The sequence below is a fragment of the Streptomyces flavalbus genome, assembly GCF_042674625.1.
GTDB lineage: Bacteria > Actinomycetota > Actinomycetes > Streptomycetales > Streptomycetaceae > Streptomyces > Streptomyces flavalbus.
Genome location: NZ_JBHTEB010000001.1, coordinates 4081660 through 4137439, shown reverse-complemented (window position 1 = coordinate 4137439; position 55780 = coordinate 4081660). Strand labels below are relative to the sequence as shown.

Here is a 55780-nt window from a genome sequence, read left to right as displayed (position 1 = left end):
ATGTACGGCACCGACTGGCCGCCGACGGTGTCCTCGCCGGAGTCGTACACGGCGACGATGGAGTGGTGGTTCAGCCCGGCGACCGACTGCGCCTCGCGCGTGAAGCGGGCCTTGGAGACCGGGTCCTCGGCGAGGTCGGCGCGCAGCAGCTTCACCGCCACGGTGCGGCCGAGGCGTACGTCCTCGGCCGCGAACACCTCGGCCATGCCGCCCCGGCCGAGCCTGCGGGTCAACCGGTACCGGCCGTCCCCGACAAGCCCTCCGTTGCCCCAGGTCTCCGGCGCGTCCGAGATGCCGCCGCCAGTCGCCTCGGGGTCGGACGGGCCCTGAGCGCGCTGCTGCTGTGCCATCAGTCCTCGCCGTCGTTTCTGCCCGCGGTGCGCGCGGTGTTGTTACGGTCTCCGTCGGCCACGCTACAGCCTCCGCGCCAGCCGCCGGTCCGCGTTGGGCGCCGGGACCGGCACCAGACGGACCGGCCATCAAAGCGCGCTGGCGCGGCGCCGTGCAAATCCTGTGTACCGGGCGTACGCCCGCTGTAACGCTTCCGCGACGCTTCTTTCGCGTACGGTCACGGAACGGGCACCGAGCTTGACGTGTCAGTGGCCTGGGGCAGACTTGGCCGGGAATAGGCACTTTGGATCAAGACAGGTCCAGGCAGATCGAGACGGTGGCCAGGCGGTGGCCTGTAGGACAGTCGGCGGCGCCACGGGCTGTATGGGGGACACGGAGAGATGAGCCAGGACGGCGCGCACAACCAGTACGCGGGGCGGGCGATCGCGGGTGGCCGCTATCAGCTACGCGACCTGCTCGGCCAGGGCGGCATGGCCTCCGTGCACCTCGCCTACGACTCCGTCCTCGACCGCCAGGTCGCGATCAAGACGCTCCACACCGAGCTGGGCCGCGAGCAGGCGTTCCGCGAGCGGTTCCGCCGCGAGGCCCAGGCCGTGGCCAAGCTCACCCACACCAACATCGTCTCGGTCTTCGACACCGGCGAGGACGACGTCGACGGGGTCATGACGCCGTACATCGTCATGGAGTACGTCGAGGGCCGCCCCCTCGGCTCCGTCCTCGACCAGGACGTCCAGCAGTACGGCGCGATGCCCGCCGACAAGGCGCTGAAGATCACCGCGGACGTGCTCGCCGCGCTGGAGATCAGCCACGAGGCGGGCCTGGTCCACCGCGACATCAAGCCGGGCAACGTGATGATGACCAAGCGCGGTGTGGTCAAGGTCATGGACTTCGGCATCGCCCGCGCGATGCAGTCCGGGGTGACGTCGATGACGCAGACCGGCATGGTCGTCGGCACCCCGCAGTACCTCTCCCCCGAGCAGGCGCTCGGCCGGGGCGTGGACGCCCGCTCCGACCTGTACTCGGTCGGCATCATGCTGTTCCAGCTCGTCACCGGGCGGCTCCCCTTCGACGCGGACTCGCCGCTGGCGATCGCGTACGCGCACGTGCAGGAGGAGCCGGTCGCGCCGTCCTCCGTGAACCGCTCGCTGCCCCCGGCGGTGGACGCGCTGGTCGCCCGCGCGCTGAAGAAGAACCCGAACGAACGGTTTCCGACCGCCGACGCGATGCGCGAGGAGTGCCTGCGCGTGGCGTCGTCCTTCCACGCCGCCGCGCCGAACATCGTCCCCGGCGCCCCGACGTCCAGCGGCTCGGGCGTCGGCTCCGCGGTGTTCCCGCCGGTCGACCAGTCCACCCCGGCGCCGCAGAGCGGCGTCCAGACGCCGTACCAGCCGACGCCGCCGCCGAATCCGTACAACACCCCGCACCCGTCGGCGCCCTCCCCGGCGTACGGCTATCCGCAGCAGGGCGGCTACCAGACCCCGGCGCCCTCGGCGTACACCCCGCAGGGCCCGGCGACGCCGCCGCCGTACAACCTCACCCCGCAGCAGTCGTCGGCCCCGGCGGGCCGCGGCGGCCGGAACAAGCCGGTGATCGTCGGCTCCATCGTGGTGTCCCTGCTGGCGGTCGGCGCTCTGATCGCCGCGCTGCTGATGAACGGCGGGGGCGACGACGAGGGCGGCACCGCCCAGGGCTCCGACCCCAGCGCCTCGGCGTCGGCCTCGGAGACACAGGCGGCGGGGTACCGCGGCCCGGACACCTCCAAGAAGATCGACAAGACGGAGTGCACGGAACCGCAGGAGTCGTACAACGACCCGGACCAGATCCAGCTCCCGGACTTCCGGTACAAGTACATCGGGTCGGTCAAGGAGTGCGCGCAGGCGGCGGGCTGGCAGCTCGACCTCAAGGACGTCGACGAGAACACCTACGGGGAAGGGACGGTCATGAACCAGTTCCCGTCCGCCGGTACGGACGTCGACCCCGAGGACATGCCCGAGATCGAGCTGCGCGTCTCCACGGGCAACCCGGCCTCCTGACCGGGGGCTGAGCACGAAGAAGGGCCCGGCATCGGTGATGCCGGGCCTGGTTTCCGTCCGCGAGCGGTACGGGTTACAGGTACGGGCCGCCCGTACGGCCGCCCGGACCCTGGTGGTCCTCCATCTCCGGGGCGGCGCCCGGCGGCAGGGCCCTGCGCATCTGCTCCAACTGGGCCCTGGCCGCCATCTGCTGGGCGAACAGCGTGGTCTGGATGCCGTGGAACAGGCCCTCCAGCCAGCCGACCAACTGGGCCTGGGCGATCCGCAGTTCCGCGTCGCTCGGGGTCGCCTCGTCGGTGAACGGCAGGGAGAGCCGCTCCAGCTCCTCCACCAGCTCCGGCGCCAAGCCGTCCTCCAGCTCCTTCACCGAGCTGGCGTGGATCTCCTTGAGCCGGACCCGGCTGGCCTCGTCGAGGGGAGCCGCGCGCACCTCCTCAAGGAGCTGCTTGATCATGCTGCCGATCCGCATGACCTTCGCGGGCTGCTCCACCTGGTCCGTCACCGGGGTCTCGTGGGAATCGTCGTCCCCGCCGCCGCCGAGTGCCATGCCGTCCTGGCCCACGACCAGGATCCGCTGGGCGTTCTCCGGCGACCTCTCGTTCCTCGGCATCTCCATGCCGCCATTCTCTCGCACACCCCCACCTCATCACCGGGGTGCCCCCCGTGACGGCTGATCCACCGTTTACGTAGGGGGACTTTGCGTCATGGTCAGCGACCACTTCGCGTCACACCGCGGCTCACGTCAGCCGCGGCAGCCGCGTCTCGCAGTGGTCCAGCCAGCGCAGTTCCGCCTCGGCGTGGCAGACGCGCTGCTCCAGCACCAGCAGCCGGGCCACCGCCTCCGGGTTCCCGGGCGCCGCCGCCGCGAGCGCCCGCGCCCGCTCCCGTACGTACGCCTGGAGCGCCTCGGCCACGTGCCGCCGCTGCGTCCGCAGGATCTGGCGTACGTCGACGTCGGCCGTGCCGACCGCCATCACCAGCTTGATCGCCAGCTCGTCGCGCGGCGGGCTGGCCCGCTCCACGGGGCGCGTGTACCAGGCCCGCAGTTCCGCGCGGCCCGCGTCGGTCAGCGCGTACCGCACCCGCCGGGCCTCGTCCACGCCCTCCTGGACGACCATGCCGTCCCGTTCCAGGCGGCCGAGGGTCGTGTAGACCTGGCCGATGTTCAGCGGCCAGCTCTCCGCCGTACGCGCCTCGAACTCCGTGCGTAGTTGGGAGCCGTAGCGCGGGCCGGGCTCCAGGAGGGCCAGCAGGCCGTGTCGTATCGACATAAGCGGATTGTGCAGCGGGGTCGGCCCATCGGCGGAGTCCGGAATGCCGTGGTTGCTGGCGGATGTGAAGGTTGTGGGGTCCGACTACTGAAGAAATACGGTTCCGGGAGGGGGTCACGGGTGTGACTCCATGGCTGCGTCTGCTGCGGTGGGGGTGGGTGCTGGCCGCTGTGACGGTGGTGGGGTGCGGGGCTGTGGTGCGGTACGGCGCCGGGTCGTCGTACGCCGTCCCCGCCCCGGTCTCCAGCGCCGTCCCCGGTGTTGTCCCCTCCGCCGACCCCTCGCCGTCCGTGTCCGGCGGGGAGCGTCGGCGGGCCGGGAGTCCGGCCGGGGAGGGGCGGGCGCGGCCGGGGCGGCCGGTGGAGCCGGGGGCGGAGGTGCCGTCCACGGCCCCCGCGCCAGCCCCGGCCACCTCGCCCGTGGAGACGGCCGGGTCCGCGCCCTCCGTACCGGCCGGGGAGCCCGTACGGCAGGCGGGCGGGGCCGCCGAGCCCGTGCTGCGCATCCTGCCGCTGGGCAGCGGGCTGGTCCTCATCGGGCTCGGCCTCGCGCTCGCCTTCGTGGGGCTGCGGGTGCGGCGCGGCGCGGGATGAGTGGTGGTGCGGGTGCGGCGCGGCGCCGGATGACCCGTGGTGCGGGTGCGGGTGCGGCGCGGCGCGGGATGACCCGTGGTGCTACGGGTGCGGCGTGTCGGGCGGGGCGTCGGTCAGGGCGTGGTGGACGTGACCAGCAGGATCTTGCCCACGTGGCCGCTCTCCTCCAGCAGGCGGTGGGCCTCGGCCGCCTCCCGCATCGGCAGCTCCCGGTCGACGACCGGGCGCACGTGGCCGCCCGACAGCAGCGGCCACACGTGCTCGCGCACGGCCGCGACGATCGCCGCCTTCTCGCTGAGCGGGCGGGCCCGCAGCGAGGTCGCGCTGATCGCGGCCCGCTTGGCCAGCAGCGCGCCGATGTTCAGCTCGCCCTTGACGCCGCCCTGCATCCCGATGATCGCCAGCCGCCCGTTCACGGCGAGCGCCTTGATGTTGCGGTCGAGGTACTTGGCGCCCATGTTGTCGAGGATCACGTCCGCGCCCGCGCCACCGGTGGCCTCCCTGACCTCCGCGACGAAGTCCTGCTCCCGGTAGTTGACCAGGATGTCGGCGCCCAGCTCGGCGCAGCGCTCCAGCTTCTCCTTGCTGCCCGCGGTGACGGCGACCTTCGCGCCGACGGCCTTGGCGAGCTGGATCGCCATGGTGCCGATGCCGCTGGAGCCGCCGTGCACCAGCAGGGTCTCGCCGGGACGCAGGTGGGCGACCATGAAGACGTTCGACCAGACCGTGCAGGTCACCTCGGGCAGCGCCGCCGCCTCGGTGAGGCCGACGCCCTCGGGCAGCGGCAGCAACTGGCCCGCCGGTACGGCGACCTTCTCGGCGTAGCCGCCGCCGGACAGCAGCGCGCACACCTCGTCGCCGACCGACCAGCCGCCGACGCCCGGCCCGACCGCGGCGATCCGCCCGGAGCACTCCAGGCCGGGGTAGCGGGAGGCGCCCGGCGGGGGATCGTAGAAGCCCTGCCGCTGCAGGAGGTCGGCGCGGTTGACGGCGCTCGCCGCCACCTCGACCAGGACCTCGCCCTCGCCGGGCACCGGGTCGGGGACCTCGTCCCACACCAGCGCCTCGGGCCCACCAGGTTCGGGAATCGTGATCGCATACATGGAAGGGACGCTACCCCGCGCCCCCGCGACCGGTCCGCTTCCAGCTCGGGTGGTCGTCGGCCGCCGGGGGGAGCCGCCCGGTCGGCGGCGGGCGGGCCGGGGCGGCGGCGGGCCGGGGCGGCGGCGGGCGGTCCGGGGCGGCGGCGGGCGGGCCGGTGGAAAACCGGGTGCGGCACCGATGAGTTCGCGGGACCGTGGAGGTCTCCCCATGCGTAGCCCGAGTACGCGGAAGGACACCCCACCATGAGCGAGCCAAGCCCTGGCCTGGCCATCGAGACCGCCGGCCTGGTCAAGACCTTCGGTGAGACCCGGGCCGTGGACGGCGTCGACCTGGCCGTGCCGACCGGCACGGTCTACGGCGTCCTCGGCCCCAACGGCGCCGGGAAGACCACCACCGTCAAGATGCTCGCCACCCTGCTGCGGCCCGACGGCGGCGAGGCCCGCGTCTTCGGCCGCGACGTCGTGCGCGACGCCGACGAGGTCCGCGGCCGGGTCAGTCTCACCGGTCAGTACGCGTCCGTCGACGAGGACCTGACCGGCACCGAGAACCTCGTCCTGCTGGGCCGTCTCCTCGGGCACGGCAAGAAGGCCGCGCGGGAGCGGAGCGCGCAACTGCTGGCGGCGTTCGGGCTGACCGCGGCGGCCGGGAAGCAGGTCAAGCACTACTCGGGCGGTATGCGGCGCCGCATCGACATCGCCGCGTCCATCCTGAACACGCCCGACCTGCTGTTCCTGGACGAGCCGACCACCGGCCTCGACCCGCGCAGCCGCAACCAGGTGTGGGACATCGTGCGCGCGGTCGTCGCCCAGGGCACCACCGTGCTGCTGACCACGCAGTACCTGGACGAGGCGGACCAGCTCGCCTCGCGGATCGCGGTCATCGACCGCGGCAAGGTGATCGCCGAGGGCACGAAGGGCGAGCTGAAGGCGTCCGTGGGCGCCGGTTCCGTCCATCTGCGGCTGCGGGACGCGGCCCAGCGCCCGCAGGCCGAGCAGGTGCTGCGGCTGACGCTGGACGCCGACGTGCAGCTGGAGCCCGATCCGGTGGCGCTGACCGCCCGGGTGGGCGCCGGGGCGGCGGACGGCCGGGGCGCGGCCGAGCAGGCGGCACGGGCGCTGGCCGAGCTGGCCCGCGGCGGCATCACCGTCGACAACTTCTCGCTGGGACAGCCCAGCCTGGACGAGGTCTTCCTCGCCCTCACCGGTCATGACACCAACGCCGACGCCACCGGCGGCACGGAAGGGGAGGCGGCGGCATGAGCACCGCGACCACCACCGAGACCAAGGACCTCGCGCCGGTCAGCGCCGAGTCGCTCGCGGAGCTGCTCGTCGGCCGGGAGCGGCCGTCGCGGCCCAGCGCCTGGTCGGCGTCGCTGACCTTCGGCTGGCGGGCCATCCTGAAGATCAAGCACGTGCCCGAGCAGCTCTTCGACGTCACCGCCTTCCCGATCATGATGGTGCTGATGTACACGTACCTGTTCGGCGGGGCGCTGGCCGGTTCGCCGAAGGAGTACATCCAGTTCCTGCTGCCGGGCATCCTCGTGATGTCGGTGGTGATGATCACGATGTACACCGGCGTCTCGGTCAACACGGACATCGAGAAGGGCGTCTTCGACCGGTTCCGCACCCTGCCGATCTGGCGGCCCTCGGTGATGGTCGGCTATCTGCTCGGTGACGCCCTGCGCTACTCCATCGCCTCCGTGGTGATGCTGACGGTCGGCATGATCCTCGGCTACCGCCCGGACGGCGGGGTCGGCGGCGTGGTCACCGGGATAGCCCTGCTGGTCGTCTTCTCCTTCGCGTTCTCCTGGATCTGGACGATGTTCGGGCTGCTGCTGCGCACCGAGAAGTCGGTGATGGGCGTCAGCATGATGGTGATCTTCCCGCTCACCTTCCTGTCCAACGTCTTCGTCGACCCGCGCACCATGCCCGGCTGGCTCCAGGCGTTCGTCAACAACAGCCCCGTCACCCATCTGGCCAGCGCGGTCCGCGGCCTGATGGCGGGCGACTGGCCCGCCGACGAGGTCGCCTGGTCGCTGGGCTGGTCGGCCCTGTTCGTGCTGGTCTTCGGCCCGGTCACGATGCGGCTCTACAACCGCAAGTAGCGCACCTGAGTGCGCGCTGTCCTCAGTCGTCGCACGGGCCGTCCGCTCTCAGTCGTCGTACGGGCCGCGCCCGGCCGCCTCCGGTGGGGTCCGTACGACGATGACCAGCCGGTCCGTCAGCTCCAGCCGCCCGATGGCCGGATCGTCGTAGCCGAGCACCCGGTGCCCGCGGACCACGCTCACCACCATGTCGCCGGTCTCCCTCGGACTCAGCCCCGCCTCGGCCCGGGTGACCGGCCGTTCGACCATGTCGAGGCCGCTGCCGCGCCGGATCAGGTCCTCCATCACCAGCCCGGCGGCGGGGCTGAGCGCGGACAGCCCGAGCAGCCGCCCGGCCGCTCCCGAGCTGGTGACGACCTCGTCGGCGCCGGACTGCTTCAGCAGCGGCGCGTTCTCCACCTCCCGCACCGCGGCCACGATCTTCGCGCCGCTGTTGATCTGCCGGGCCGTCAGCGCCACCAGAACGGCGGTGTCGTCCCGCCCCGTGGCGATCACGATCCGCCCGGCCCGCTGCACCTCGGCCCGCCGCAGCACATCGCTGCGCGTGCCGTCCCCGACCACGCCCGAGAAGCCCTCGGCCAGCGCGGCGTCGACCACCTTGGCGGCGGTGTCGACCACGGCGACCTGGTCCTTCCGCAGACCGGCCGCGCAGACGGCCCGGATCGTGGCCCGTCCCTTGGTGCCGAAGCCAACGACAACGGTGTGGTCACGCATGGAAGTTCTCCAGCCTGGTCGGAAGACGGGTCCTGGGCAACGCGGTGGGAAGGACGGCGATCAGTCAGGGACCATGGTGCCCACAGACCGGACCAGCACCGCATCGCAGGGGGCCAGCGTGCACGGCGACGAGCAATCACCTTCCCGTCCGGGGAGGCTGTCCATCCTCCGTTCCCTCTGGTTCCGTTCGCGCCGGGAGGCCCGCGACGACGCCGAGGCGGGCCGCTCCATCAACATGCCCACCCAGACCGTCCTGCCGCCCCTCCAGCAGGTGCTGCGGCGACTGGCCATGGCCCTGCTGGTGCTGATCTTCACCACCCTCATCGTCTACGTCGACCGCGACGGCTACAACGACAACGTGGACGGCGCCGTCGACTTCCTGGACGCCGCCTACTACGCCACCGTCACCCTCTCCACCACCGGCTACGGCGACATCACCCCGGCCGGAGACGCCGCCCGGCTCACCAACATCCTCGTCATCACACCGCTGCGCGTGCTGTTCCTGATCATCCTGGTCGGCACCACCCTGGAGGTGCTCACCGAGCGCACCCGCCAGCAGGTCCGCATCCACCGCTGGCGACACCGCACCCGTGACCACGTGGTGGTCATCGGCTACGGCACCAAGGGACGGCACGCCGTGCAGACCCTGCGGGCCCAGGGCGTCGCCCGGGACCGGATCGTCATCGTCGACGCCCAGGCCGAGAACGCCGAGGCGGCCGGGGACGACGGTCTGGTCGCGGTGCTGGGGGACGCCACCCGGTCCGAGACTCTGCTGAAGGCGGAGGTCCAGCGCGCCGCTCAGGTGATCGTCGCCCCGCAGCGCGACGAGGCGGCCACCCTCATCACCCTCACCGCCCGCCAGCTCAACCGGCGCGCGACGATCGTCGCCGCGGTCCGGGAGGACGAGAACGTGCCGCTGCTGCGGCAGAGCGGCGCCGACACCGTGGTCACCAGCTCCAGCTCCGCCGGACGACTCCTCGGGATGTCGCTGGTCAGCCCGCCCGTGGCGCGGACCCTGGATGACCTGATGACCATCGGCAGCGGGCTCGACCTCATCGAGCGCCCGGTGCTGGCACAGGAGGTGGGCCGCCCGCCCCGGGAGTCCGAGGAACTGGTCCTGGCCGTCGTCCGCGACAAGGACGTACTGGACTTCACCGATCCCCGGCTGGAGGAACTACGGGCGGGGGACCGGGTGGTCACCGTCGCCCGCGCCACACCGGGGGCCGGGGACGACGAGTGAACTGACGGTGGAGGGGCGGTGTTTCACGTGAAACACACGCTGATGCCCGAGGTCGCCCACGGCAGGTCGAGGATCTCCGCCGACTGACCCGCCCGGGTCCCACCGGGCGGTACGACGGCCAGCGCGTCGGCCGCCGCGACACCGCGCAGCATCGCCGGGCCGTTGTAGTGCAGCGGAGCCGCACGGTCCCCGCGCAGCACGACCGGGACCAGCCGGGTGTCGTGCGGGTGCCCGTGCACCGCCTCCGTCAGCGGCAGCGCGTACGGCTCGACGGCCGGGCGGGCGGCGAGGGTGCGCAGCAGCGGCTCAGCGAGCGTCAGCAGCCCGGAGACGGCGGCGAGCGGGTTGCCGGGCAGGCCGACAAGGTGCTGGTTCTCCTTGGTGCGGGCCAGCAGCATGGGGTGGCCGGGGCGCACCTTGACGCCGTTGACCAGGAGTTCCGCGCCGACGCGGCGCAGGGTGGGGTGGACATGGTCCACGGGGCCCGCCGCGGTGCCGCCGGTGGTGACGATCAGATCGGCGGTGCTGCCCGCGACCGCCTGGTACAGCACCTCCGCGTCATCACCGAGACGGCGTACGGAGGTCACCTCGGCGCCGAGGGCGCGCAGCCAGGGCGGCAGCAGCGGGCCGAGTGCGTCCCTGATCAGGCCGTCGTGCGGCAGGCCCTCGGTGAGCAGTTCATCACCGAGGACGAGAAGTTCGGCGCGGGGGCGGGGGACCGCGGTGAGGGTGTCGTACCCGGCGGCTGCGGCGAGGCCGAGCACGGCCGGGGTCACCAGGGCGCCGACCGGCAGCAACTGGTCGCCGCTGCGGCACTCCTGGCCGCGCGGGCGGATGTCCTGGCCGTGGCCGACCTCGCCGTGGGTGGGGTACAGCCGCCCCTTGTCGTCGGTACGGCCGTGCTCGCTGCGCAGGACGGCGGTGGTGTCGGCGGGGACCCGGGCGCCGGTGGCGATCCGGACCGCCTCACCGTCCGCGAGCGGCTCGGGCTCCGCGTGTCCGGCGAGCAGGCCCTCGTCGCGGACGTCCCAGGGGCCCGGCCCCGCGACCGCCCAGCCGTCCATCGCGGAGGAGTCGAAGGACGGCAGGTCGGTGAGGGCGGTGAGGGGGGCGGCCAGGGTGAGGCCGAGCGCGGCGTCGAGGGTCACCGAGACCAGTTCCCGGCGTGCACCGGCCCGCCGCCCGGCCCGCTCCGCGAGGGCCCGCGCCTCGGGCCAAGGGGTGGCCTGGTGGCGGTGGGCGTCGTGCGCCGACCGCGACGGTTCCTGGGGCGTGGGGGACATACGGGACTGGTGAGGCTGAGGGGACTGCTGGGGTGCCGGTCGGGGGTCCGGCTCGGGGCGTCGGTCCGGGCGCTTCACCAGGGCGAGCGCCTCCTCGACGTCCAGGTCGTCGGCGTCCTGCTCGGCCCGCACGCCGTGCGCGGTCATCCGGCGTCCGGTCGGGTGTCCGGGGTGGCGTCGGGCGCCACGTCGGGCTCCCCGGGGGACTCGGCTCCGGTGGCCTCGTCGGACCAGCGCAGGGCGAGGGCGGAGGCCTTGCGGGCGATCTCGGCGACCGCGTCGGGGCCGCCGGTGGCCGACGCGGCGGCGTAGCCGACCAGGAAGGTGGTCAGCGGTGCCGCGGGCCGGGCCACGTTGTGGGCGGCGTCCCGGGCCAGGTCGAGCAGGACGCCGGTGTCGACGTCGAGTTCGATGCCCAGCTCGTCCTTGACTGCGGAAATCCATTCATCCAACACGTGCCCATGCTCCCTGATGCGTGCCCTCGCGGTGGCGATGTCGTCCCAGGTGTCGCAGTCGAAGGCCGCGACGGGGTCCGGGACCCGGGTGAGGTCGAGACCGGCGGTCAGCAGCCGCAGCGGCAGCCCCGCCAGGCCGCCCCGCTCCTCGATGAGCGCGGCCAGCCCCCGGCGCAGCGCCACGGTCTGGTACACGGCCACCAGCGGCTGGTCCCGGCCGTCGGCGTCGGTGAGCTGCGCGCCCTCGGCGCCGCCGCTCCGCAGGGCGTCCAGCAGCCGCCGTACGGTCTCGGGGCCGAGGAACGGCAGGTCGGCCGAGACCACCAGGACCTGCTCCGCGGTGCTGTGCCGCAGCCCGGCTTCGAGGGCGGCGAGCGGTCCGCCGCCGGGCGGGTCCTCCCGCGTCCACAGCACCGGCCGCGCGGTCCGGCGGGGCTCGGCGACGACGACCGTGCTCCGGGCGTCGGCGCAGGCCGCCAGCACCCGGTCGAGCAGGGGCCGCCCGCCGACCCGCACGCCGGGCTTGTCGGCGCCGCCGAGCCGCCGTGCGCCACCACCGGCGAGCACGACGGCGTCGTAGGCGACGGCGCCCTCGTCGGCTGCCGGGCGCGCGGAGGGCTCGGTTCTGGTCATCCCCCGAGTATGCGGTCCCGGGGGATCACAGGGAACGTGGGCGGAGGGCCTCATCAGCAGGGCCATAGGGCCCAAGGGGTCGGCCGCGTCCCAGAGGCCGCTCGGGTCACACGGGCCGCCTGCGTTGCGGAGGTCCCCTGAGTCACACGGTGCGCGAGGTCCCCTGAGTCACACGGTGCGCAGCAGCACCGCCGGTTGTTCGACGCAGTCGGCGACGTAGCGCAGGAAGCCGCCCGCCGTGCCGCCGTCGCACACCCGGTGGTCGAAGGTGAGCGAGAGCTGCACCACCTGCCGTACCGCCAGCTCGCCCTCGTGCACCCAGGGCTTGGGCACGATCCGGCCGACGCCGAGCATGGCCGCCTCGGGGTGGTTGATGATCGGCGTGGAGCCGTCGACGCCGAACACGCCGTAGTTGTTCAGCGTGAAGGTGCCGCCGGTCAGCTCGGCGGGGGTCAGCGCCCCGGCGTGGGCCGCCTCGGTCAGCCGGGCGAACTCGGCGGTGAGCGACTCGGCGTCCCGCGTGTGCGCGTCCCGGACGACCGGCACGACCAGCCCGCGTCCGGTCTGCGCCGCGAAGCCCAGGTGGACCCGGTCCAGCCGCACGACCTCCCTGGCCGCCGTGTCCACCGTGGAGTTCAGCTCGGGGAACCGGGCGAGGGCGGCGGTGCAGATCCGGGCCAGCAGCGCGAGGAGGGAGATCTTCGGACCGCCGGAGGCGTTCATCGCGGCGCGGGCCCGCATCAGCTCCGTGGCGTCGGCGTCCACCCAGCAGGTCGCGTCCGGTATCTCACGGCGGCTGCGGGACAGCTTGTCGGCGACGGCGCCACGGACGCCCTTGAGCGGGATACGCGTCTCGCCGGGGGCGGCGGACGCCGGGAGCGGGGCGGGCGCCGAGGGTGCCGGGACCGCTTCCGGACGCGGCTGGGTAGCGGTGGCCGGTCGGCCCTGTGCCGCCGCCGCGCGCAGCGCGTACTCGACGTCGGCGCGCAGGATCAGCCCGTCGGGCCCGGAGCCGGTCAGCTCCCGCAGGTCCAGGCCGTTCTCCCGGGCGAGCCGCCGCACCAGGGGCGAGATCACCGGAACGGGACCGTCCCCGCGGTGGCCGTTGGCCGCTCCCGGGGCGGGCGGGGGAGCCGTGGCCGCGGCGTCGGAGCCGACGGAGGTGTGGGCGGAGGCCCCCGCGGGCGCAGTCGGACGCACCCTCCTCCGGCGCGCCGGAGCGGCCCCGGTGCCGTACCCCACGAGGACGTTGCCCGAGCCCTCGGCCTGGGCCGGACCGGTGTCCGCGCGGGGCGACTCCCCCGCGTCGGTGGCGGTGACCGCCGCGGCCTCCTGGGCGCCGCCCGCCGCCGTGCCGCCGGGGGAGGGCGCCGCGCCCACTGCGACCGTCAGCAGCGGGGCGCCGACGGGCAGCTCGGTGCCCTCCTCGCCGAAGCGGGCGGTGACCACGCCGCCGTAGGGGCAGGGCACCTCGACCATCGCCTTGGCCGTCTCGACCTCGACGACCGGCTGGTCGACCGCGACGACGTCGCCGACCTCGACCAGCCAGCGCACGATCTCCGCCTCGGTGAGCCCCTCGCCCAGGTCGGGGAGCTTGAACTCAAGCACCTGTGCCATCAGCTCTCGGCCTCCCATTGCAGACGCGCCACCGCGTCCAGGATGCGGTCGACGCCGGGCAGGTGGTGCCGCTCCAGCATCGGCGGCGGGTACGGGATGTCGAACCCGGCCACCCGCAGCACCGGCGCCTCCAGGTGGTGGAAGCAGCGCTCCGTGACCCGGGCCGCGATCTCCCCTCCCGGTCCGCCGAACCCGCCCGACTCGTGTACGACGACCGCTCGCCCGGTCCGCCGTACCGAGGCGCAGACCGTCTCGTCGTCGAACGGCACCAGCGAGCGCAGGTCGACGACTTCCAGGTCCCAGCCCTCGGCCCGTGCCGCCTCGGCGGCTTCGAGGCAGACGGGTACGGACGGCCCGTACGTGATGAGCGTGGCGCTCCGGCCGGAGCGCCGCACCACCGCGCGGCCTATCGGTTCAACGGTCGCCGGGTCCTCCGGGTTCCAGGCGTCCTTCGACCAGTACAGCCGCTTGGGCTCCAGGAAGACCACCGGGTCGTCGGAGGCGATCGCGGCGCGCAGCAGGCCGTAGGCGTCCGCGACGGTCGCGGGCGTGACGACATGGAGCCCCGGAGTCGCCATGTAGTACGCCTCGGACGAGTCGCTGTGGTGTTCCACGCCGCCGATGCCGCCGCCGTAGGGGACGCGGACGGTGATCGGCAGCGGCATCGCGCCGCGGGTGCGGTTGCGCATCCGGGAGACGTGGCTGACGAGCTGCTCGAACGCGGGGTAGGCGAAGGCGTCGAACTGCATCTCCACGACCGGCCGCAGCCCGTACATGGCCATGCCGACCGCGGTGCCGAGGATGCCCGCCTCCGCGAGCGGGGTGTCGGTGCAGCGGTCCTCGCCGAACTCCTTGGCGAGCCCGTCGGTGACGCGGAAGACGCCGCCGAGGGTGCCGACGTCCTCCCCGAGGACGTGCACGGCCGGGTCGGCGGCCATGGCGTCGCGCATCGCGCGCGTGAGGGCCTGCGCCATGGTGGCGGGCTTCACGGCGACCGTGGTCATCAGTGCGCCCCTTCCTGTCCCGCGTCCAGTTCGGCGCGCAACTGTGCCTGTTGTTCGCGCAGTTGGGGAGTGAGGTCGGCGTAGACGTGGGCGAACAGGTCCATGGGGTCGAGGGCCGGGTCCTGGTTCATCCGGGCGCGCAGGTCGGCGGCGAGGGTCTCGGCGTCCTCGCGGGCGGCGCGGACGCCGTCCTCGTCGAGGAGGCCGCGCTCGGTCAGCTCGCGCTCCAGCAGCAGGATCGGGTCGTGGTCGCGCCAGGCGGCCACCTCGTCGTCGGCGCGGTAGCGCTTGTCGTCGTCGGCGTTGGTGTGCGCCTCCATGCGGTACGTGACCGCCTCGACGAGGGTGGGGCCGCCCCCCGCGCGCGCGTGTCGTACGGCGTCGCTGAGGACCTCGTGGACGGCGGCGGCGTCGTTGCCGTCGACCAGGCGGCCCGGTATGCCGTACCCGACGGCCTTGTGGGCCAGGGAGGGGGCGGCGGTCTGCTTGGCGAGCGGCACGGAGATCGCGAAGCCGTTGTTCTGCACCAGGAAGACGACCGGGGCCTGCCAGACGGCGGCGAAGTTCAGCGCCTCGTGGAAGTCGCCCTCGCTGGTGCCGCCGTCGCCGACCATGGCCAGCGCGACCACGTCGTCGCCCTTGAGCCGGGCGGCGTGCGCGAGCCCGACGGCGTGCGGGAGCTGGGTGGCGAGCGGCGTGGACAGGGGGGCCACGCGGTGCTCGTACGGGTCGTAGCCGGTGTGCCAGTCGCCGCGCAGCAGGGTGAGCGCCTCGACGGGGTCGACGCCGCGGGCGACGACGGCGAGGGTGTCGCGGTAGCTGGGGAAGAGCCAGTCGCGGTCCTCCAGGGCGAGCGCGGCGGCGACCTCGCAGGCCTCCTGCCCGGTGCTGGAGGGGTAGACGGCGAGGCGGCCCTGCTTGGTGAGCGCGGTGGCCTGCGCGTTGTAGCGGCGCCCGCGCACCAGCGCGGCGTACAGGCGGCGCAGCAGGCCGGGGTCGACCGCGGCGGCGGCGTCGGTGCCGAGGACGCGGTGGGGGGCCGCGTCGGGCAGCAGCGGCGCGGGGTCGGTGCGGGGCTGCCAGGCGGGCGGCGGCGACGGCCGATACGCGCCACGCTGCTCCATGACCGTCATGACGGCACCTCCTTGTGGGAGCGGCTGGAAAGTTGGAAGCGACACGTCGTGTGTGATGCGCCTCACCAACCGATTGTTCGGTCGTCGGCACATTTTGGCTACAGGCGGCCGGGCGCTGTGGACAAACGGTTATCCACAGCCTGTGATGGACGCAGTACGTCCATGGTAGGGAGGCGGGGGGACATGGCATCTGAACAAATGGCCGAGAGGGCGGAGGCCGCCGCTCCGGCGCCGCCGCGGCCCCTGGACGCCGTCGACCAGGACATCCTGCGGATACTCCAGGCGGACGGCCGGGCCTCGATACGGTCGGTCGCGGAGCGGGTGCACGTCTCGCGCGCCAACGCCTACGCGCGGATCAACCGGCTGGTGGAGGACGGCGTGATTCGCGGCTTCGGGGCGCGCGTCGACCACGAACGCGCCGGGCAGGGGACGTCGGCGTACATCACCCTGAAGATCGTCCAGAACTCCTGGCGCACGGTCCGCGAACAGCTCCGCCAGCTCCCGGGCGCGGCGCACATCGCCCTGGTGGGCGGCGACTTCGACGTCCTGCTGCTGGTCCACACCCCGGACAACCGCGCCCTGCGCGAGCTGGTCCTCACCCGCCTCCAGGCGATCCCCGAGGTGCTCAGCACCCGCACGCTGCTCGTCTTCGAGGAGGAGGACCTGGAACCCCAGGCGTGAGCCCGGCGCTCAGCTCCGCCGCAGGCCCCCGAACGCCACCCGCACCACCGCGTCCGCCACCTCGCGCTGGCCCATGCCCCGGCCGTCGGGCCGGTACCACTCGACGATGGAGTTGATCATTCCGAAGACCAGCCGGGTGGCGAGCCGCACCTCCACGTCGTCGCGTATCTCCCCGTCGGCCGCCGCCGCCTTCAGCAGCGCGGCCACCCGGTGGTCGAACTCGCGGCGCCGCTCCAGCGCCCACCGCTCGGTGCCGGTGTTGCCGCGCACCCGCAGCAGCAGCGTCACATAGGGCAGCTCGGCTATCAGCACCTCGACCATGCGCCGTACGACGTGCTCCAGGCGGTCGGCGGCGCTCCCCACGCGCGCGTGCTCCTCGTCGAGGATGGCGAAGAGCCCGTCGAGGGCCCGGCTCACGGCCCGGCGCAGCAGCTCCTCCTTGCCCGCGACGTGGTGGTAGATCGAGGACTTGGAGATCCCGGCCGCCTTGGACAGGTGCTCCATGGAGGTGCCGTCGTAGCCGCGCTCGTTGAAGACCCGTACGGCGACCGTCAGCAGCGTCTCCGGGGTGTACGTGTCCCGCTTGGCCGTGGTCATGAGGTACTGCCCTCCCGCTTGTCGGAGGCGTAGGCGTGCCGGTAGAGCGCCAGCGACGGCGCGTAGCGGCCCGAGGGGTCGCGCAGGTGCAAATCGTCCAGGAGGGCGTACGCCCAGTTGCGGCCGAGGCGGCGGCTCCACTCGAAGGGGCCGAGCGGGTAGTTGACGCCGAGGCGCATCGCGGTGTCGACGTCCTCCTCGGTGGCGACGCCCTTGGCCACGGCGTCGTGCGCGAGGTCGACGATCCGCGCGACCGTGCGGGCCACGATCATGCCGGGCACGTCGCCGATGACGCTGACCTTCTTGCCGAGCGCCTGGAACAGGCCGGTGGCCTCGGTGAGGGTCGTCGAGGAGGTGTCCTGGGAGGCGGACAGGGCGATGCGGGTGGCGCGCCGGTAGTCCAGGGCGAGGTCGAAGTAGACGACGTCGCGGAACTCCACGGACGTCTGCCCGTCCGCGAGCGCGAGCTGGCCGCCGCCGGGCAGCACCAGCCGGGTGCCGTGGTCCTCGTCCTCCTCGCGGACCGGGATGCCCGCCTCGCGGATCAGCGCGAGCAGGTCGGCGGCGGGCCCCAGGTCGCCCTCCACGACGACGTAGGCGGGCGGCCGGGCCGGTTCGGCGGTGTGCGGTTCGGGGCGGTCGGCGCCCTCCGCGTAGTCGTACCAGCCGTGGCCGCTCTTGCGGCCCAGGCGGCCCGACTCGACCAGCCGTTGCTGGGCCAGCGAGGGCGTGAAGCGCACGTCCTGGAAGAAGGACCGCCACACGGAGTGCGTGACGGACTCGTTGACGTCCTGGCCGATCAGGTCGGTCAGTTCGAAGGCGCCCATCTTGAAGCCGCCGCACTCGCGCAGCACCGCGTCGATGGTGGCCGGGTCGGCGCCCTGCGCCTCCAGCACGGCGAACGCCTCCGCGTAGAACGGCCGGGCGATGCGGTTGACGATGAAGCCGGGGGTGTCGGCGCAGGCGACCGGCGTCTTGCCCCAGGCGCGGGCGGTCTCGTACGCGCGCGTGGCCGACGTGACGTCGGTGGCGAACCCGGAGACCACCTCGACCAGCGGCAGCAGCGGCGCCGGGTTGAAGAAGTGCAGGCCCACGAAGCGGCCGGGGTGGCGCAGGGCGCCGCCGATCGCGGTCACCGACAGGGAGGAGGTGTTGGTGGCGAGCAGGCAGTCGTCGTCGACGATGTCCTCCAGCTCCCGGAACAGCTCCTGCTTGACGTCGAGGCGCTCCAGGGCCGCCTCCACGACGAGTGCGGAGTCGGCCAGTTCGGTGAGGCTCTCGGCGGGCAGCAGCCGGGCGCGCGCCGCGTCCCGTTGGGCGCCGGTCAGCCGGTCCTTGGCCACCAGCCGGTCGAGGCGGGCGCCGATGGCGTCGGCCGCCTCGCGGGCCCGGCCGGGCAGGGCGTCGTACAGCCGTACGGGGTGGCCCGCGACCAGCGCGACCTGGGCGATGCCCTGGCCCATGGTGCCGGTTCCGACGACGGCCACGGTGCTGCTGGGGTCGAGTGCTGTCATGGCGCGATCCTCCCGCACGGAGTTATCCACAGATGCGCCGGACCCCCTTGTACCGACCGATCGTTCGGTTACTCTAACTCTGACCGCCCTGTCCCGCCCCCGCTTCGAGCTGCCGCTCTTGCCCTGACCGCCAGGTGAAGGACTCGACGAGGAGTCCCCCAGACGAGGAGTTGGACCCGCATGGCCGCCGAACTCACCGCTGACCAGCTGACCGCCCAGCACCGGCCGACCCTCGACCAGGCGCTGGAAGCGATCCGCACGCGCGCGTACTGGTCCCCGCACCCCGAGCACCCCAAGGCGTACGGCGAGCACGGCAGCCTGGACGCGGGCGCGGGGAAGGCCGCCTTCGACGCCCTGCTGGGCACCCGCCTCGACCTCGGCCAGCCCGGCACCGACGACTGGGTGGGCGGCGAGGTCTCGCCGTACGGCGTCGAGCTGGGCGTGAGCTACCCGCACGCGGACGTCGACGTGCTGCTGCCCGCGATGCGCGCCGGGCAGCCCGCCTGGCGGGACGCGGGCCCTGAGCTGCGCGCACTGGTCTGCGTGGAGATCCTCAAGCGGATCAGCGACCGGACGCACGAGTTCGCGCACGCGGTCATGCACACCTCTGGCCAGGCGTTCATGATGGCGTTCCAGGCGGGCGGCCCGCACGCGCAGGACCGCGGCCTGGAGGCCGTCGCGTACGCCTACGCCGAGCAGGTCCGCACCCCGGGGACCGCCGAGTGGACGAAGCCGCAGGGCAAGCGCGACCCGCTCGCCCTCACGAAGGAGTTCACGCCGGTCCCGCGCGGGATCGCGCTGGTCATCGGCTGCAACACCTTCCCGACGTGGAACGGCTACCCGGGCCTGTTCGCCTCCCTCGCCACCGGCAACGCCGTCCTGGTCAAGCCGCACCCGCGCGCGGTGCTGCCGCTCGCGCTGACCGTCCAGGTGGCGCGGCAGGTCCTCACCGAGGCGGGCTTCGACCCGAACCTGGTCGCGCTGGCCGCCGAGCGGCCCGGCGAGGGCATCGCCAAGACGCTCGCCGTCCGCCCCGAGATCCGGATCATCGACTACACCGGCTCCACGGCGTTCGGTGACTGGCTGGAGACCCACGCCCGCCAGGCGCAGGTCTACACGGAGAAGGCGGGCGTCAACACGGTCGTCGTGGAGTCCACCGGCGACTACAAGGGGATGCTGTCCAACCTGGCGTTCTCCCTGTCGCTCTACAGCGGCCAGATGTGCACCACCCCGCAGAACCTGCTCATCCCGCGCGGCGGCGTCGCCACCGACCAGGGCCACAAGTCGTACGACGACGTGGTGGCCGACCTCGCGCGCGCGGTGGACGGCCTGCTCGGCGACGACGCCCGCGCGAACGCGCTGCTGGGCGCGATCGTCAACCCGGACGTCAAGGCCCGGCTGGAGGCCGCGGCGGGCCTCGGGGAGGTCGCCCTCGCCTCCCGCGAGATCACCAATCCGGAGTTCCCGGAGGCGGTGGTCCGCACCCCGGTGATCGTGAAGCTGGACGGCGCCAAGCCCGACGCCGAGGCCGCCTACATGAGCGAGTGCTTCGGGCCGGTCTCCTTCGCCGTCGCCGTGGACTCGGCCGCCGACGCGCTGGAGCTGCTGCGGCGCACGGTCCGCGAGAAGGGCGCGATGACGGTCGGCGCGTACACCACCGACCCGGACGTCGAGCGCTCCGTGCGGGAGGTCTGCCTGGACGAGGCGGCCCAGTTGTCGCTCAACCTCACCGGCGGGGTGTACGTCAACCAGACCGCCGCCTTCTCCGACTTCCACGGCTCCGGCGGCAACCCGGCGGCCAACTCCGCGCTGTGCGACGGCGCGTTCGTGGCCAACCGCTTCCGGGTGGTGGAGGTGCGCCGGGAGGCGTGACGCTCACGCGCCCCCAGGGACTCCGGTGGCCGTGAGGCTCCAGTGGTAGAGCGTCATGGCCACGCTGGTCGCGAGGTTGTAGCTGGAGACCTGGGGGCGCATCGGCAGCGCCACAAGCTGGTCGGCACGCGCGCGTAGCTCGCCGGAGAGCCCGCTGCGCTCAGAGCCGAAGGCGAGCAGCGCGTCGTCGGGCAGCTTCAGACCGCGGATGTCCGCACCCTCGGGATCGAGGGCGTAGAGCGGCCCCGGCGGCAGCTCGGTGACGTCCAGCCGCTCCACCGCGGTCGCGAAGTGCAGCCCGGCCCCGCCGCGCACCACCGTGGGGTGCCAGGGGTCGAGGGTGCCGGTGGTGACCACTCCGGTCACCCCGAACCCGGCGGCCAGCCGGATCACCGCGCCCGCGTTGCCCAGGTTGCGCGGGTTGTCGAGGACCACGACGGGCGCCTCCCGCGCGGCCCGCCCGAGGACCCGCAGCCGCTCCTCGCGGGCGGGCCGTACGGCGAGGGCGGCCACGGCGGTGGGGTGCGGACGCGGCACCAGGGCGGCGTACGCCGACGGCGTCACCTCGGTCAGCAGCGCCTCCAGCGCCGACCGCACGTCCGGGGCCAGCTCGTCGGCGAGGGCCAGCGCCGCGTGCCGGTCGGCGGTGACCGCCACCGGGACCGCGGCGCCGAAGCGCAGGGCGTGCTTGAGGGCGTGGAAGCCGTCGAGGAGCACGGAGGCGCTGGCGAGCCGCTGCCAGAGCGCCGTCGTCTCCGCAGGGCTCCGGGGGTCGTTCATGCCGGGAAGCCTACGTGGCTGCGCTCGGTGTCCTCGGGGGCGGGCGGCGCGGGCGCTGGCGTATCCCGGCCGCCGCGCGAGAGCAGCCCCTCACGCGCGCGTGCCGCCAGGCCGCCGACCCGGCGCAGGAACGACGTCGGCAGGAAGACCGCGTCCGCCGCGATCATCGCCAGCGAGAAGAACGGCAGCCCGAGCACCACGGCGATCACCGAGTGCTCAAGGATCATGAAGGCGAGCAGCACGTTCTTGGCCCGCCGGTGCAGCAGCGTGAACGGGAAGGCGACCTGCACGATGACGGTCCCGTAGGTCACCAGCATGACCATCGTGCCGTTGCTGGAGAGCAGGTCGGCCAGCGCGGGCCAGGGCGAGAAGTAGTCCAGGTGCAGCGGGTAGTGCACGGCGGTGCCGTCCTGCCAGCGCGAGCCCTGGATCTTGTACCAGCCCGCGGTCGCGTAGATCAGACACGCCTCCGCCATGATCACGAGGAGCGCGGCGTTGTGCAGCACGTTCGCGAGCACGTCCAGCGCGATGCGCGGCTCCGCGGTCCGCGCGCGCCGCGCCACGGCCCACCACAGCGCCTGCGCCGCCCAGACGCCCCACAGCAGCGCCGGGATCAGCCCGTCGGAGTCGAACATTCGTCCGGACCCGGTCGCCACGGCCAGCGCCAGCCCGGAAACGCCCCACAGCACCGGCCCCGTACGGTCCACGACCCGCTCGCCACGCGCGCGTGCCGCCCGCCCGAGCCGCTCCCGCCGGGCGTCGAGGGACCACACCCGGCCGCACCGTGTGAACACCAGGTAGATCGACATCAGGTGCACGACGTTGTCGCCGCCGTCCCCCATGAAGACGCTGCGGTTCTGCAGGGAGAGCACCCCGACCATGAAGAGCACGGACGCGGTGCGGGTGCGCCAGCCGAGCAGCAGCGACAGGCTCGACAGCGCCGCGAGCGCGTAGCCGGTCTCGAACCAGAGCCGGGCGTCCGACCACATCAGCACCGTGAAGGACCCGTTCAGCCCGGTCAACTGCTGTCCGAGGTCCCAGCCCCACGGACCGTCCGGCCCGTACAGCTCATGCCGGTGCGGGTACTCGCACAGCAGGAACAGCAGCCAGGTCGCGGCGAAGCCGATGCGTATCACGGCGGTCTGGTACGGTCCGAGCGCCGACTCGGTGACCCGGGCGATGCCCCCGGAGACCGCCAGGGCGACGCGGTTCACCCGATGCCTCCCTCGGCCTCGGCGCGCGGCACCGGCCACCACGGCAGTTCCCGGTGGACGGGCCGCAGGGAGACCTGTTCGTCGCTCCAGTCGGGCGGCGCGACGTTGGTGGTGCTGGTGCGCACCTGCACCCGCTCCAGGACGCCGCCCGGCCCGATCGCGCCCGCGCGGTCGAGGCGCATCACGACGATGCGCCGCAGGTACGCCTCGCTCATCGCGCCGCGCTGGCCCGAGGGACGGTTCTCGGCGTCGTGCGCGCCCGCGTAGAAGTCCCACGCGCGGCGCAGCTCGTTCTGGACGGTGTGGCTGGGCAGCAGGTTGCCGTCGATGGCCCGACCGTCCTGCGCGGCCAGGTCGTACCAGCCGGTGATCCGCGAACCGCCGTCCGGCGTCCGCACCTGCGCCCGCGCGAGCACGGAGACGTTCTGCTGCAACGGGTTCGGCGCGAACAGCTTCCAGTTCTGCTCGAACTCCGGGTAGACCCAGTTCTCGACCGCCTCGCCGTGCTGCTTGGTGACCGTGTTCGACGGGGCGACGTGCAGGAACACCATCCCCAGGTGCACACAGACGACCACCGCGACGACGGCGAGCACCAGCGCGACCCCCACCTGGTAGGGCAGCCGCAGCGCGGCCACCCCGGTGCGGGGCGGGTCCGGGGCGTACGGGGCGGGCGGATCTCCCACGACGTCCAGCGTGCTCACGGCGGACGGATCGTCTACGAGGTCCAGGGCGCCCACGGCGGCGGACGACTCGTCGGCGAGTGGGCTGTCGGGGGCGGGTGGGCCGTCGGCGGCGGAGGTGGTGTCGGCGGGTGGGCCGTTCACGCCGTCGCCGTGCGCGTCCGCTGCGCCGTACGCGTCCATTCCGCCCCGTTTCCCGATCCAGGTCCGTCCTCAGGTCACCTCGCCCGCGCCCGCCCGTGTTCGGCGCTCGCACGGGAACGGTACTCAGGCCGACCGGCCCGGCACAGCCCCATCGGCTGAGCCGCGCACCACATACGCGGAGGCAAGCGGTTGCCCACGGGCGGGCCCCGCCGGACCACCGCACGCCGGGTCACGGCGGTGGACACCTTACGGCGGCGCGCTGGGCCTTCGCCGACGTCGCCCCCGACGCGGTGCCCGGCCCCGCGGTCACCGCGGGCCCCGTCGCCGAGGGGTACGACCACGCGCTGTGGGCCCGGCTGGCCGACGCCGACCTGCTGGGGCTGCCGCGGGACCCCGAGTACGGCGGGGCCGGTCTTGACGCCGTGGCGCTCTGTCTGGTGCTGCGCGAGTCGGCGCGGGTGCTGGCCCGGGTGCCGCTGCTGGAGCCCGCGCGCCTCCCCGAGGACCGGGTGCGCCCGTTGGCCACCTTCCAGGCCGTCGCCGTCCAGGCCGCCGACCGCCACGTGGACCTGCAGGCGAGGGAGGCCACCCTGTGGCAGGCCGCCTGGCGCATCGCTCCAACGTGGCGGCCCAGGGCGCGCTGCCCGCCGCCGCGGACGTCGCCGTGGCGAAGATCTGGGCCGCGGACGGCGTACGACGGGTCGTACAGACCGCGCGGCACCCGCACGGCGGCTTCGGCGCCGACGTCGAGCACCCGCCGCACCGCTACCACGCCTGGGCCAAGCACCTGGAACTCTCCCTCGGCCCGGCCCCCGCCCATGAGGAGACCCTGGGCGACCTGCTGGCGACCCACCCACTGAGCTGGGCCTCCCGGTTCGGCCCACGCGGACCAGCGGACCGCTAGAGGACGAACCCGGGCTCGCCCTTGTCATCCACGACCGGGCGGCCCGCGGCCTCCCACACCTGCATCCCGCCGTCCACGTTCACCGCGTCGATGCCCTGCTGCGCCAGATACATCGTGACCTGCGCCGAACGCCCGCCCGAGCGGCAGATCACATGGATCCGGCCGTCCTGCGGCGCGGCCTCGGTCAGCTCCCCGAACCGGCCCACGAACTCACTGATCGGGATGTGCAGCGCCCCCGCGGCATGACCCGCCCGCCACTCGTCGTCCTCCCGGACGTCCAGCAGGAAGTCGCCGTCCTTGAGGTCCGTGACCTGGACCGTGGGCACACCAGCTCCGAAGTTCATGCCGCCGACGCTACCCGACACCGCGCCGAGCCCACCGCCGCGGCGACTCAGCCCTGCCCGAGCAGCTCCGCCAGCTCGGCCTCCCGGCCCTGGACCTCCACCAGCAACTGCTCGGCGATCTCCTCCAGGAGCCGGTCGGGATCGTCGGGGGCGAGCCGCAGCATCGAGCCGATCGCGCCCTCCTCCAGCGTCCGCGCCACCTCCGTGAGCAGCTCCTTGCGCTCGGCCAGCCACTCCAGCCGGGCGTACAGCTCCTCGCTGGCGCTGGGCCCCTGCTCCTGGGGCGCCGGACCGGCCGCCCACTCCTCGGCCAGCTCCCGCAGCAGCGCCTCCTCGCCGCGGGCGTAGGCGGCGTTCACGCGCGTGATGAACTCCTCACGCCGCTTGCGCTCACCCTCCTCCTGCGCCAGGTCGGGATGGGCCTTGCGGGCCAGCTCGCGGTAGAGCCTGCGCGCCTCGTCGCTGGGGCGGACCCGCTGCGGGGGCCGCACCGGCTGGTCGGTGAGCATCGCCGCGGCCTCCGGGAACAGGCCGCCGCCGTCCATCCAGCCGTGGAACAGCTCCTCCACGTCCGGCATCGGCATCACCCGCGCCCGCAGCTCCTCCGCCTTGCGGCGGTCCTCCGGGTCGCCGCTGCGCTCGGCACGGGCCTCGGCGATCTGCGCGTCCAGCTCCTCCAGGCGCGCGTACATCGGGCCGAGCCGCTGGTGGTGCAGCCGGGAGAAGTTGTCGACCTCGATCCGGAAGGTCTCCACGGCGATCTCGTACTCGATCAGTGCCTGTTCGGCCGCCCGCACGGCCCGCTCAAGCCGCTCCTCGGGCCGCGACTGCTCAGCTTCCGGGGTCATCACCCGACCAGCCTAGGCCCTGTCCGCCGCACCGGCCCCGCAGCACCCCTCCTCACACCCCCAGCTCCGCGGGCACCCGCCCCACGCGCACCCCCGCCAGCAGGGCGGCGTGGTCGGCCTCCGTGCGGTCGGCGTAGGCCAGCGCGAAGGCGGATATCGCCTCGTCCAGCTCCTCGTTCTTGCCGCAGTACCCCGAGACCAGCCGGGGGTCGACGCTGTGCGAGTGGGCACGGGCCAGCAGGGCGCCGGTCATCCGCGCGTAGTCGTCCATCTGGTCGGCGGAGAGCGCGGTGGGGTCGACACTGCCCTTGCGGTTGCGGAACTGACGGACCTGGAAGGGCCGCCCCTCGACCGTCGTCCAGCCCAGCAATATGTCGCTGACGACCTGCATCCGCTTCTGCCCGAGCACCACCCGGCGCCCCTCGTGCTCCGCCCGCGGCGGCTCGAAACCGGCCGTCACCAGGTGCGGGACCAGCGCGGAGGCGCGGGCCTCCTTCACCTGGAGGACCAGCGGCTCCCCGCGGTGATCGAGGAGCAGCACCACGTAGGACCGGGTGCCGACACTGCCGGTGCCGACGACGCGGAACGCCACGTCGTGCACCGAGTGCCGGGCCAGCAGCGGCAGCCGGTCCTCCGACAGCGTCGTCAGGTACTCCTCCAGGGACGCCGCGACCGCCGCCGCCTCCGCGTCCGGTATCCGCCGCAGCACCGGTGGCGCGTCCACGAACCGGCGCCCGCCGTCCTCGGTCGGCTCCGTCGACTTCGCCGCGAACCGCCCGCTGGTGTTGGCCCGCGCCTTCTCCGAGACCCGCTCCAGGGTGCCGAGCAGGTCGTGCGCGTCCGTGTGGGAGACCAGCTCCTCGTCCGCGATCGCGTTCCACGCGTCCAGCACCGGCAGCTTGGCCAGCAGCCGCATGGTGCGCCGGTACGCGCCCGCCGCGTCGTGGGCCGCGGCCCGGCAGATGTCCTCGTCGGCCCCGGCCTCCCGGCCCGCGAGCACCAGCGAGGTGGCGAGCCGCTTGAGGTCCCACTCCCAGGGCCCGGTCACCGTCTCGTCGAAGTCGTTGAGGTCGATCACCAGGCGCCCGCGCGCGTCGCCGTACAGACCGAAGTTCGCCGCGTGCGCGTCACCGCAGATCTGCGCGCTGATCCGGGTCATCGGCGTCCGCGCCAGGTCGTACGCCATCAGCCCCGCCGCGCCGCGCAGGAAGGCGAACGGCGTGGCGGCCATCCGCCCCACCCGGATCGGGGTGAGTCCGGGGATCCGGCCGCGGTTGGACTCCTCGACCGCGGTCACCGCGTCGGGCCGCGCCGCGTGCAGGTCGAGCGTGGCGTGGGCGCTCCTCGGGATCCGCTCCCGCAGCGCCTTCCCGGCCTCCTTCGGCGACGGCGTGGCCGCCCGCTCGGCCGCGCCACGGGGCCGCCACTCGGCGAACCCCCGCACCCGCGGCAACCGCCCCGGCCCACCCGAGCCCACGCCCCGCCCACCAGCGTCCGTCACAGCGACCGCCTCCCCCACGTTTCCCCGCGCCCACGTGCCCGAACGCGCGCTCGCACGCCCGAACATCAACTCGTGCCGACCGTACAGCCACCGGCCCGACCCCCGTCAGCCCCTGTGGATAACTCCCCGCCTGTGGAAAACCCCGCCCACTCCGGCGGCCGACCCCACGGCCCACACCACCGGCCCACACCACGGTCGACACCACGGCCTACGCCCGCAGATACGCCAGCACGGCCAGCACCCGCCGGTGCGTCTCCTCGGCGGGCGGCAGGTCCAGCTTGGTGAAGATCCCGCTGATGTGCTTGCCCACGGCCGCGTCCGACACCACCAGTTCCCGCGCGATCGCCGCGTTGGACCGCCCCTCCGCGATCAGCGCGAGCACCTCCCGCTCCCGGGGCGTGAGCCGCTCCAGCGGATCCCGCCGACGGCGCAGCAACTGCCGTACGACCTCCGGGTCCACGACCGTGCCCCCGGCCGCGACATCGGACAGCGCGGCCACGAACTCCTCGACCTGCCCGACCCGGTCCTTCAGCAGGTACCCCACGCCCGTCCCGTCCCCGGAGTCGAGCAGCTCGGCGGCGTACGCCCGCTGCACGTACTGGCTGAGCACCAGCACCGGCAGTCCGGGCCGCTCTCCCCGGAGCCGTACGGCGGCGTGCAGCCCCTCGTCCTGGAAGCCGGGCGGCATCCGCACATCGGTCACGACGACGTCCGGCGTCTCCGCCGCCACCGCGGCGACCAGCGCCTCCGCGTCCCCGACCGCCGCGACCACCTCGTGCCCGCAGCGGGCGAGCAGGCCGATCAGCCCTTCCCGCAGGAGCACGCTGTCCTCGGCGAGCACGACGCGCAGCCGCCGGTGCCCGACACCTCCGGCGCCCCCGGCGCCCCCGAGGTCACTGCTGTCACCGAACGCCGCGGCTGACAAGGAATCTCCACTCGCAACACGGTCGGTCCGCCCACCGGACTGGCCAGGGAGAGTCTGCCATCCAGCACCGACACCCGGTCCGCGAGTCCGGTGAGCCCACTGCCCGCCCCGGCCCGCGCGCCCCCGCGCCCGTCGTCGCTGACGCTCAGCACCAGCCGCCCGTCCCGGCACTCACCGGCCACCCGCGCCCGGCTCGCCCCACTGTGCTTGCCGACGTTGGCGAGCGCCTCGCTGACCACGAAGTACGCGGCGGCCTCCACCGCGTCCGGCAGCCTCCCCGGCACTTCCAGCGCCACGTCGACGGGCACCGCGGAACGGTCGGCGGCGTCGGAGACCGCGGCGGCCAGCCCGTAGTCCGCGAGCACCTTGGGGTGGATGCCCTGGATCAGCTCCCGCAGTTCCGCCAGCGCGGCCGTCGCCTCCTGGTGGGCCTTGGTGAGCTGCTCGGCGAGGGGACCGCCGGGCGGGGCGTCCAGCCGGGCCAGACCGAGCGTCATCGTCAGCGCCACGAGCCGCTGCTGGGCCCCGTCGTGCAGATCGCGCTCGATACGGCGGCGCTCCGCCTCGAAGGCGTCGACCAGCCGCACGCGCGAGCGGGTCAGTTCGACGACCCGCGCGTCCAGCTCACCCTCACGCGAGTCGATCAGCAGCCGCGTCAACGCGCCCCGCGCCCCCGCGCCCACCCCGAGCAGATAGGCGCCCGCGCACAGCAGCACCAGGCCCAGCCCGGCCACCGCGAAGGCGGTCGGCCACTCGGTGACCGTCCACTGCTTGAGCACCTTGGCCTCCCGGCCGTCCCCGACCGTCGCCATCAGCAGCGGCGTCGCGGCCACCGCCGCCGGGACGAGCAGCCCCACGGTGACCAGCAGCGCGTCGACGGGCCACAGCAGCCCCGCGAACAGCACGGCGTACCCCAGCTCCCGCCAGGTCGCCCGCTCCCGCAGCCGCGCCGTCAGCCAGGCCCACGGCCCCCCGGCGCCGGGCGCCCGACGCCGCCCGGCGACCGGCTCCGCCCCGGCGTCCACCAGCCGCAGCCTGCGCCGCTCCAGCCGCGCGACCGGTATCCCGGCCAGGAGCAGCCCCGCGAGCAGCGGCACGCCGACGACCACCACGGCGAGGACCCCGCCGAGCACGGCCAGCAGCACCAGCGCCACCAGCAGCGCCGCCCCGGTCACGACACCGCTCAGCAGATACCCCGCACTGCGCCACGGCCACGGCGAGACCAGGTAGCGCGGCCCGGCGGCCATCGCCTGCCAGACGGTGCGAGGGCGCGCGGTAAGGGCTGCGGACGCGTTCCGGGGAGACGGGGGAGACATACGGCTCACCGTAGAAGGCGCCCTCCCGCGCGGGCCATCGCCCAGGAGCGACCTCCGAAGGTAGACCTAGCCCTACCCCAGGTCTCGGTCCCACCGCACTGCGCACCACCACCCCCGCACGGTGGGGTGGACCCATGACCGCACCGACCCCATCGGCCCCGGCCGCAGCCCCCTTCGCTGCCCCGTCCGCCGCCGCTCCCGCCGCCCCGGCCCCCGCCGTCCAACTCCGCGCCGTCAGCAGGCGCTACGGCACCGGAGACCACGCCGTCACCGCCCTCGACGACGTGTCGCTGACCTTCCCCCGAGGCACGTTCACCGCCGTCATGGGACCCTCCGGCTCCGGCAAGTCGACCCTGTTGCAGTGCGCCGCCGGGCTGGACCGGCCCACCTCCGGCTCGGTCCAGGTCGGCGGCACGGAACTGACCGGGCTGAGCGAACGCGCGCTGACCCTGCTGCGCCGGGACCGCGTCGGCTTCGTCTTCCAGGACTTCAACCTGCTGCCGTCCCTCACCGCCGAGCAGAACGTCGCCCTGCCGCTGCGCCTCGCCGGACGCCGCGTGCCCAGGGCCCGGGTCCGGGATGCCCTGCGCCAGGTCGGCCTGGGCGAGCGCGCCCGGCACCGCCCCGCCCAGCTCTCCGGCGGCCAGCGGCAGCGCGTCGCCCTCGCCCGCGCCCTGATCACCCGCCCCGACGTCCTCTTCGGCGACGAGCCGACCGGCGCCCTGGACTCCCGGACCGGGCGTGAGGTGCTGGCGCTGCTGCGCGGCATGGTCGACCGCGAGGGCCAGACCGTGATCATGGTCACCCACGACCCGGTGGCCGCCGCCCACGCCGACCGGGTCGTCTTCCTCGTCGACGGCCACCCCACGGACCACCTCACCGGCGCGGACGCCGACACCATCGCCCACCGCATGACCTCACTGACGACCCACCGGAACCGGAAAGCGACCACCGGCCCCGAAGCCCCCACCACCCTCGAAGCGCCCCCCGCCACCCCGGAAGCCACCGTCACCCCGGAAGCCCCCGCCGCCCCCGCCGCACCCCACACCCCCAAGGCGGCCCCCACATGCTGACCACCGCCCTCCACACCCTCCGCCCCCGCTGGACGACCTTCGTCGGCAGCTTCGTCGCCCTCGCCCTCGGCGTCGCCCTCCTCACCGTCACGGGCCTCGCCCTGGCCGCCTCCCTCGCCGCCCCCACCCGCCCACCGGAACGTTTCACCACAATCACCCCAACCACCACAACCACCGCGCCGACCGCGCCGACCACGCCGACCACGCCGACCACGCCGACCACACTCACCACGCCCAGCACGTCCACCACACTCACCACACCCACCACGCAAGAACCGGCAGAACCCGTCGTCGTCAAGGCCCACGACACCCTCCGCATCCCCACCCCCACCGGCGACCGCCTAGCCCACCTCCCCCACCCCCACGCCATCCCGCCCACCACCCTCACCGTGCTGAAGCGGCTCGGCCCGGTCACCGAGGACCGGACCTACCCCGTCCGCACGCACACCCCCTCCGGCCCCCGCGTCCTGACCGGCCACCCCTGGCCCACCGCCCGCTTCGCCCCGTACGAGCTGACCACCGGCCGCGCCCCCCGCACCGCGACCGAGGTCGTCGTCAGCGACCGGCACGCGCGCGTGGGCGACCGTCTCCGCACCGACCACGGCACCGTGCGCGTCGTCGGCACGGTCGCCCCCCTCGGCTTCGAGGACCCCGTCTTCCACACCCCCGCCCGCGCCGCCCAGCTCTCCCCCGTCAGCACCCAACTGGTCGTGGAGGCGGCCCCGTCGGCCGTCCGCGCGGCACTGCGGCACGAGCCCGTCGACGTGCTCACCGGCGACGCCCGCCGCCGCGCCGACGCCGACCCGGACCGCGACGCCGAGGCGCTGACCGCGCTGAACGCCCTGTTCGGCACGGCGGGCGGCGTCAGCGCCTTCGTGTCGGTGTTCGTGGTGGCGTCCACGTTCGCCTTCGCGGTGGCCCAGCGGCGCCGCGAGTTCGGGCTGCTGCGCACGGCCGGTGCCACACCGGGCCAGCTCCGCCGGGCCGTCGTCGCCGAGGCGCTGCTGGTCGGCGTACTCGCCGCCGCGGCGGGCTGCGCGCTCGGCTCGCTGGCCGCGCCGCCGCTCGTCGAGGCCACCGTCGACGCCGGACTCGCCCCGCCCTGGTTCACCGTCGGCGACGCCGTCTGGCCGTACCACGCGGCCTTCTGGACGGGCCTGTCCGTCGCCCTGTGCGGCGCCCTGGCCGCCTCCTGGCGGGCGGGCCGCACCGGGCCCGTCGAGGCGCTGCGCACGGCCTCCGTGGACGCCCGGGCGATGACCTGGGGCAGGGCCCTGTGCGGGACGGCCCTCCTGCTGACGGCGGCCGTGACGCTCGCCCTGGCCCTGCTCACCGAGCCGGGCGACCTGCTGCACCGCAAGACCTACGTCAGCCGCCCCATGCTGCTGATCACCGCGGTCGCGCTGCTCGCCCCGCTCGTGGTCCGCCCGCTGACCCGGCTGCTCACCTGGCTCCCGGCCCGGCTGCCCGGCGCGGCCGGTCTGCTGGTCCGGGAGAACACCGCCGCGGGCGTCCGCCGCACCGCCGCGGTCGCGGCGCCGGTACTGGTCACGGTCGCCCTCACCGGCTCCCTCCTGGGCGCCACCGCGACCCTGTCCACGGCCCGCGTCTCCGAGGTGCGCGCGCAGACCGCGGCCGACTACGTCGTCACCGCCCCCACGCCCCTCAGCGAGCGCACGCTGCGCGCCCTGCGCACGACGCCCGGCACCCAAGCGGTCTCCCCGTCCGCCACCACCGCCGTCCACGTCCTGGAGGACGACGTGGCCCTCATCAGGTCGCGGGCCCGCGCCGTCGACCCCGCGGGGCTGGCCGCGACCACCCGGCTGCCGGTCGCCGCCGGGAAGGTGACCGACCTCGACGACGAGTCGGTCATCGTCAACGAGGAGTGGGCCCGGCACCGCGTCGGACAGCACGTCGACGTGTGGCTCGGCGACGGCACCCGCAGGTCCCTGCGGATCGCCGCGGTCCTGCGCACCGGCACCGGCGACAACGGCGTCTACGTCACCCCGGCCAACGCCCCCGGCGCCCCCACCGACCGCGTCGACGTCACCCTGGCCCCCGGCGCGGACCCCGCCACCGTGGCCGCCGCACTGCGCACGGCGCTGCACGACAGCGGCGCCCGTCTCCTCCCCAGGGAGGAGTGGGCAGCGGCCCAGAACCCGGGCGCCGACCGCACCACCCGCCTGGGTCTGCTGCTGGTCCTCGGGATCGCCCTGCTCTACACCGGCATCTCGGTGGCCAACACCATGGCCATGGCCACCGCCGACCGCGTGCGCGACCTGACCGCCCTGCGGCTGCTGGGCGCCACGCGCGGGCAGGTGCTCCGGCTGGTCGGCGCCGAGACGCTCACGGTGGTGGCGGTGGGGGCGCTGCTCGGGCTGCTGACCGCCGTACTGAACCTGCTCGGCATGAGCGCCGCGCTCGCCGCGCTGTCGGTGCCGGTCCCGCCGCGGCTGCCCTGGCAGGCGCTCGGCGCGACCACGACCGCCTGCGCCGCCCTCGCGGTGCCCGCCGCCCTCGTCCCGGCAGCCCTCGCGCTGCGCCGCTCCCGGACCGGCCCATCCCCCAGGCCCGCCTGAGACTTTGTTCACAGTGAAAGCACCCGGACATACGAAACGGGCGGCACCGTTGTCACGATGCCGCCCGTTACCGGTGGTGCGCGAGGGGGGAGTTGAACCCCCACGCCCTTGCGGGCACTGGAACCTGAATCCAGCGCGTCTGCCTATTCCGCCACCCGCGCATTGGGTGTGTCCTCGGGCCCTTGCCCCTTGGGGGCTGGCGCCTTCCGACACCCAGAACATTAGCACGCGGTCCGGGGTGGGTTCACATCCCTTTCCCCCCGCCCGGCACCGCACAAACCCACGACCCCTGCCCCGCCACGCCGCGCCCCACTCCTTCCGATCCTTCCGAACCTGTCCGCCACGTATCAACCTCGTACCGGTACCGGTCGTCTCCCCAGGAGCCGTACGGAGTCCACAGCCAGGTGCGGGACACTGGTCCTCAGCCGCCTCTACGATCCTTGCCAGGACGACGTCCAAAGAAGAGTTCGAAGGGGGCTTCCGGAGGGAACTTCGGAGGCGTCGACACCCGTCGACCGGGCCGACAGGGGGAACCAGCCGATTCACCGGCGCGTGGATACGATCAGTAAGCAGTACCGGGTAGTCGGTAGCGGCACCCGGAGCGGCAAGGGCAACGGCGGCAACGACGGAGGAGGTGCCCCATGGGAGTCCTGAAGAAGTTCGAGCAGCGTCTCGAAGGTCTGGTCAACGGCACCTTCGCCAAGGTGTTCAAGTCCGAGGTGCAGCCCGTGGAGATCGCGGGAGCACTCCAGCGCGAGTGCGACAACAACGCCACCATCTGGAACCGGGACCGCACCGTCGTCCCCAACGACTTCATCGTGGAGCTGAGCACCCCGGACTACGAGCGGCTCAGCCCCTACTCCGGACAGCTCGGCGACGAGCTGGCCGGGATGGTGCGCGACTACGCCAAGCAGCAGCGGTACACCTTCATGGGCCCCATCAAGGTGCACCTGGAGAAGGCCGACGACCTCGACACCGGCCTGTACCGGGTGCGCAGCCGCACCCTCGCCTCCTCCACCAGCCAGGCCGCCCCCGGCGGTCCCGCCGCCCCGCCGCAGGCCGGTCAGCGGCCCGGTGGCTACGGCTACCCGCCGCAGCCCGCCGGAGCGCCCCCCATGCCCGCCGCGCCCCCGCCCGGCGCCCGCCCCGGCGGTGGGTACGGCTACCCGCCGCCCGCGCCCGCGCAGACCCCCGGCGGCTACGGCTACCCGCCCGCCGCCGCCCGCCCCGGCGCCGCGCCGGGCGCCCGCACCAGACACTGGATCGAGATCAACGGCACCCGCCACCAGATCTCCCGCGCGACGCTCGTGCTGGGCCGCAGCACCGAGGCGGACGTGCGGATCGACGACCCCGGCGTGAGCCGACGGCACTGCGAGATCCGGACCGGAACGCCCTCGACGATCCAGGATCTCGGCTCCACCAACGGCATCGTGGTGGACGGGCAGCACACCACCCGCGCTACGCTCCGCGACGGCTCGCGGATCGTCGTGGGCAGCACCACCGTTATCTATAGGCAAGCCGAAGGGTGATCCGGGGGCAATGTCAGAGCTGACCCTCACGGTCATGCGGCTGGGTTTCCTGGCCGTACTGTGGCTGTTCGTGATCGTGGCCGTGCAGGTCATCCGCAGCGATCTGTTCGGTACGCGCGTCACGCAGCGCGGCTCGCGGCGCGACGCGGGGCGCGCGCAGCAGCCCGCGCGCCAGGCCGCGCCCCCGCAGCAGCGCCAGCAGCCCGCGGGCGGTCGCGGACGCCGCGGCGCCCCCACCAAGCTGGTGGTGACCGAGGGCACCCTGACGGGCACCACCGTCGCCCTCCAGGGGCAGACCATCACGCTGGGCCGGGCCCACGACAGCACGATCGTGCTGGACGACGACTACGCCTCCAGCCGCCATGCCAGGATCTACCCGGACCGGGACGGCCAGTGGATCGTCGAGGACCTCGGCTCCACCAACGGCACCTATCTCGACCGGACGCGGCTGACGACCCCCACACCGATCTCGCCGGGCGCCCCGATCCGCATCGGCAAGACCGTCATCGAGCTGCGGAAGTAGTGCTACGTCATGAATGAGCGCGAGCGGAGCGAGCACGCAGCGGCGGTCCACACCCGGGGCCCCGGCGCGCTCCCGACCGGAGGGTGGGCAGTGTGGCTCGACACGATCGGCTGTATCCGGAGCCGACGGGCGAGGTGCGCATGAGTCTGTCACTGCGCTTCGCCGCCGGTTCGCACAAGGGCATGATCCGCGAGGGCAACGAGGACTCCGGGTACGCCGGACCGCGGCTGCTCGCCATCGCCGACGGCATGGGCGGCGCGGCGGCCGGTGAGGTCGCCTCCTCCGAGGCCATCTCCACCATCGTCGCCCTCGACGACGACATCCCCGGCTCCGACGTCCTGACCTCCCTCGGTACGGCGGTGCAGCGGGCCAACGACCAGCTCCGGCAGATGGTCGAGGAGGACCCGACGCTGGAGGGCATGGGCACCACCCTCACCGCCCTGCTGTGGACCGGCCAGCGCCTCGGCCTCGTACACGTCGGCGACTCGCGCGCCTACCTGCTGCGGGACGGCGTCCTCACCCAGATCACCCAGGACCACACCTGGGTGCAGCGCCTCGTCGACGAGGGCCGCATCACCGAGGAGGAGGCGACCACGCACCCGCAGCGGTCGCTGCTGATGCGGGCGCTGGGCAGCGGCGACCACGTCGAACCCGACCTGTCGATCCGCGAGGTCCGCGCCGGTGACCGCTACCTGATCTGCTCCGACGGCCTCTCCGGCGTCGTGTCCCACCAGACCCTGGAGGACACCCTCGCCAGCTACCAGGGCCCGCAGGAGACCGTGCAGGACCTGATCCAGCTCGCGCTGCGCGGCGGCGGCCCCGACAACATCACCGTGATCGTCGCCGACGTCCTCGACCTGGACACCGGGGACACCCTCGCCGGGCAGCTCTCCGACACCCCGGTGGTGGTCGGCGCGGTCGCGGAGAACCAGAACCAGCTCAGCGACAACGGCAGCATCATGCAGACCCCGGCGGGCCGCGCCTCCGGACTCGGCCGCCAGGGGCACGGCGGGGGCGGCGAGTTCGGCCCGCCCGGCTCCGGCGACACCACCGGCTACGTCCCGGCGGGCGGCTACGGCGGCTACGGCGACGACGACTTCGTCAAGCCCAACCAGGGCCGCAAGTGGCTCAAACGGTCCTTCTACGGCGCCCTGGCGCTCGCCGTCGTCGGCGGCGGCCTGTACGGCGGCTACCGCTGGACGCAGACGCAGTACTACGTCGGCGTCAACGACGACCACGTCGCCCTGTACCGGGGCATCAGCCAGGACCTGGCCTGGGTGTCGCTGTCGAAGGTGGAGAAGGACCACCCCGACATCGAACTCAAGTACCTGCCGCCGTACCAGCAGAAGCTGGTCAAGGACACCATGGCCGAGGGCAGCCTGAAGAACGCCCAGGCCAAGATCGACGAACTGGCCGTGCAGGCGTCCGCCTGCGAGAAGGAGGCCAAGCGGCGCGAGGCCGAGAGCGAGAACAGCGCGCCGACCGGCGAGGGCGAGGCGGGCGGCACCACGGGAACCACCACGGCGTCCCTCCCGTCCAAGGCGTCACCGAGCCCGTCCACGAGTCCATCCCCGTCCGCGACCACGCCCACTCCCCAGCCCGGCCCGAGCCTGTCGGAGGAAGAGCAGAAGGTCGTCTCGCTGTGCGGTAAGCAGTAGGCAGCCGTGAGAGGCCCCGTCACACGATGAGCAGTTCAACGAACACGTCGACGCACCACACGTCCACGATCGGCGCCATCGGCGCACCCAGCAGGCGCAACACCGAGCTGGCGCTGCTCGTGTTCGCCGTCGTCATCCCGGTCTTCGCGTACGCCAACGTGGGCCTGGCCATCAACGACGAGGTGCCCGCCGGGCTGCTGAGCTACGGCCTCGGCCTCGGTGCGCTGGCCGCCATCGGCCATCTCGCGGTCCGCAAGTTCGCCCCGTACGCGGACCCGCTGCTGCTGCCGCTGGCCACGCTGCTCAACGGGCTCGGCCTGGTCGCCATCTGGCGGCTCGACCAGTCGGAGCTGCTCCAGGACATCGGGCAGGCGGGCACCGCCGCGCCCCGCCAGCTCATGTACACGGCGATGGGCATCGCGCTCTTCATCGTGGTGCTGGTCTTCCTCAAGGACCACCGCGTCCTGCAGCGCTACACCTACATCTCCATGCTCGCCGCGCTGGTCCTGCTGCTGCTCCCGCTGGTGCCGGGCCTCGGCAAGAACATCTACGGCGCCAAGATCTGGATCCAGGTCGGCTCCTTCTCCATCCAGCCCGGTGAGTTCGCCAAGATCGTGCTGGCGGTCTTCTTCGCCGGATACCTGATGGTGAAGCGGGACGCGCTCGCGCTGGCCAGTCGCCGCTTCATGGGCCTCTACCTGCCGCGCGGCCGCGACCTCGGCCCGATCGTCGTGGTCTGGGGCATCTCGATCCTCATCCTGGTCTTCGAGACCGACCTCGGCACCTCGCTGCTGTTCTTCGGCATGTTCGTGATCATGCTGTACGTCGCCACCGAGCGGACCAGCTGGATCGTCTTCGGTCTGCTGATGTCCGCGGTCGGCGCCGTCGGCGTCGCCACCTTCGAACCGCACATCCAGCAGCGCGTCGACGCCTGGCTCGACCCGATGCGCGAGTACACGCTCTCCCGCCAGGGCGTCGGCGGCCACTCCGAGCAGGCCATGCAGGCCCTGTGGGCGTTCGGCTCCGGCGGCACCCTCGGCAGCGGCTGGGGGCAGGGCCACTCCGACCTGATCCGGTTCGCCGCCAACTCCGACTTCATCCTCGCCACGTTCGCCGAGGAACTGGGCCTCGCCGGTGTCATGGCGCTGCTGCTGCTCTACGCGCTGGTCGCCGAGCGCGGCGTCCGCACCGCCCTCGCCGCCCGCGATCCCTTCGGCAAGCTGCTCGCCATCGGCCTGTCCGGCGCCTTCGCCCTCCAGGTCTTCGTCGTCGCGGGCGGCGTGATGGGCCTCATCCCGCTCACCGGTATGACCATGCCGTTCCTCGCGTACGGCGGTTCCTCCGTGATCGCCAACTGGGCGCTGATCGGCATCCTGCTGAGAATCAGCGACACCGCGCGCCGACCGGCGCCGTCCGCCCCCAACCCCGACGCCGAGATGACGCAGGTGGTCCGCTCGTGAACAAGCCGCTGCGCCGGATCGCGGTCTTCTGCGGGCTGCTCGTGCTGACCCTGCTGCTCCGCGACAACTGGCTCCAGTACGCCCGCTCCGACGAGCTGGCCACCGACCCGGCCAACCGCCGCGTCGCCATCGAGCGGTACGCCACCCCGCGCGGGGACATCATCGTCGGCGGCAAGGCGGTCACCGGCTCCAAGCGGGCCAAGGACGGCGACTTCGCGTACGTCCGCACCTACAAGGACGGCCCGATGTGGGCGCCGGTCACGGGCTACGCCTCGCAGGCGTTCGGCACCAACCAGCTGGAGAACCTCGAGGACTCCATCCTCACCGGCAACGACGACCGGCTCTTCTTCCGCAACACCCTCGACATGGTGACCGGCAAGAAGAAGGCGGGCGGCAACGTCGTCACCACCCTCAACGCCGCCGCGCAGAAGGCGGCCTACGAGGGTCTCGCGCAACGCGGCAAGGGCGCGGTGGCGGCGATCGACCCGGCCACCGGCGCGATCCTGGCGCTGGCCTCCTACCCCTCGTACGACCCCTCGACGATCGCCGGGTACTCCGACGACGACGCGAAGGCCTGGAACAAGCTCCAGAAGAAGAACAACCCCGACGACCCCATGCTCAACCGCGCGCTGCGCGAGACCTACCCGCCGGGCTCCACGTTCAAGGTGGTCACCGCGGCGGCGGCGCTTGAGCACGGGCTGTACGAGGACGCCGACGCCAAGACGGACACCCCGCTGCCGTGGGTGATGCCGGGCACCACCACGGAGCTGAAGAACGAGGGCAACATCCCCTGCAAGAACGCCACCCTGCGGGTCGCGCTCCAGTACTCCTGCAACACCGTCTTCGGCAAGGTCGGCGCCGACCTCGGCAACGACAAGATGCTGGAGACGGCGAAGTCCTTCGGGTTCACCTCCGAGCAGTTCACGCCGGTCCGCTCGACGGCGTCCGTGTTCTCCGACGACATGAACGAGTCGCAGACCGCGCTGTCGTCGATCGGCCAGTTCAACACCGCCGCGACGCCGCTGCAGATGGCGATGGTGGCCTCCGCGGTCGCCAACGACGGCAAGCTGATGAAGCCGTACATGGTCGACAAGCTCCAGGCGTCCAACGTCGACACCATCGCGCAGACCGAGCCGGAGGAGCTGAGCCGCCCGCTGTCCTCGGAGAACGCGCAGATCCTGCAGTCGATGATGGAGACCGTCGTCAAGGAGGGCACCGGCCGCAACGCCCAGATCGACGGGGTCACCGTCGGCGGCAAGACCGGTACCGCCCAGCACGGCGTCGACAACAGCGAGAAGCCGTACGCCTGGTTCATCTCGTACGCCAAGGCCGACGACGGCAGCTCGCCGGTCGCCGTCGCCGTGGTCGTCGAGGACGACAACGCCAACCGTGACGACATCTCCGGCGGCGGCCTCGCGGCGCCGATCGCGAAGAGCGTGATGGAGGCGGTCATCAACAGCAAGCAGTGAGAGTCCCGTCACGTCGCCTCCACATCGACCCACGTTGCGATACCGGTCCTGTATCGAGTGACGGGCTTGGCCAAGTCCCACAAATAGACCCGGGTACGGTAGGCCCGGACGGGCAGCCTCCGACCGCACGGCGCGTGCCGGTCGGATCCGACGGAGAGGGCTGGTAGGAAGCTATGGAAGAGCCGCGTCGCCTCGGCGGCCGGTACGAGCTGGGCCATGTGCTCGGCCGTGGTGGCATGGCGGAGGTCTACCTCGCGCATGACTCCCGGCTCGGCCGCACGGTGGCGGTGAAGACGCTGCGCGCTGATCTCGCGCGCGACCCGTCCTTCCAGGCCCGGTTCCGCCGGGAGGCCCAGTCGGCCGCCTCGCTGAACCACCCCGCGATCGTGGCGGTCTACGACACGGGCGAGGACTACATCGACGGGGTCTCGATCCCGTACATCGTCATGGAGTACGTCGACGGCTCCACCCTGCGTGAGCTGCTGCACTCCGGCCGCAAGCTGCTGCCGGAGCGGTCGATGGAGATGACGATCGGCATCCTCCAGGGCCTGGAGTACGCCCACCGCAACGGCATCGTGCACCGCGACATCAAACCGGCGAACGTCATGCTGACGCGCACCGGCCAGGTCAAGGTGATGGACTTCGGCATCGCCCGCGCCATGGGCGACTCCGGGATGACGATGACGCAGACCGCGGCCGTCATCGGCACCGCCCAGTACCTGTCGCCCGAGCAGGCCAAGGGCGAGCAGGTCGACGCCCGTTCCGACCTGTACTCCACGGGCTGCCTGCTGTACGAGCTGCTGACCGTGCGCCCGCCGTTCGTCGGCGACTCCCCGGTGGCCGTCGCCTACCAGCACGTCCGCGAGGAACCGCAGGCGCCGAGCGTCTTCGACCCCGAGATCACGCCCGAGATGGACGCGATCGTGCTGAAGGCGCTGGTCAAGGACCCGAACTACCGCTACCAGTCGGCCGACGAGATGCGCGCCGACATCGAGGCGTGCCTCGACGGCCAGCCGGTCGCCGCGACCGCCGCGATGGGCGCGGTCGGCTACGGCGGCTACCCGGACGACCAGCCGACGACGGCCCTGCGCGCGGAGCCGGGCGGCGCCACCACGATGCTGCCCCCGATGAACCCGGACGACGGCGGCTACGGCTACGACGAGCGCCCCGACCGGCGCCGTCAGAAGAAGAACAACACCTCGACGATCCTGCTGGTCGTCGCGGCGGTGCTGGTGCTGGTCGGCGCGATCCTCATCGGCCGGTTCGCGTTCGGCGGGGACGGCGCCGACAACAACACCGTGCCGGTGCCGAACTTCGTCGGGCTGACGCAGGCGGACGCCGAGAAACAGGCGACCAACAGCGACCTCACGCTGAACGTCACGGAGAAGCCCTGCGAGGACCAGAAGAAGGGCAACATCTGCGACCAGAACCCGGCCGCCGGGACCAAGGTCGACAAGCAGTCCGAGGTCGACGTCACGGTCTCCACGGGCGCGCCGAAGGTGGCCGTGCCCAGCGTGATCGGGCTCTCCCTGGACGAGGCGAAGGCGAAGCTCGAGGCCGAGGACTACGAGTTCCAGGTCAAGACCGAGTCGCGGGTCTCCTCCGAGGAACCGGACACCGTCCTGGAGCAGAACCCGACCTCCGGCAAGGAGATCGAGAAGGGTTCGACGATCACCCTCACCGTCGCCAAGGAGCAGGAGAAGGTGACGCTTCCCGACGTCACCGGGCAGACCTGCGAGCAGGCGCTCCAGCGGATCCAGGCGGAGGGCCTCACCGGCCAGTGCACGGACGAGCCGACCGAGGACGACAACCTCAACGGCAAGGTCATCCGCACCACCCCGACGGCCAACTCCTCGGTCGACCCGGGCTCCGCGGTGACCGTGCACATCGGCAAGAAGGAGAACAAGAAGACGCCGATCCCGAGCGTCGTCGGCAAGACGGTCGCGGTGGCCAAGCAGGAGCTGGCGGCCTCCGGGTTCACCCAGATCCAGTTCGCCGGGAACAGCGACCAGAGCGACACCGCGATCGTCACCGCCCAGGACCCGAAGAACGGTGAGGTCGACGACCCCGCGGCCACGGTGATCACCCTGACCACGATCAGCTTCGGTCAGAACAACGGCGGCAACAACGGCGGCTTCCTCGGCGGCGGCGACGGCTGAGCCACCGCCCCCGCACGGCACTGAGCCCCGGCACCCCGCACGACGGGGGGCCGGGGCTCGGTCGTGGTTACCGCAGTTCCTTGGGCGGGGTCCGCTGGTCGTCCACGTCGTCCACGCGGACCAGCTCCCCCCAGACGACGTACCGGTAGCGGGAGGTGTAGACGGGCGTGCAGGTGGTCAGCGTGATGTACTTGCCCGCCTTCTTCTTCCCGGACTCCTTCGGTACGGCGTCCAGGACCCGGACGTTGTACTTCGAGGTCTCGGCCAGGGTGGCGTACACCTTGTAGACGTACCACTTGTCCTTCGTCTCGAAGACGATCGGGTCGCCCTCGCCCAGCTTGTGGATGTTGTGGAACTGCGCCCCGTGGCCGTCGCGGTGGGCGGCCAGGGAGAAGTTGCCGTTCTTGTCCGAGGTGGGCAGGGTCGCCTTGACCGGGTCGGTGTAGTACCCGGCGACGCCGTCGTTGAGGATCTTGTTCGAGGTGCCCTTCTTGACGAGGATCTCGTCGCCGTTCATGTCGGGCACGTGCAGGAAGCCGATGCCGTCCTTGGTGTCGAGGCCGACCGGGCCCTTGGCGCCGGAGCCCTCGGACGACGCCCAGTTGTCGCGGACCTTGTCGCCCTCCTGCTCGGCCTTGCGGTCGGCGAGGACGTTCGTCCACCACAGGGAGTAGACGACGAACAGGCCGAGCACCAGGCCCGCGGTGATGAGGAGTTCGCCGAGCACGCTGACCGCCAGGGCGATCCGGCCGGGGCGGCGCCGGGGCGCGGGCGCGGGGGCCGCGGTCTGCTCTTCGGTGTCGTCGGTGGTCGCTGCCACGGTTGTCATCTGCCTCTACTCGACGAGCGCATCCGGCTTTCCCTTGCTGCGCGGGCGTTCCTCGACCATCTTGCCCCAGACGATCAAGCGGTACTTGCTGGTGAACTCCGGCGTGCAGGTGGTGAGGGTGATGTAGCGGCCCGGCTCGGTGAAGCCGCCGTCTTTGGGGACGGGATCGAGGACGCTGGTGTTGCTGGGCGGGGTCACCGGCAGCGTCGACGCCGTCTTGTAGACGTAGTACGTGTCCTGCGTCTCGACGACGATGGGGTCGCCCGGCTCCAGCCTGTTGATGTAGCGGAAGGGCTCGCCGTGGGTGTTGCGGTGGCCCGCGAGCCCGAAGTTGCCGGTCTTGTCGCCGGGCATCGCGGTCTTCAGGGGGGCCTCGCCGTAGTGGCCGACCATGCCGCGGTCGAGGACCTTCTTGTTGCTGACGCCCTCCGCGATCGGCACCACCACGTCCAGCTTGGGGATGCGCAGGATGGCGAAGCCCTGCCCCGGTTCGAAGGTGCCGGGCTCGCGTTCGCCGCTCTCCCACTGGTCCTGGAGGTCGCTGGCCTCCTTCCCGGCCTGCGCGTGCGCGCGGACGTTCGTCCACCACAGTTGGTAGGTGACGAACAGCAGCATCAGCACGCCGGTGGTGATGAACACCTCACCGATGGCGCGGCTGGCGATCACGGCCGGGCCGGGCTTGCGGGCGCGGGCCAGCCTGCGGGCCTCGACCCGGGAGAGGGGGGCGCCCGACGCGCCCGACTCCTCCGGCTGGGTCGTGGGCGTGGTGGGCTGGGCACCCGCCGCGTGACGCCGGTGGCGGCGCTTGGCGGCCTTTCTGCGGGCCGCTCGACCGCCGGAGGTAACTCCGGGTGCCGGTGCGGCTGGTGAGGCGCCAGAGGCGGATATGGGGCCCTTGGGGAGGTCGGCTATCCGCAGGGCGACGGTCTCGTCGTCGGCGGGAGGCACGTAAGGCTCGGACGCGGGGGTCTCGTACGGCTCGGACGCGGGGGTCTCGTACGGCGCCGGGGGCTGCTCCTCGAACGTGGCCGACTCCCCGTACGGCTGTTGCTGCCCGTACGGGAGATCGGTCTCGCGCTCGGGGCGCAGTGTGGTCACGCCGTGGCCCTGCCCACCACCGGGGCGAGCCCCGCCGATCGGGCGACGGCGCCCTGGTCACCGCACTCGGTGAGCCAGTTGGCCAGCATCCGGTGGCCGTGCTCGGTGAGCACCGACTCGGGGTGGAACTGCACACCCTCGACGGGGAGTTCCCGGTGCCTGAGGCCCATGATGATGCCGTCGTGGGTGCGGGCGGTGACCACGAGCTCGGCCGGGACGGTGGGCGGTTCGGCGGCCAGGGAGTGATAGCGGGTCGCCGTGAAAGGCGAGGGCAGGCCGCTGAAGACGCCCTTGCCCTCGTGCTCGACCAGCGAGGTCTTGCCGTGCAGCAGCTCGGGCGCCCGGTCCACCACACCGCCGTACGCCACCTGCATGGACTGCATCCCGAGGCAGACGCCGAAGACGGGCACGCCGGTCGCCGCGCAGTGCCGGACCATCTCGACGCAGACCCCGGCCTGCTCGGGGGCGCCGGGGCCGGGGGAGAGCAGCACGCCGTCGAAGCCGTCGTTCGCGTGGGCCGTCGACACCTCGTCGTTGCGCAGCACCTCGCACTCGGCGCCGAGCTGGTAGAGGTACTGGACCAGGTTGAAGACGAAGCTGTCGTAGTTGTCCACGACGAGGATGCGCGTGCTCACTGGTTGTCCACCGTCACATCGTTGAAGGGAAGCAGCGGTTCGGCCCACGGGAAGACGTACTGGAAGAGGACGTAGACCACGGCCAGGACCAGCACGAGGGAGATGAGGGCCCTCACCCAGGCGTTTCCCGGCAGATGCCGCCAGATCCAGCCGTACATGCCGTCCCTTCCGTCGCACCACGGCACCACACTCACGCCGTACGGGCACCAGACTAACGGCGCAGGGCCGGAGGTTTCCCTGCCTCCACGGGCTGGGTGGAGTCAAGATGGGCCCAGACGATCAGCCGGTGGCTGTGGCCGCCCGACTTCCTCGGCACGGGGTCGATCACCGCGACATCGGTGGGCACCGTCTCGCTTGTTCCACGTGAAACCAAGAAGCAGCTCGATCTGGTCGTCCATCGCGGTGTCGGCCCGCACGCCGGTCCAGTACACGGCGTAGACGACGAAGAGGACGATGACCGCACCGACACCGGCCCACGCTCTTCTCCGCTACGGCTCCACGGGCTCCGCGTACTGCAGATCCACGGTGCCCGAGTAGCCGGGCAGAGTCACCGCCCCGTCGTCGTCCACCTTCCAGCCGAGGCCGTAGACGTTGACGTACACCATGTAGTTCTGGATCGCCGGGGACTCCGCGAGCGCGTCCTTCAGCTTCCCGGGGTCGCCCACCGCGGTGATCTTGTACGGCGGTGAGTAGACGCGGCCCTGGAGGATCAGGGTGTTGCCGACGCAGCGGACGGCGCTGGTGCTGATCAGCCGCTGGTCCATGACCTTGATGCCCTTGGCGCCGCCCTCCCACAGGGCGTTCACCACGGCCTGGAGGTCCTGCTGGTGGATGACCAGGTAGTCGGGCTCCGGCTCGGGGTAGCCGGGGAGCTTCGCGGTGGCGTTGGGCGGGGCGTCGTTGAGGGTGACGGTGATGGCCTCGCCGCGCAGTTCCTCGGTCCCGGCGTTCTCCTCCAGCGCGGCGAGCCGGTCCTCGTCCGCCTTGGTGATGCCGGTGTCGCGCTCGCCCAGCGACTCGACGTCGTCGCGCAGGGCCGCGTTGGACTCCTCCAGTCTGCCGTTGTTGTGGCTGCGCTCCTGGATCAGGTCGGAGAGCTTCAGCAGGGAGGCGTCCGTCCGGATGTTGGTGCCCTTGGCCGTGTTGAAGCTGGTGAAGAAGATGAGCCCGGCGAGGGCGAAGACCCCCACCGTGAGCACACGCACGGGCCGGAAACGCCCTCTGCGCTCAGGGCTGGATCCGGCCTGGGGGAAGTCGGCAGAATTGCTCAACGTACCCTTATCTCCTTCGGCGCCACGGAAGCACTACGCTAACGGACACCCGGGGGAGCGCTCAGTGTCCCCTTGTACGCTGCCCCGAGCCCGACCCAGTTACCTGCGCGGCCACGCAGCGCATCGACAGGAGAGACCCTCGTGCCGAAGTCACGTATCCGCAAGAAGGCCGACTACACGCCGCCCCCGGCGAAGCAGACGACAGCGATCAAGCTGACCAACCGGGCCTGGGTCGCGCCCGTCATGCTGGCCATGTTCCTGATCGGCCTGGCCTGGATCGTCGTCTTCTATGTGACCGACGGTTCGCTGCCCATCGACTCGCTGGGCAACTGGAACATCGTGGTCGGCTTCGGCTTCATCGCCGCGGGGTTCGGCGTCTCCACCCAGTGGAAGTAGCAGCTCTGCCCAGGGCTATCCGCTGAGTTATCCACAGGTCAGGGGTCTTTCCACATCTCACCTGGGGAAAAGACGACGATCTGTGGATAACTCATCGAGGGTTGACGCCGGTATGACGGACACACCAATCCTGAACACGTGTTCGGATCACCGAGAACCCCTGCTGACCTGCGGAAACACGGGTTGACGACAGGGGGCACAGTTGTTCTGGCGTAACCCCGCACACTATGCACAAGATCCGGCACAGGCTGTGGACAAAGGGCCTGGACCAGCCCCGGAACGGCCTTCAGGTCAGTTGGAGTGTCCGCAGAATTGTCATGCCCACGACTATCACCAGCACCAGCGCGCAGGTGCCGTACTGCACGAGCGCCCGCCGCTCCCGCGGGGCGTGCACCATGGCGTAGCCGATGACGACCCCGGCGACCAGACCGCCGATGTGGGCCTGCCAGGAGATGTTGAAGGCCGGGTTGAAGGTGAAGATCATGTTGATCGCCAGCAGGGCGATCACCGGACGCATGTCGTACCGCAGCCGCCGCATCAGCACGGCGGTCGCGCCGAACAGCCCGAAGATGGCACCCGAAGCGCCGAGCGTGGAGGTGTACGGCGAGGTCAGCAGATAGGCCAGGGCGCTGCCCGCCAGCCCCGAAACCAGGTACAGCGCCAGATAGCGGGCCCGGCCGAGGGCCGCTTCCAGGGGGCCGCCGAGCCACCACAGGCTCAGCATGTTGAAGGCGATGTGCCAGATCTCGTAATGGGCGAAGACCGAGGTGAGCAGCCGGTACCACTCACCCTCCGCGACGCCCTGCGTGGGCCCGTAGGGCGGCCACTCACCGACGAGGACCATGTGGTCGAGCAGCGCCTCCGAGGAGCGCCCGACGAAGAACACCACCAGGTTGACCAGCAGCAGGACCTTGGTCACCAGCCGGGGATCGGCGGCCACCGTGCCCCCGGCCAGGGTGCGCGGCCGGGACGCGCTCGGCGCGGGCCCGGAACCGGAACCGCCGCGAACGCACTCGGGGCACTGGAAGCCCACCGAGGCGCTGATCATGCACTCGGGGCAGATCGGGCGCTCACAGCGCGTACACCGCACGCCGGTCTCGCGGCCCGGGTGCCGGTAGCAGGAGGGCACGCTCTGAGCGTCCGGTGCACCGCTTGCGGGCTGCTCCATGAGGTCCCCTAAGAATCGTCCTGCGCACTACCATGCCCCGCCCATCCTTACGGATGAGCGGGGCATTTGGTTCCCGGCGGGACGCTTCGGTCCCGGCCGGTCACTCCGCCTACGGCGGCCCGGAACCCCCGGGCTCGGACCCGACGGCTCGGACCCGACGGCCCAGACCTGACGGCTCAGACCTGACGGCTCTCGACCACGACCGACTCGATGACGACTTCCTTCACCGGACGGTCGGTGCGCGGGTTGGTCTGCGCGGTCGCGATGGTGTCGACCACCTTCTGGCTGGCCGCGTCGGTGACCTCTCCGAAGATGGTGTGCTTGCGGTTCAGCCACGCCGTCGGGGCGACGGTGATGAAGAACTGCGAGCCGTTGGTGCCCGGACCGGCGTTGGCCATCGCCAGCAGGTAGGGCTTGTCGAAGCGCAGGTCCGGGTGGAACTCGTCCTCGAACTGGTATCCGGGGCCGCCCGTGCCGTTGCCCAGCGGGTCACCGCCCTGGATCATGAAACCGCTGATCACCCGGTGGAAGACCGTGCCGTCGTAGAGCTTGTCCGTGGACTTCTGGCCGGTGGCCGGGTGGGTCCACTCCCGCTCGCCCTTGGCGAGCTCGACGAAGTTCTTGACCGTCTTCGGCGCGTGCTCCGGGAACAGCCGGACGTCGATGTCGCCGTGGTTGGTCTTCAGGGTGGCGTAAAGCTGCTCAGCCACGATCTGCCTTCCGTTGTCCTCTGTGACCCCCCGATCCTCGCACGCCCGGCGCCCCGAGTCGCCCGGCCTCCCAGGACCGCCCTCCGTACGGGCGCGTCACTCACGGAAAACCGGCCGACTGGGCCCCGGACACGGGCGCGTGACGACGATCCGTGGCATTGTCGACGACAAGCTCCCGTTGCCCCGTATTCATCTGCTATCGCAGGGGATGGTGACCCGGATGGCCGCCCACACATGCCTCGTCGCCCCCCGGCAGGCATGATCCGTAAAAGGGTGGAAAGTCGAAATACCGTACGCCACCGAGGAGGAGGATCCCGTGACCCGCATGGACAGCGTGCGCGCCGCGACCGGCTCGGCCAAGGACAGCGTGCTGCACGCCGCGGAAGTGGTGGCGCCCTACGCCGACACGGCCAAGGACAGGGCCGCACACTACGCACAGGAGGCACGCGTACGGCTCGCGCCCAAGGTGACGCAGGCCACCGAGCAGGCCCGGCTCCAGTACGAGGCCCATCTCGCCCCGCGGCTGGACCAGGCCCGCACGCAGGCCCGCTCCCACGTCCCGCCGAAGGTCGACCAGGCCGCGCACGAGGCCGCCGCACGCACCCGCAAGGCGGCCCGGCAGGCCGCCGTGTACTCCAGGCCGAGGATCGAACAGGCCGTGGCCGCGGCCGGGCCCGTTCGTGAGGAGGCGGCCTCGCGCAGCGCCGCCGCCCTGGCCGCGCTGCGCGGTCAGGTCACCCCCCGCGAGATCGAGAAGCTGGTCCGCAAGCACGAGCGCCGGGCCAGGGCCGGGCGCCTCGCCAAGGCGCTGGTGGTCCTGGGCGCGCTGGCGGGCGGCGCCTTCGCCGCCTGGAAGTGGTGGGACAAGCAGGCCAACCCGGACTGGCTGGTCGAGCCGCCCGCCGCCACCGAGGTTCCCGAGTCGGGCCGTCTCACCTCTGTCGACGGCAGCGGCCGGTCCGACCTCGACCCGGAAGTCCAGGCCAAGGAGGCCGAGGAGGCCAAGGGGAGCACGAACAACGAGGACCGCGGCTGACGCCACCGCCCCACCGCGCACAGCGAAATACCCCGCTGCCTGTTTCCGCAGGCCAGCGGGGTATTCGTGTGTGTAACCGTGAAACCAGTGGAGCCTAGGGGAGTCGAACCCCTGACATCCGCCATGCAAAGACGGCGCTCTACCAACTGAGCTAAGGCCCCGGAGTGGGAAACGCCCCGTCGGAAAGATCCACGTTCCGTCGGACGCCGCAGACCAGAGTACCGGGTCCTCCCCGGGATCTCGCAAAAAGATTAGGGGTCCCCGCGAACGACCACTCTCCGTAAGATGCTCGGCGTGGTTCGCGGCAGCGAAGCACGTCTTGGGGAAGCGATGGGGAGACGCAATGGACGCCGCACAGCAGGAAGCCACCGCAAGAGCGCGGGAACTGCAGCGGAACTGGTACGGGGAGCCGCTGGGGGCGCTCTTCCGTAAGCTCATAGACGACCTGGGCCTCAACCAGGCTCGTCTCGCGGGGGTACTGGGACTGTCCGCACCGATGCTGTCGCAGCTGATGAGCGGTCAGCGCGCGAAGATCGGGAACCCGGCGGTCGTGCAGCGTGTACAGCTACTGCAGGAACTGGCCGCGCAGGTCGCCGACGGCAGCGTCAGCGCCGCCGAGGCCACCGACCGCATGGAGGAGATCAAGAAGTCCCAGGGGGGATCCGTGCTCAACAACACCACGCAGACGACGAGCAGTTCGGGGGCGCCCACCGTCAAGCGTGTGGTCCGTGAGATCCAGTCCCTGCTGCGCTCGGTCGCCGCCGCGGGCGACATCATCGAGGCCGCGGACACCCTCGCCCCGACCCACCCGGAACTGGCAGAGTTCCTCCGGGTCTACGGCGCGGGCCGCACCTCCGACGCGGTCGCGCACTACCAGGCGCACCAGAGCTGAGCCCACGGCCCGGTCGCCGCGGGGGCAGGGCAGCCGGGCCGCCGCCGGGCCCGACTCCGGACCAGGGGGAAACCAGGGGGAGGAGCAGCGCGCAGCGATGGGTGAGGTGTTCGCCGGCCGGTACGAACTGGTCGACCCGATCGGACGCGGAGGCGTCGGCGCCGTCTGGCGCGCCTGGGACCACCGTCGGCGCCGCTATGTGGCCGCGAAGGTCCTCCAGCAGAGCGACGCCCACTCGCTGCTGCGCTTCGTCCGCGAGCAGGCTCTCAGGATCGACCACCCCCATGTCCTCGCGCCCGCCAGTTGGGCCGCCGACGACGACAAGGTCCTGTTCACCATGGACCTGGTGGCTGGCGGTTCGCTGGTCCACCTCGTCGGGGACTACGGCCCCCTGCCGCCCGCGTTCGTCTGCACCCTGCTCGACCAGTTGCTGGCCGGGCTCGCCGCCGTCCACGCGGAGGACGTCGTCCACCGGGACATCAAGCCCGCCAACGTGCTCCTCGAAGCCACCGGCACCGCCCGGCCGAGGCTGCGGCTGTCCGACTTCGGCATCGCGATGCGGCTGGGTGAGCCCCGGCTGACCGAGACCAACCTGGTGGTGGGCACTCCCGGTTATCTCGCGCCCGAGCAGATGATGGGCGCCGAACCCGACTTCCCCGCCGACCTGTTCGCCGTCGGACTGGTCGCGCTGTATCTGCTGGAGGGCGCGAAGCCTGACGCCAAGGCGCTCATCCAGTACTTCGCGGAGCACGGCACACCGGGCGCGCCCAAGGGCATTCCCGAGCCGCTCTGGCAGGTCGTGGCCACGCTGCTCCAGCCGGACCCGCTGGCCCGCTTCCGCACCGCCACGGGGGCGCGCAAGGCCCTCGCGTCCGCCGCCGAACTCCTCCCCGAGCCGGGCCCCGACGACGAGCTGATCGAGATCTTCGACCAACTCGGCCCACTGCCCACGGGATACGGCCCCAACGGCCCGCTGAAGCGGTCGCCCGGGGTGGCGCCCGGGTTGAGGGGGCGGTCGGAGGAGGCGGGGGGTACGGCGTCCGGTGCTTCGGACCCTCCTGCGCCTCTCGCCCCTCCCGCCCCTCCCGCCCGTTCGAAGAGGGGCGACGCTGGGTCGGGAGCCGTACCCGCTGACCCCCGCACTCCCCATCCGCAGCCCCGGCACCAACAGCCCCAACTCGAGCCCCAGTCGCAGCGACAACAGCAGCCACAGGCGCATTCGCAGCCGCAGCCGCAGCCGCAGCCGCAGCGGTCGAGCATGTCGGACACCGGCAGCTTCCACCTCCCGCCGCCTCCGCCACCCGCGGCTCCCCCGTTCCCGCAGACGCCCACGCCACCGCCGTACGAACCGTCCCCGGTCCTGTCCCCGTCCCCCCATCCCACGGCCTCCCCTCACGATCCGACGACACAAGCAGTGCGGCATCGCGCTGATGCCTCTACTGCTTCGTACACCGCCCAGGACCCGCAGGTTCCCACTCCAGCGCCACCGATTTCCTGGTCCCCGGCCCACCCCTCGTCGCAGCCCGCATCCCAGCCGCCACCGCAGCACCAACCCCAGCCCCACCCCCGCCCGGGCCGCCGCGGCCGACGTGCCGCACCCCGCCCCGGCCCGCCCGCCAAGGTGGTGTTCCCGGTCCTGCTCCTGGCGCTGGCCTGCTACGCCGTCGGCTTCTGGGCCCTGGCCCGGATCTGAGAGGGCGCGCGCCGCAGGAACGCGCCGCTACGCCGAGACGCCCCGCCGCCGCGCCACCACCGACCACACCCCGAGCCCGACGAGCAGCACCGTCCCGCCACCGATGCCGCCCACGGCGAGCGCGGTCATCACGGGGTCGCCCCCGGCGCCGTCCTCACCACCGCCGCCGCTCACAGGGCCTGGGCCTGTTCCCGCCGCATCCGCGTCGAACAACCCCTCCGGCACCGGATCCCCGGCATACGCGGGCCCCTCCGCCGCGGCCCCTTCGACCCCCACCCGCAGCGTCAGCCCGAACGGCCCGTCGCCGAAGTCGTCCGCCACCCGGGCTGCTAGGTGCACGACGAGGTAGTAGGAACCGGCGAACCGCATCGCGCTCACGGTGTCCGCGGTGGCGTGCCGGTTGGCGTGGTCGACGGGCGGCAGCGGGTCGAGTGCGGCGGCCTGCTGTTTCCCGGAGTAGCTGACGGCCTCGTCCGCGACCGGTCCACGTGCGGGGTTGTAGAGGTCGAGGGTCAGCGCGCTGACCGAGAACCCGGAGCCGTCGAGCGGGGTCGCGCTGGCGAGTTCGGCGGTGGCGGAGAGCTGCTGGCCCCAGCCGAGGGGCACCTTGTAGAAGAGCGTCTGTCCGGGCGCGATCGCGGAGGACCAGGCGCCGTGGCCGATCTCAGCGGCCGACGCGAACCCCGCGCCGCCCGCTCGGCGCCCCGCCTGTCGGGTCGGTGGCTGCGGGGAGGCGGAGTCCCAGTCGTCCGGCGCCTCGGTGTCCTCGGCGGAGGTCAGGCCGGGCTCCGTGACGGGCGCCAGTTCCAGGTCCCAGACGTCCGACGCCGAGTCGGCCGTGGCCGCCCGCTCGACGACGACGTAGTACGTCCCCTCGCCCTGGCACCGGGTCGAGCCGGGTGACACCTCGCGCATCCCCCAGACGGCGACCGGGCGTGGGCTGCGTGCGGCGCCGAAGGTCGCGCTGTCGGCGGAGAGGGAGCAGGAGTCGCCGTCCGCGTCCTGGAGGGAGACCTTGAGCCGGTCGACGGGCGACAGGGTGGCTCCCGCGCGGGGTACGGCGGTGGTGGAGACGTACGCGTTCTCGGTGGCGCCGAGTTCGAGGCGGAAGTACGCCTTCGCGCCGCTGCTGAGGGTGCTCTTGAAGGTCTTGCCGGGCACGAGGAGCGCGGCGTCCGAGGTGCCGGTGGCCGCCGGAACGGCGAGGGCGTCCGGCGCGAAGGCGTACCCGGGCAGGGACCCGTAGGGAGAGCCGTACGGAGAACCGTACGGCGCGCTGGGAACGGCGGAGAGCACCTGCCCCGGCACCCCTGCTGCGGTACTCGGCGCCCCTGCGGCAGCACCCGGCGCTCCCACGGCGGCAGCACAGAGCACCACCGCCGCTACGAGGCCCCCACGCGCGCGTGCGGATCGACACGAACGCCCCGCCCCCGCGCGCCACCGCTCCGTACGCCGACCCATCACGCGCCACCCCTCGTCGTCACCGCGCCCGTTCCGACCGTGGCCCATCCTGCCGCACACGCAAAACCCCGACCGTGATGACGGCCGGGGTCTGTCTGTTCAGAACTGGATGTCGGTGCTCACGAACCCGTGGGCACGGAGTCAGTCGCCTCCGTCCACAGATCCTGCTCGGCGCGATCCGCCTGGATCTGGCGGTACACGAGGAGCCCGCCGATGGCGGCCAGTGCGACCAGGAGAAGCTTCTTCACCGCGCGACCTCGTCTTTCCTTGACGTAGGGGACCTCTGGCGCCCGACTATACACACCGACCGATATCGGCCGGTGACCTGCGCCGGGACCTCAACTCGGGCCCCTCGTCGGGCACATCCGTGCGGATCTGCGCGATTTTCGGGGGCCGTGCGGCCATCCGGGTGGTGTTCATCTGAACATCGCCGCGCCACGGGCGTCGGTCCCCCACTTCGGGACCCACATACACATCATGAGGAAAGTACGCAAATCGCCCAACCCGAAAGTGAGGGGCCATGGCCCGCACCAAGGTCATGAAGCTGTGGAACGTCCTCGTCACCGCCTTCATCACGCTGTTCACCGCGCTCGGACTCATCACCACGACCGCCGCCGCGGCGCTACCGCAGAGCGAGCCGACGCGCAACAGCACCGCGGACCACACGCCCCCGACGACGACACCGGCGGCGGCGCCCGGCTGGGTCTGGTCCTACACCAGAGCACTGCCCCCCACGATGAAGCAGCGCATCCGCGCGGAGGCCCACGGCAAGACCCCGAGCTGCCGCCACCTCCCCCACCCCGACAGGGACGCGGAGTCCGCGGAGTCCGGCCACCCCTGCGACGACGAGCCCGCCGCCGAGGACCCCGAGCCAGCGAAGCTCCCCCGCCAGCGCTGACCCCACCGCACCGCTTTCCCTCTAGTCCCAACCGTCACCGTCGTCACGGCGATCTTGCGTACAGCTCTGCCCTACGGCATGACACCCCCGCACCACAGCGAAGGCCCGGCCTCAGCCCAACCCGCCTGAGGACCGGGCCTTCGCCATGCCGGCAGGGCCCGCCCACCACGGAACGGCTTCCACCCAGCCATCCAGGCACGCCCCCAGCAGCGCCCCCAAGCCCAGCCCAGCCCAGCCCCACCAGCCCTCACCACACCAGCCCCACCCACGCCATAACGCACAAAGAAAAAGACCCCCAACCATTCCCGGTTGAGGGTCTTCGCTGGTGGGGCTAACAGGATTTGAACCTGTGGCCTCATCCTTATCAGGGATGCGCTCTAACCAACTGAGCTATAGCCCCGCCGCGCTCTGCGGTGTATGTCCCGCGCGCTGACTCCTGAAGATTAGCGCACGACCGGGGCAGTCCCAAAATCGATAGTCGCTGGCGCTCACTCGTCCTCGGCGAGCGTCAGTTCCACGCCGCCGACGAAACCGGCGGAGAGGTTGTAGATGAACGCCCCGAGGGTGGCGAGGGCCGTGGCCAGGACGACGTCGATGACCGCGATGATGGCCGTGAACATCAGGACGTTGGGCAGCGACAGGAAGGCCTGCAGGTCGAAGCCGTTGGACTCGTTGGAGCCGGTGGCCTCGGAGATCGTGCCGCCGACCGTCGAGAACACGCCCATCGCGTCCATGACCATCCACAGCACGGCCGACGCGACGATGGTGCAGACGCCCAGGGCGATGGAGAGCAGGAAGCTGACCTTCATCACCGACCACGGGTCGGCCTTGGCCACCCGCAGCCGCGCCTTGCGCACCCGCGGTGTCGTGCGCGCGCCGGTGCGCGGGCGGCGTACGCCACCGGCCACCCCGGCGGGCCCCGCGCCCCCCGCCGACCCGGCCGCTCCCGCCGTACCGGAAGGGCCCTGGCCGCCGCCCTGCGACGGGTACGCCTGCGGCGGGTGGTAGGGCCCGGCGGGCTGCTGCGGCTGCCGCTCACCGGGGAGCGGCGACGCCGTCTGCTGGGACGCGGCCGGTGGCTGCGTCTGGCCGCCGGGGGCGGCCGGGCCCGCGCCAGCGGCGTACTGCTGGGTCTGCGGACCTCGGGTGTCCGTCACAGTTCCCCCCTGGGATCCATGCGTCTGTTGTGCGTACGAGGATGATGCCGACTTCGTGTCCCGCGTGACGGAGCCACGGCCGCCGCCGCCCGTCTCCGTACCGGCCGTAGAACCGGTGGACGTCCCGGTCGGTCCGGCGCCCGTGGCTCCGCTCACGCTGACTCACTCCTCGTGCTACTCGGCCGGGGGCACCTCGCCCTCGTCCGTGCCGGTGGTCGCGGGCGCCTCGGCGGTGTCGTCGACGGCGATGTCACCGTCGACCTCCTCCGCCTCGCGTCCCGCCTCGGCGTTGCGTGCGATACCGACGACGGCATCGCGCTTGCCCAGATTGATCAGTTGGACGCCCATGGTGTCACGGCCCGTCTCCCTGACCTCGTTGACTCGCGTACGAATCACACCGCCGCCCAGCGTGATGGCGAGGATCTCGTCGGTCTCCTCGACCACCAGCGCGCCGACGAGCGAACCGCGGTCCTCCACGATCTTGGCGGCCTTGATGCCGAGGCCGCCGCGTCCTTGGACGCGGTACTCGTCGACAGCGGTCCGCTTCGCGTACCCACCGTCGGTAGCAGTGAACACGAACGTACCGGGTCGAACAACATTCATCGAGAGCAGCTCGTCGCCCTCGCGGAAACTCATGCCCTTGACGCCCGAGGTCGCACGGCCCATGGGACGCAGCGTGTCGTCCGTCGCGGTGAACCTGATCGACTGTGCCTTTCGGCTGATCAGCAGCAGATCGTCATCGGGCGAGACGAGCTCGGCTCCGATCAGTTCGTCATCGGTTCCGTCCTCCCGCTCGCGCAGGTTGATCGCGATCACACCGCCGGAGCGCGGCGAATCGTAATCCTTCAGCGGCGTCTTCTTGACCAGACCGGCCTTCGTGGCGAGCACCAGATACGGCGCCGCCTCGTAGTCGCGGATGGCGAGGATCTCGGCGATCGCCTCGTCCGGCTGGAAGGCCAGCAGGTTGGCGACGTGCTGCCCGCGCGCGTCCCGCCCGGCGTCGGGCAGCTCGTACGCCTTGGCGCGGTAGACGCGGCCCTTGTTGGTGAAGAACAGCAGCCAGTGGTGGGTCGTGGAGACGAAGAAGTGGTCGACGATGTCGTCTTCCTTCAGCTTCGTACCGCGGACGCCCTTGCCGCCGCGCTTCTGCGCCCGGTAGTCGTCGGTCTTCGTCCGCTTGACGTAGCCCCCGCGCGTGACGGTGACCACGATGTCCTCCTCGGCGATGAGG

General features: G+C 72.4%; 50 protein-coding genes, 3 tRNA genes and 3 pseudogenes (2 of these 56 running past the window's edge). 21 read left to right on the top strand and 35 right to left on the bottom strand.

The window, feature by feature from the left end:
* Nucleotides 1-350 carry the 5' portion of a protein kinase domain-containing protein gene (locus ACFQZ6_RS18630; protein WP_381610530.1) on the bottom strand. It extends 1231 nt beyond the left edge of the window, so the window shows 350 of its 1581 coding nt (coding positions 1-350); the start codon lies at nucleotides 348-350; the stop codon falls past the left edge of the window.
* A 381-nt stretch (nucleotides 351-731) separates the two neighbouring features.
* On the opposite strand from ACFQZ6_RS18630, the gene ACFQZ6_RS18625 reads away from it, so the two are divergent.
* Nucleotides 732-2384 (top strand): protein kinase domain-containing protein, encoded by a 1653-nt coding sequence (locus ACFQZ6_RS18625; RefSeq protein ID WP_381610528.1) that lies wholly within the window; start codon nucleotides 732-734, stop codon nucleotides 2382-2384.
* A 73-nt stretch (nucleotides 2385-2457) separates the two neighbouring features.
* On the opposite strand, the gene ACFQZ6_RS18620 is transcribed toward ACFQZ6_RS18625, so the two are convergent.
* Both ACFQZ6_RS18620 and ACFQZ6_RS18615 read right to left on the bottom strand, forming a co-directional pair.
* Nucleotides 2458-3000, bottom strand: a complete 543-nt coding sequence (locus ACFQZ6_RS18620; protein ID WP_381610525.1) for a bacterial proteasome activator family protein — start codon at nucleotides 2998-3000, stop codon at nucleotides 2458-2460.
* Between the two features lie 121 nt (nucleotides 3001-3121).
* The gene (locus ACFQZ6_RS18615) at nucleotides 3122-3655 is read right to left on the bottom strand and encodes a PadR family transcriptional regulator (RefSeq protein WP_381610522.1); all 534 of its coding nucleotides are present in this window, start codon (nucleotides 3653-3655) and stop codon (nucleotides 3122-3124) included.
* Nucleotides 3656-3777: 122 nt separating this feature from the next.
* On the opposite strand from ACFQZ6_RS18615, the gene ACFQZ6_RS18610 reads away from it, so the two are divergent.
* On the top strand, nucleotides 3778-4248 hold the full coding sequence (locus ACFQZ6_RS18610; protein WP_381610519.1) for a hypothetical protein: 471 nt from the start codon (nucleotides 3778-3780) through the stop codon (nucleotides 4246-4248).
* Nucleotides 4249-4361: 113 nt separating this feature from the next.
* On the opposite strand, the gene ACFQZ6_RS18605 is transcribed toward ACFQZ6_RS18610, so the two are convergent.
* Nucleotides 4362-5351, bottom strand: coding sequence for an NAD(P)H-quinone oxidoreductase (locus tag ACFQZ6_RS18605; RefSeq protein WP_381610516.1), 990 nt, complete (start codon nucleotides 5349-5351; stop codon nucleotides 4362-4364).
* A 243-nt stretch (nucleotides 5352-5594) separates the two neighbouring features.
* Between ACFQZ6_RS18605 and ACFQZ6_RS18600 the strand changes: the two genes are divergently transcribed.
* Nucleotides 5595-6611 (top strand): ATP-binding cassette domain-containing protein, encoded by a 1017-nt coding sequence (locus ACFQZ6_RS18600; RefSeq protein WP_381610513.1) that lies wholly within the window; start codon nucleotides 5595-5597, stop codon nucleotides 6609-6611.
* On the top strand, nucleotides 6608-7456 hold the full coding sequence (locus ACFQZ6_RS18595; RefSeq protein ID WP_381610510.1) for an ABC transporter permease: 849 nt from the start codon (nucleotides 6608-6610) through the stop codon (nucleotides 7454-7456). Before ACFQZ6_RS18600 ends, ACFQZ6_RS18595 begins: the two co-directional genes overlap by 4 nt.
* Nucleotides 7457-7504: 48 nt before the next feature.
* Here the strand turns inward: ACFQZ6_RS18595 and ACFQZ6_RS18590 are convergent.
* A pseudogene (locus ACFQZ6_RS18590) lies at nucleotides 7505-8182 on the bottom strand (potassium channel family protein); the annotation flags it as partial.
* Nucleotides 8183-8243: 61 nt separating this feature from the next.
* On the opposite strand from ACFQZ6_RS18590, the gene ACFQZ6_RS18585 reads away from it, so the two are divergent.
* The gene (locus tag ACFQZ6_RS18585) at nucleotides 8244-9410 is read left to right on the top strand and encodes a potassium channel family protein (protein WP_381610507.1); all 1167 of its coding nucleotides are present in this window, start codon (nucleotides 8244-8246) and stop codon (nucleotides 9408-9410) included.
* A gap of 23 nt (nucleotides 9411-9433) precedes the next feature.
* On the opposite strand, the gene ACFQZ6_RS18580 is transcribed toward ACFQZ6_RS18585, so the two are convergent.
* From ACFQZ6_RS18580 to pdhA, 5 genes are all read right to left on the bottom strand, one after another.
* Nucleotides 9434-10840, bottom strand: coding sequence for a molybdopterin molybdotransferase MoeA (locus ACFQZ6_RS18580; RefSeq protein WP_381610504.1), 1407 nt, complete (start codon nucleotides 10838-10840; stop codon nucleotides 9434-9436).
* Nucleotides 10837-11781 carry an NTP transferase domain-containing protein gene (locus ACFQZ6_RS18575; RefSeq protein ID WP_381610502.1) on the bottom strand — a complete coding sequence of 315 codons (945 nt, stop codon included), beginning with the start codon at nucleotides 11779-11781 and terminating at the stop codon, nucleotides 10837-10839. Before ACFQZ6_RS18575 ends, ACFQZ6_RS18580 begins: the two co-directional genes overlap by 4 nt.
* A 168-nt stretch (nucleotides 11782-11949) precedes the next feature.
* Nucleotides 11950-13398 (bottom strand): dihydrolipoamide acetyltransferase family protein, encoded by a 1449-nt coding sequence (locus ACFQZ6_RS18570; RefSeq protein ID WP_381610499.1) that lies wholly within the window; start codon nucleotides 13396-13398, stop codon nucleotides 11950-11952.
* Entirely contained in the window at nucleotides 13398-14402 is a 1005-nt protein-coding gene (locus ACFQZ6_RS18565; protein WP_381610496.1) for an alpha-ketoacid dehydrogenase subunit beta, read from the bottom strand. Before ACFQZ6_RS18565 ends, ACFQZ6_RS18570 begins: the two co-directional genes overlap by 1 nt.
* On the bottom strand, nucleotides 14402-15535 hold the full coding sequence (pdhA, locus tag ACFQZ6_RS18560) for a pyruvate dehydrogenase (acetyl-transferring) E1 component subunit alpha (protein WP_381610493.1): 1134 nt from the start codon (nucleotides 15533-15535) through the stop codon (nucleotides 14402-14404). The genes ACFQZ6_RS18565 and pdhA overlap by 1 nt, the downstream gene beginning before the upstream one ends.
* A gap of 183 nt (nucleotides 15536-15718) precedes the next feature.
* Between pdhA and ACFQZ6_RS18555 the strand changes: the two genes are divergently transcribed.
* Nucleotides 15719-16216, top strand: a complete 498-nt coding sequence (locus ACFQZ6_RS18555; RefSeq protein ID WP_381610491.1) for an Lrp/AsnC family transcriptional regulator — start codon at nucleotides 15719-15721, stop codon at nucleotides 16214-16216.
* 9 nt (nucleotides 16217-16225) lie between these two features.
* Here ACFQZ6_RS18555 and ACFQZ6_RS18550 read toward each other — a convergent pair whose 3' ends face one another.
* Nucleotides 16226-16813, bottom strand: coding sequence for a TetR/AcrR family transcriptional regulator (locus ACFQZ6_RS18550; protein ID WP_381610488.1), 588 nt, complete (start codon nucleotides 16811-16813; stop codon nucleotides 16226-16228).
* Entirely contained in the window at nucleotides 16810-18327 is a 1518-nt protein-coding gene (locus tag ACFQZ6_RS18545; protein WP_381610485.1) for a 3-hydroxyacyl-CoA dehydrogenase, read from the bottom strand. The genes ACFQZ6_RS18550 and ACFQZ6_RS18545 overlap by 4 nt, the downstream gene beginning before the upstream one ends.
* A gap of 180 nt (nucleotides 18328-18507) precedes the next feature.
* Between ACFQZ6_RS18545 and paaN the strand changes: the two genes are divergently transcribed.
* On the top strand, nucleotides 18508-20199 hold the full coding sequence (paaN, locus tag ACFQZ6_RS18540) for a phenylacetic acid degradation protein PaaN (protein ID WP_381610482.1): 1692 nt from the start codon (nucleotides 18508-18510) through the stop codon (nucleotides 20197-20199).
* Nucleotides 20200-20202: 3 nt separating this feature from the next.
* Here the strand turns inward: paaN and ACFQZ6_RS18535 are convergent, their stop codons facing one another.
* Genes ACFQZ6_RS18535 through ACFQZ6_RS18525 form a run of 3 tightly spaced genes read right to left on the bottom strand, consistent with a single transcriptional unit; the run spans nucleotide 20203 to nucleotide 23056 of the window.
* On the bottom strand, nucleotides 20203-20979 hold the full coding sequence (locus tag ACFQZ6_RS18535; protein WP_381610479.1) for a TrmH family RNA methyltransferase: 777 nt from the start codon (nucleotides 20977-20979) through the stop codon (nucleotides 20203-20205).
* Nucleotides 20976-22193, bottom strand: a complete 1218-nt coding sequence (locus tag ACFQZ6_RS18530; protein ID WP_381610476.1) for an HTTM domain-containing protein — start codon at nucleotides 22191-22193, stop codon at nucleotides 20976-20978. Before ACFQZ6_RS18530 ends, ACFQZ6_RS18535 begins: the two co-directional genes overlap by 4 nt.
* On the bottom strand, nucleotides 22190-23056 hold the full coding sequence (locus tag ACFQZ6_RS18525; RefSeq protein ID WP_381610474.1) for a DUF5819 family protein: 867 nt from the start codon (nucleotides 23054-23056) through the stop codon (nucleotides 22190-22192). The genes ACFQZ6_RS18530 and ACFQZ6_RS18525 overlap by 4 nt, the downstream gene beginning before the upstream one ends.
* Before the next feature lie 212 nt (nucleotides 23057-23268).
* On the opposite strand from ACFQZ6_RS18525, the pseudogene ACFQZ6_RS18520 reads away from it, so the two are divergent.
* A pseudogene (locus ACFQZ6_RS18520) lies at nucleotides 23269-23921 on the top strand (acyl-CoA dehydrogenase family protein); the annotation flags it as partial.
* Here the strand turns inward: ACFQZ6_RS18520 and ACFQZ6_RS18515 are convergent.
* From ACFQZ6_RS18515 to ACFQZ6_RS18495, 5 genes are all read right to left on the bottom strand, one after another.
* Complete coding sequence (locus tag ACFQZ6_RS18515; RefSeq protein ID WP_381618427.1) at nucleotides 23918-24247, bottom strand: rhodanese-like domain-containing protein; 330 nt, start codon at nucleotides 24245-24247, stop codon at nucleotides 23918-23920. The pseudogene ACFQZ6_RS18520 and the gene ACFQZ6_RS18515 overlap by 4 nt on opposite strands.
* 65 nt (nucleotides 24248-24312) lie before the next feature.
* The gene (locus ACFQZ6_RS18510; RefSeq protein WP_381610471.1) at nucleotides 24313-25113 is read right to left on the bottom strand and encodes a hypothetical protein; all 801 of its coding nucleotides are present in this window, start codon (nucleotides 25111-25113) and stop codon (nucleotides 24313-24315) included.
* A 52-nt stretch (nucleotides 25114-25165) separates the two neighbouring features.
* On the bottom strand, nucleotides 25166-26680 hold the full coding sequence (locus tag ACFQZ6_RS18505; RefSeq protein ID WP_381610468.1) for a DUF2252 domain-containing protein: 1515 nt from the start codon (nucleotides 26678-26680) through the stop codon (nucleotides 25166-25168).
* A gap of 142 nt (nucleotides 26681-26822) precedes the next feature.
* Nucleotides 26823-27455 carry a response regulator gene (locus tag ACFQZ6_RS18500; protein ID WP_381610466.1) on the bottom strand — a complete coding sequence of 211 codons (633 nt, stop codon included), beginning with the start codon at nucleotides 27453-27455 and terminating at the stop codon, nucleotides 26823-26825.
* The gene (locus tag ACFQZ6_RS18495; protein WP_381610463.1) at nucleotides 27416-28786 is read right to left on the bottom strand and encodes a sensor histidine kinase; all 1371 of its coding nucleotides are present in this window, start codon (nucleotides 28784-28786) and stop codon (nucleotides 27416-27418) included. The genes ACFQZ6_RS18500 and ACFQZ6_RS18495 overlap by 40 nt, the downstream gene beginning before the upstream one ends.
* A gap of 203 nt (nucleotides 28787-28989) precedes the next feature.
* Between ACFQZ6_RS18495 and ACFQZ6_RS18490 the strand changes: the two genes are divergently transcribed.
* Entirely contained in the window at nucleotides 28990-29928 is a 939-nt protein-coding gene (locus ACFQZ6_RS18490; RefSeq protein ID WP_381610460.1) for an ABC transporter ATP-binding protein, read from the top strand.
* Nucleotides 29922-32507, top strand: coding sequence for an FtsX-like permease family protein (locus ACFQZ6_RS18485; protein ID WP_381610457.1), 2586 nt, complete (start codon nucleotides 29922-29924; stop codon nucleotides 32505-32507). The genes ACFQZ6_RS18490 and ACFQZ6_RS18485 overlap by 7 nt, the downstream gene beginning before the upstream one ends.
* Nucleotides 32508-32581: 74 nt before the next feature.
* On the opposite strand, the gene ACFQZ6_RS18480 is transcribed toward ACFQZ6_RS18485, so the two are convergent.
* Nucleotides 32582-32668 (bottom strand) — tRNA-Leu (locus ACFQZ6_RS18480).
* Between the two features lie 480 nt (nucleotides 32669-33148).
* Here ACFQZ6_RS18480 and ACFQZ6_RS18475 point away from each other — a divergent pair.
* The 6 genes from ACFQZ6_RS18475 (at nucleotide 33149) to pknB (ending at nucleotide 41305) form a co-directional block, all read left to right on the top strand.
* Complete coding sequence (locus ACFQZ6_RS18475) at nucleotides 33149-34036, top strand: FhaA domain-containing protein (RefSeq protein ID WP_381610454.1); 888 nt, start codon at nucleotides 33149-33151, stop codon at nucleotides 34034-34036.
* Between the two features lie 10 nt (nucleotides 34037-34046).
* Nucleotides 34047-34559 (top strand): FHA domain-containing protein FhaB/FipA, encoded by a 513-nt coding sequence (locus ACFQZ6_RS18470; protein ID WP_210922154.1) that lies wholly within the window; start codon nucleotides 34047-34049, stop codon nucleotides 34557-34559.
* A 140-nt stretch (nucleotides 34560-34699) separates the two neighbouring features.
* The gene (locus tag ACFQZ6_RS18465; RefSeq protein WP_381610451.1) at nucleotides 34700-36217 is read left to right on the top strand and encodes a Stp1/IreP family PP2C-type Ser/Thr phosphatase; all 1518 of its coding nucleotides are present in this window, start codon (nucleotides 34700-34702) and stop codon (nucleotides 36215-36217) included.
* Nucleotides 36218-36243: 26 nt separating this feature from the next.
* Entirely contained in the window at nucleotides 36244-37677 is a 1434-nt protein-coding gene (locus tag ACFQZ6_RS18460) for an FtsW/RodA/SpoVE family cell cycle protein (RefSeq protein ID WP_381610448.1), read from the top strand.
* On the top strand, nucleotides 37674-39146 hold the full coding sequence (locus tag ACFQZ6_RS18455) for a peptidoglycan D,D-transpeptidase FtsI family protein (protein ID WP_381610445.1): 1473 nt from the start codon (nucleotides 37674-37676) through the stop codon (nucleotides 39144-39146). The genes ACFQZ6_RS18460 and ACFQZ6_RS18455 overlap by 4 nt, the downstream gene beginning before the upstream one ends.
* A gap of 173 nt (nucleotides 39147-39319) precedes the next feature.
* Nucleotides 39320-41305 (top strand): Stk1 family PASTA domain-containing Ser/Thr kinase, encoded by a 1986-nt coding sequence (gene pknB, locus ACFQZ6_RS18450; protein WP_381610442.1) that lies wholly within the window; start codon nucleotides 39320-39322, stop codon nucleotides 41303-41305.
* A gap of 67 nt (nucleotides 41306-41372) precedes the next feature.
* Here pknB and ACFQZ6_RS18445 read toward each other — a convergent pair whose 3' ends face one another.
* From ACFQZ6_RS18445 to ACFQZ6_RS18420, 6 genes and pseudogenes are all read right to left on the bottom strand, one after another.
* A complete protein-coding gene (locus tag ACFQZ6_RS18445; protein ID WP_381618424.1) occupies nucleotides 41373-42125 on the bottom strand; it encodes a class E sortase in 753 nt (250 codons plus the stop codon).
* Between the two features lie 15 nt (nucleotides 42126-42140).
* Nucleotides 42141-43232, bottom strand: coding sequence for a class E sortase (locus tag ACFQZ6_RS18440; RefSeq protein WP_381610439.1), 1092 nt, complete (start codon nucleotides 43230-43232; stop codon nucleotides 42141-42143).
* Entirely contained in the window at nucleotides 43229-43867 is a 639-nt protein-coding gene (locus ACFQZ6_RS18435) for an aminodeoxychorismate/anthranilate synthase component II (RefSeq protein ID WP_381610436.1), read from the bottom strand. Before ACFQZ6_RS18435 ends, ACFQZ6_RS18440 begins: the two co-directional genes overlap by 4 nt.
* Nucleotides 43864-44061 carry a hypothetical protein gene (locus tag ACFQZ6_RS18430; RefSeq protein WP_210922235.1) on the bottom strand — a complete coding sequence of 66 codons (198 nt, stop codon included), beginning with the start codon at nucleotides 44059-44061 and terminating at the stop codon, nucleotides 43864-43866. The genes ACFQZ6_RS18435 and ACFQZ6_RS18430 overlap by 4 nt, the downstream gene beginning before the upstream one ends.
* Before the next feature lie 17 nt (nucleotides 44062-44078).
* Nucleotides 44079-44243, bottom strand: a pseudogene (locus ACFQZ6_RS18425) (class E sortase); the annotation flags it as partial.
* A gap of 112 nt (nucleotides 44244-44355) precedes the next feature.
* Nucleotides 44356-45138, bottom strand: a complete 783-nt coding sequence (locus ACFQZ6_RS18420) for a DUF881 domain-containing protein (protein ID WP_381610433.1) — start codon at nucleotides 45136-45138, stop codon at nucleotides 44356-44358.
* 141 nt (nucleotides 45139-45279) lie between these two features.
* Between ACFQZ6_RS18420 and crgA the strand changes: the two genes are divergently transcribed.
* A complete protein-coding gene (gene crgA, locus ACFQZ6_RS18415; RefSeq protein WP_221755573.1) occupies nucleotides 45280-45534 on the top strand; it encodes a cell division protein CrgA in 255 nt (84 codons plus the stop codon).
* Nucleotides 45535-45820: 286 nt separating this feature from the next.
* Here crgA and ACFQZ6_RS18410 read toward each other — a convergent pair whose 3' ends face one another.
* Both ACFQZ6_RS18410 and ACFQZ6_RS18405 read right to left on the bottom strand, forming a co-directional pair.
* Nucleotides 45821-46702 carry a rhomboid family intramembrane serine protease gene (locus ACFQZ6_RS18410; RefSeq protein WP_381610428.1) on the bottom strand — a complete coding sequence of 294 codons (882 nt, stop codon included), beginning with the start codon at nucleotides 46700-46702 and terminating at the stop codon, nucleotides 45821-45823.
* Nucleotides 46703-46878: 176 nt separating this feature from the next.
* Nucleotides 46879-47412: a peptidylprolyl isomerase gene (locus ACFQZ6_RS18405; RefSeq protein ID WP_381610425.1), complete on the bottom strand. Its 534-nt coding sequence runs from the start codon at nucleotides 47410-47412 to the stop codon at nucleotides 46879-46881.
* 316 nt (nucleotides 47413-47728) lie between these two features.
* Between ACFQZ6_RS18405 and ACFQZ6_RS18400 the strand changes: the two genes are divergently transcribed.
* Entirely contained in the window at nucleotides 47729-48448 is a 720-nt protein-coding gene (locus ACFQZ6_RS18400; RefSeq protein ID WP_381610422.1) for a DUF5324 family protein, read from the top strand.
* A gap of 88 nt (nucleotides 48449-48536) precedes the next feature.
* Here ACFQZ6_RS18400 and ACFQZ6_RS18395 read toward each other — a convergent pair.
* Nucleotides 48537-48609: transfer RNA gene (locus ACFQZ6_RS18395), tRNA-Ala, on the bottom strand.
* Nucleotides 48610-48791: 182 nt separating this feature from the next.
* On the opposite strand from ACFQZ6_RS18395, the gene ACFQZ6_RS18390 reads away from it, so the two are divergent.
* Together ACFQZ6_RS18390 and ACFQZ6_RS18385 are read left to right on the top strand one after the other, a co-directional pair.
* Nucleotides 48792-49340: a helix-turn-helix domain-containing protein gene (locus ACFQZ6_RS18390; protein WP_360225096.1), complete on the top strand. Its 549-nt coding sequence runs from the start codon at nucleotides 48792-48794 to the stop codon at nucleotides 49338-49340.
* Nucleotides 49341-49437: 97 nt separating this feature from the next.
* On the top strand, nucleotides 49438-51033 hold the full coding sequence (locus ACFQZ6_RS18385) for a serine/threonine-protein kinase (protein ID WP_381610418.1): 1596 nt from the start codon (nucleotides 49438-49440) through the stop codon (nucleotides 51031-51033).
* A 27-nt stretch (nucleotides 51034-51060) separates the two neighbouring features.
* Here ACFQZ6_RS18385 and ACFQZ6_RS18380 read toward each other — a convergent pair whose 3' ends face one another.
* A complete protein-coding gene (locus ACFQZ6_RS18380; RefSeq protein ID WP_381610415.1) occupies nucleotides 51061-52341 on the bottom strand; it encodes a hypothetical protein in 1281 nt (426 codons plus the stop codon).
* Between the two features lie 272 nt (nucleotides 52342-52613).
* The gene (locus ACFQZ6_RS18375; RefSeq protein ID WP_003999697.1) at nucleotides 52614-52742 is read right to left on the bottom strand and encodes a DLW-39 family protein; all 129 of its coding nucleotides are present in this window, start codon (nucleotides 52740-52742) and stop codon (nucleotides 52614-52616) included.
* A gap of 272 nt (nucleotides 52743-53014) precedes the next feature.
* Between ACFQZ6_RS18375 and ACFQZ6_RS18370 the strand changes: the two genes are divergently transcribed.
* On the top strand, nucleotides 53015-53392 hold the full coding sequence (locus ACFQZ6_RS18370) for a DUF6344 domain-containing protein (RefSeq protein ID WP_381610412.1): 378 nt from the start codon (nucleotides 53015-53017) through the stop codon (nucleotides 53390-53392).
* 323 nt (nucleotides 53393-53715) lie between these two features.
* Here the strand turns inward: ACFQZ6_RS18370 and ACFQZ6_RS18365 are convergent.
* From ACFQZ6_RS18365 to gyrA, 3 genes are all read right to left on the bottom strand, one after another.
* A tRNA-Ile gene (locus ACFQZ6_RS18365) sits at nucleotides 53716-53792 on the bottom strand.
* 88 nt (nucleotides 53793-53880) lie between these two features.
* Nucleotides 53881-54705 (bottom strand): DUF3566 domain-containing protein, encoded by an 825-nt coding sequence (locus tag ACFQZ6_RS18360; protein WP_381610409.1) that lies wholly within the window; start codon nucleotides 54703-54705, stop codon nucleotides 53881-53883.
* 18 nt (nucleotides 54706-54723) lie between these two features.
* Nucleotides 54724-55780, bottom strand: the final stretch of a protein-coding gene (gene gyrA, locus ACFQZ6_RS18355; RefSeq protein ID WP_381610406.1) for a DNA gyrase subunit A. 1538 nt of this gene lie beyond the right edge of the window; only the last 1057 of its 2595 coding nucleotides appear in the window; its start codon lies beyond the right edge, outside the window — the gene reads right to left on this strand; it ends in the stop codon at nucleotides 54724-54726.

Coding starts and splice junctions, on each gene's coding strand:
- ACFQZ6_RS18555 (WP_381610491.1), top strand. CDS start 15,719: ATGGCATCTGAACAAATGGCCGAGAGGGCGGAGGCCGCCGCTCCGGCG.
- ACFQZ6_RS18505 (WP_381610468.1), bottom strand. CDS start 26,680: ATGTTCGGGCGTGCGAGCGCGCGTTCGGGCACGTGGGCGCGGGGAAAC.
- ACFQZ6_RS18470 (WP_210922154.1), top strand. CDS start 34,047: ATGTCAGAGCTGACCCTCACGGTCATGCGGCTGGGTTTCCTGGCCGTA.
- ACFQZ6_RS18460 (WP_381610448.1), top strand. CDS start 36,244: ATGAGCAGTTCAACGAACACGTCGACGCACCACACGTCCACGATCGGC.
- ACFQZ6_RS18545 (WP_381610485.1), bottom strand. CDS start 18,327: ATGACAGCACTCGACCCCAGCAGCACCGTGGCCGTCGTCGGAACCGGC.
- pknB (WP_381610442.1), top strand. CDS start 39,320: ATGGAAGAGCCGCGTCGCCTCGGCGGCCGGTACGAGCTGGGCCATGTG.
- ACFQZ6_RS18550 (WP_381610488.1), bottom strand. CDS start 16,813: ATGACCACGGCCAAGCGGGACACGTACACCCCGGAGACGCTGCTGACG.
- ACFQZ6_RS18410 (WP_381610428.1), bottom strand. CDS start 46,702: ATGGAGCAGCCCGCAAGCGGTGCACCGGACGCTCAGAGCGTGCCCTCC.
- paaN (WP_381610482.1), top strand. CDS start 18,508: ATGGCCGCCGAACTCACCGCTGACCAGCTGACCGCCCAGCACCGGCCG.
- ACFQZ6_RS18390 (WP_360225096.1), top strand. CDS start 48,792: ATGGACGCCGCACAGCAGGAAGCCACCGCAAGAGCGCGGGAACTGCAG.
- ACFQZ6_RS18525 (WP_381610474.1), bottom strand. CDS start 23,056: ATGGACGCGTACGGCGCAGCGGACGCGCACGGCGACGGCGTGAACGGC.
- ACFQZ6_RS18485 (WP_381610457.1), top strand. CDS start 29,922: ATGCTGACCACCGCCCTCCACACCCTCCGCCCCCGCTGGACGACCTTC.
- ACFQZ6_RS18510 (WP_381610471.1), bottom strand. CDS start 25,113: ATGACCCCGGAAGCTGAGCAGTCGCGGCCCGAGGAGCGGCTTGAGCGG.
- ACFQZ6_RS18620 (WP_381610525.1), bottom strand. CDS start 3,000: ATGGAGATGCCGAGGAACGAGAGGTCGCCGGAGAACGCCCAGCGGATC.
- ACFQZ6_RS18605 (WP_381610516.1), bottom strand. CDS start 5,351: ATGTATGCGATCACGATTCCCGAACCTGGTGGGCCCGAGGCGCTGGTG.
- ACFQZ6_RS18585 (WP_381610507.1), top strand. CDS start 8,244: ATGGTGCCCACAGACCGGACCAGCACCGCATCGCAGGGGGCCAGCGTG.
- ACFQZ6_RS18490 (WP_381610460.1), top strand. CDS start 28,990: ATGACCGCACCGACCCCATCGGCCCCGGCCGCAGCCCCCTTCGCTGCC.
- ACFQZ6_RS18475 (WP_381610454.1), top strand. CDS start 33,149: ATGGGAGTCCTGAAGAAGTTCGAGCAGCGTCTCGAAGGTCTGGTCAAC.
- ACFQZ6_RS18465 (WP_381610451.1), top strand. CDS start 34,700: ATGAGTCTGTCACTGCGCTTCGCCGCCGGTTCGCACAAGGGCATGATC.
- ACFQZ6_RS18600 (WP_381610513.1), top strand. CDS start 5,595: ATGAGCGAGCCAAGCCCTGGCCTGGCCATCGAGACCGCCGGCCTGGTC.
- ACFQZ6_RS18580 (WP_381610504.1), bottom strand. CDS start 10,840: ATGACCGCGCACGGCGTGCGGGCCGAGCAGGACGCCGACGACCTGGAC.
- pdhA (WP_381610493.1), bottom strand. CDS start 15,535: ATGACGGTCATGGAGCAGCGTGGCGCGTATCGGCCGTCGCCGCCGCCC.
- ACFQZ6_RS18615 (WP_381610522.1), bottom strand. CDS start 3,655: ATGTCGATACGACACGGCCTGCTGGCCCTCCTGGAGCCCGGCCCGCGC.
- ACFQZ6_RS18625 (WP_381610528.1), top strand. CDS start 732: ATGAGCCAGGACGGCGCGCACAACCAGTACGCGGGGCGGGCGATCGCG.
- ACFQZ6_RS18495 (WP_381610463.1), bottom strand. CDS start 28,786: ATGGCCGCCGGGCCGCGCTACCTGGTCTCGCCGTGGCCGTGGCGCAGT.
- ACFQZ6_RS18595 (WP_381610510.1), top strand. CDS start 6,608: ATGAGCACCGCGACCACCACCGAGACCAAGGACCTCGCGCCGGTCAGC.
- ACFQZ6_RS18570 (WP_381610499.1), bottom strand. CDS start 13,398: ATGGCACAGGTGCTTGAGTTCAAGCTCCCCGACCTGGGCGAGGGGCTC.
- ACFQZ6_RS18535 (WP_381610479.1), bottom strand. CDS start 20,979: ATGAACGACCCCCGGAGCCCTGCGGAGACGACGGCGCTCTGGCAGCGG.
- ACFQZ6_RS18565 (WP_381610496.1), bottom strand. CDS start 14,402: ATGACCACGGTCGCCGTGAAGCCCGCCACCATGGCGCAGGCCCTCACG.
- ACFQZ6_RS18385 (WP_381610418.1), top strand. CDS start 49,438: ATGGGTGAGGTGTTCGCCGGCCGGTACGAACTGGTCGACCCGATCGGA.
- ACFQZ6_RS18575 (WP_381610502.1), bottom strand. CDS start 11,781: ATGACCAGAACCGAGCCCTCCGCGCGCCCGGCAGCCGACGAGGGCGCC.
- ACFQZ6_RS18370 (WP_381610412.1), top strand. CDS start 53,015: ATGGCCCGCACCAAGGTCATGAAGCTGTGGAACGTCCTCGTCACCGCC.